Origin of the sequence: Rhizobium lusitanum (assembly GCF_014189535.1) — a bacterium.
Classification (GTDB): domain Bacteria; phylum Pseudomonadota; class Alphaproteobacteria; order Rhizobiales; family Rhizobiaceae; genus Rhizobium; species Rhizobium lusitanum_C.
The window spans coordinates 572,001-629,671 of the sequence record NZ_CP050307.1; the positions used below are offsets into that span (position 1 = coordinate 572,001).

52 protein-coding genes and 1 pseudogene (2 of these 53 cut by a window edge) are annotated in these 57,671 nt (G+C 59.3%); 25 read left to right on the forward strand and 28 right to left on the reverse strand.

Translation table 11 applies throughout. From position 1 onward, the window contains the following. The 10 genes from cysT to kdpF all read right to left on the reverse strand — a co-directional run. Positions 1-36, reverse strand: partial view of a sulfate ABC transporter permease subunit CysT gene (cysT, locus tag HB780_RS05675; protein WP_183689068.1) — the 5' end (the start) only. 822 nt of this gene lie to the left of the window's left edge; only the first 36 of its 858 coding nucleotides appear in the window; it begins with the start codon at positions 34-36; its stop codon lies off the left edge, out of view. A 6-nt stretch (positions 37-42) separates the two neighbouring features. Next, a complete protein-coding gene (locus tag HB780_RS05680) occupies positions 43-1,074 on the reverse strand; it encodes a sulfate ABC transporter substrate-binding protein (RefSeq protein ID WP_183689069.1) in 1,032 nt (343 codons plus the stop codon). Between the two features lie 161 nt (positions 1,075-1,235). Next, a complete protein-coding gene (locus HB780_RS05685; RefSeq protein ID WP_183689070.1) occupies positions 1,236-1,688 on the reverse strand; it encodes a PTS sugar transporter subunit IIA in 453 nt (150 codons plus the stop codon). 100 nt (positions 1,689-1,788) lie between these two features. Next, on the reverse strand, positions 1,789-2,481 hold the full coding sequence (locus tag HB780_RS05690) for a response regulator transcription factor (protein WP_183689071.1): 693 nt from the start codon (positions 2,479-2,481) through the stop codon (positions 1,789-1,791). Beyond that, a complete protein-coding gene (locus tag HB780_RS05695; RefSeq protein ID WP_183689072.1) occupies positions 2,478-5,189 on the reverse strand; it encodes a sensor histidine kinase in 2,712 nt (903 codons plus the stop codon). Before HB780_RS05695 ends, HB780_RS05690 begins: the two co-directional genes overlap by 4 nt. A gap of 61 nt (positions 5,190-5,250) precedes the next feature. After that, on the reverse strand, positions 5,251-5,856 hold the full coding sequence (locus HB780_RS05700) for a K(+)-transporting ATPase subunit C (RefSeq protein WP_183689073.1): 606 nt from the start codon (positions 5,854-5,856) through the stop codon (positions 5,251-5,253). A 12-nt stretch (positions 5,857-5,868) separates the two neighbouring features. Then, positions 5,869-7,959 (reverse strand): potassium-transporting ATPase subunit KdpB, encoded by a 2,091-nt coding sequence (gene kdpB, locus HB780_RS05705; RefSeq protein ID WP_183689074.1) that lies wholly within the window; start codon positions 7,957-7,959, stop codon positions 5,869-5,871. Between the two features lie 46 nt (positions 7,960-8,005). Next, positions 8,006-8,167, reverse strand: a complete 162-nt coding sequence (locus HB780_RS05710; protein ID WP_183689075.1) for a hypothetical protein — start codon at positions 8,165-8,167, stop codon at positions 8,006-8,008. 12 nt (positions 8,168-8,179) lie between these two features. Beyond that, positions 8,180-9,883 (reverse strand): potassium-transporting ATPase subunit KdpA, encoded by a 1,704-nt coding sequence (kdpA, locus tag HB780_RS05715; protein WP_183689076.1) that lies wholly within the window; start codon positions 9,881-9,883, stop codon positions 8,180-8,182. 30 nt (positions 9,884-9,913) lie between these two features. Next, positions 9,914-10,003: a K(+)-transporting ATPase subunit F gene (gene kdpF, locus HB780_RS05720; RefSeq protein ID WP_034509905.1), complete on the reverse strand. Its 90-nt coding sequence runs from the start codon at positions 10,001-10,003 to the stop codon at positions 9,914-9,916. Positions 10,004-10,462: 459 nt separating this feature from the next. Between kdpF and HB780_RS05725 the strand changes: the two genes are divergently transcribed. The 8 genes from HB780_RS05725 to HB780_RS05760 all read left to right on the forward strand — a co-directional run bounded on the left by HB780_RS05725 (position 10,463) and on the right by HB780_RS05760 (position 19,411). Beyond that, the gene (locus tag HB780_RS05725) at positions 10,463-10,720 is read left to right on the forward strand and encodes a hypothetical protein (RefSeq protein ID WP_286202976.1); all 258 of its coding nucleotides are present in this window, start codon (positions 10,463-10,465) and stop codon (positions 10,718-10,720) included. A 142-nt stretch (positions 10,721-10,862) separates the two neighbouring features. After that, positions 10,863-11,789, forward strand: coding sequence for an ArsR/SmtB family transcription factor (locus tag HB780_RS05730; protein ID WP_183689078.1), 927 nt, complete (start codon positions 10,863-10,865; stop codon positions 11,787-11,789). Between the two features lie 226 nt (positions 11,790-12,015). Continuing rightward, complete coding sequence (locus HB780_RS05735; protein WP_183689079.1) at positions 12,016-13,524, forward strand: arabinosylfuranosidase ArfA; 1,509 nt, start codon at positions 12,016-12,018, stop codon at positions 13,522-13,524. Positions 13,525-13,733: 209 nt separating this feature from the next. Continuing rightward, a complete protein-coding gene (locus HB780_RS05740; protein WP_183689080.1) occupies positions 13,734-15,632 on the forward strand; it encodes an ABC transporter substrate-binding protein in 1,899 nt (632 codons plus the stop codon). Between the two features lie 117 nt (positions 15,633-15,749). Continuing rightward, a complete protein-coding gene (locus HB780_RS05745; protein WP_183689081.1) occupies positions 15,750-16,754 on the forward strand; it encodes an ABC transporter permease in 1,005 nt (334 codons plus the stop codon). 3 nt (positions 16,755-16,757) lie between these two features. After that, entirely contained in the window at positions 16,758-17,615 is an 858-nt protein-coding gene (locus HB780_RS05750; RefSeq protein WP_183689082.1) for an ABC transporter permease, read from the forward strand. Positions 17,616-17,618: 3 nt separating this feature from the next. Next, positions 17,619-18,608: an ABC transporter ATP-binding protein gene (locus HB780_RS05755; protein WP_183689083.1), complete on the forward strand. Its 990-nt coding sequence runs from the start codon at positions 17,619-17,621 to the stop codon at positions 18,606-18,608. After that, on the forward strand, positions 18,605-19,411 hold the full coding sequence (locus tag HB780_RS05760; RefSeq protein ID WP_183689084.1) for an ABC transporter ATP-binding protein: 807 nt from the start codon (positions 18,605-18,607) through the stop codon (positions 19,409-19,411). The genes HB780_RS05755 and HB780_RS05760 overlap by 4 nt, the downstream gene beginning before the upstream one ends. Before the next feature lie 79 nt (positions 19,412-19,490). Here the strand turns inward: HB780_RS05760 and HB780_RS05765 are convergent, their stop codons facing one another. Further along, positions 19,491-19,940: an SgcJ/EcaC family oxidoreductase gene (locus HB780_RS05765; RefSeq protein WP_183689085.1), complete on the reverse strand. Its 450-nt coding sequence runs from the start codon at positions 19,938-19,940 to the stop codon at positions 19,491-19,493. 220 nt (positions 19,941-20,160) lie between these two features. On the opposite strand from HB780_RS05765, the gene HB780_RS05770 reads away from it, so the two are divergent. From HB780_RS05770 to HB780_RS05785, 4 genes are read left to right on the forward strand one after another with little or no spacing between them, the layout of a single operon-like run. Beyond that, positions 20,161-21,255 carry a sensor histidine kinase gene (locus tag HB780_RS05770; protein WP_286202977.1) on the forward strand — a complete coding sequence of 365 codons (1,095 nt, stop codon included), beginning with the start codon at positions 20,161-20,163 and terminating at the stop codon, positions 21,253-21,255. Continuing rightward, positions 21,252-21,905 carry a response regulator gene (locus HB780_RS05775; RefSeq protein ID WP_183689087.1) on the forward strand — a complete coding sequence of 218 codons (654 nt, stop codon included), beginning with the start codon at positions 21,252-21,254 and terminating at the stop codon, positions 21,903-21,905. Before HB780_RS05770 ends, HB780_RS05775 begins: the two co-directional genes overlap by 4 nt. Then, entirely contained in the window at positions 21,902-24,250 is a 2,349-nt protein-coding gene (locus tag HB780_RS05780; protein ID WP_286202978.1) for a PAS domain S-box protein, read from the forward strand. The genes HB780_RS05775 and HB780_RS05780 overlap by 4 nt, the downstream gene beginning before the upstream one ends. Continuing rightward, positions 24,247-24,723 carry a response regulator gene (locus HB780_RS05785; protein ID WP_183689088.1) on the forward strand — a complete coding sequence of 159 codons (477 nt, stop codon included), beginning with the start codon at positions 24,247-24,249 and terminating at the stop codon, positions 24,721-24,723. Before HB780_RS05780 ends, HB780_RS05785 begins: the two co-directional genes overlap by 4 nt. A gap of 141 nt (positions 24,724-24,864) precedes the next feature. Here HB780_RS05785 and HB780_RS05790 read toward each other — a convergent pair whose 3' ends face one another. From HB780_RS05790 to HB780_RS05815, 6 genes are all read right to left on the reverse strand, one after another. Beyond that, positions 24,865-25,143, reverse strand: a complete 279-nt coding sequence (locus tag HB780_RS05790; protein WP_286202979.1) for a hypothetical protein — start codon at positions 25,141-25,143, stop codon at positions 24,865-24,867. 104 nt (positions 25,144-25,247) lie between these two features. After that, positions 25,248-25,943 (reverse strand): 3-oxo-tetronate 4-phosphate decarboxylase, encoded by a 696-nt coding sequence (otnC, locus tag HB780_RS05795; protein ID WP_435693868.1) that lies wholly within the window; start codon positions 25,941-25,943, stop codon positions 25,248-25,250. Positions 25,944-25,963: 20 nt separating this feature from the next. Further along, positions 25,964-27,241: a 3-oxo-tetronate kinase gene (gene otnK, locus HB780_RS05800; RefSeq protein WP_183689089.1), complete on the reverse strand. Its 1,278-nt coding sequence runs from the start codon at positions 27,239-27,241 to the stop codon at positions 25,964-25,966. Beyond that, positions 27,238-28,020, reverse strand: a complete 783-nt coding sequence (gene otnI, locus HB780_RS05805) for a 2-oxo-tetronate isomerase (protein WP_183689090.1) — start codon at positions 28,018-28,020, stop codon at positions 27,238-27,240. Before otnI ends, otnK begins: the two co-directional genes overlap by 4 nt. 38 nt (positions 28,021-28,058) lie before the next feature. Next, complete coding sequence (gene ltnD / locus HB780_RS05810) at positions 28,059-28,982, reverse strand: L-threonate dehydrogenase (protein ID WP_183689091.1); 924 nt, start codon at positions 28,980-28,982, stop codon at positions 28,059-28,061. A 68-nt stretch (positions 28,983-29,050) separates the two neighbouring features. Then, entirely contained in the window at positions 29,051-30,367 is a 1,317-nt protein-coding gene (locus tag HB780_RS05815) for an MFS transporter (protein WP_183689092.1), read from the reverse strand. A 237-nt stretch (positions 30,368-30,604) separates the two neighbouring features. Between HB780_RS05815 and HB780_RS05820 the strand changes: the two are divergent. The 8 genes and pseudogenes from HB780_RS05820 to HB780_RS05855 all read left to right on the forward strand — a co-directional run bounded on the left by HB780_RS05820 (position 30,605) and on the right by HB780_RS05855 (position 36,981). Beyond that, a pseudogene (locus HB780_RS05820) lies at positions 30,605-31,604 on the forward strand (LacI family DNA-binding transcriptional regulator). Positions 31,605-31,863: 259 nt separating this feature from the next. Then, positions 31,864-32,712 carry a transporter substrate-binding protein gene (locus HB780_RS05825; RefSeq protein WP_183689093.1) on the forward strand — a complete coding sequence of 283 codons (849 nt, stop codon included), beginning with the start codon at positions 31,864-31,866 and terminating at the stop codon, positions 32,710-32,712. A gap of 62 nt (positions 32,713-32,774) precedes the next feature. Further along, on the forward strand, positions 32,775-33,437 hold the full coding sequence (locus HB780_RS05830) for an amino acid ABC transporter permease (RefSeq protein ID WP_183689094.1): 663 nt from the start codon (positions 32,775-32,777) through the stop codon (positions 33,435-33,437). A gap of 4 nt (positions 33,438-33,441) precedes the next feature. Further along, positions 33,442-34,107 (forward strand): amino acid ABC transporter permease, encoded by a 666-nt coding sequence (locus tag HB780_RS05835; RefSeq protein WP_183689095.1) that lies wholly within the window; start codon positions 33,442-33,444, stop codon positions 34,105-34,107. Between the two features lie 13 nt (positions 34,108-34,120). Continuing rightward, positions 34,121-34,891, forward strand: a complete 771-nt coding sequence (locus tag HB780_RS05840) for an amino acid ABC transporter ATP-binding protein (protein WP_183689096.1) — start codon at positions 34,121-34,123, stop codon at positions 34,889-34,891. Positions 34,892-34,954: 63 nt separating this feature from the next. Continuing rightward, complete coding sequence (locus HB780_RS05845) at positions 34,955-35,344, forward strand: RidA family protein (RefSeq protein WP_007691716.1); 390 nt, start codon at positions 34,955-34,957, stop codon at positions 35,342-35,344. Positions 35,345-35,401: 57 nt separating this feature from the next. Next, positions 35,402-36,217, forward strand: a complete 816-nt coding sequence (locus HB780_RS05850; protein ID WP_183689097.1) for an IclR family transcriptional regulator — start codon at positions 35,402-35,404, stop codon at positions 36,215-36,217. Between the two features lie 137 nt (positions 36,218-36,354). Further along, a complete protein-coding gene (locus HB780_RS05855) occupies positions 36,355-36,981 on the forward strand; it encodes a hypothetical protein (protein WP_183689098.1) in 627 nt (208 codons plus the stop codon). Between the two features lie 130 nt (positions 36,982-37,111). Here the strand turns inward: HB780_RS05855 and HB780_RS05860 are convergent, their stop codons facing one another. From HB780_RS05860 to HB780_RS05870, 3 genes are all read right to left on the reverse strand, one after another. Beyond that, positions 37,112-37,891 (reverse strand): class I SAM-dependent methyltransferase, encoded by a 780-nt coding sequence (locus HB780_RS05860; RefSeq protein ID WP_183689099.1) that lies wholly within the window; start codon positions 37,889-37,891, stop codon positions 37,112-37,114. Between the two features lie 448 nt (positions 37,892-38,339). Beyond that, entirely contained in the window at positions 38,340-38,870 is a 531-nt protein-coding gene (locus HB780_RS05865) for a chromate transporter (protein ID WP_183689100.1), read from the reverse strand. Beyond that, on the reverse strand, positions 38,867-39,433 hold the full coding sequence (locus HB780_RS05870; RefSeq protein ID WP_183689101.1) for a chromate transporter: 567 nt from the start codon (positions 39,431-39,433) through the stop codon (positions 38,867-38,869). Before HB780_RS05870 ends, HB780_RS05865 begins: the two co-directional genes overlap by 4 nt. Before the next feature lie 107 nt (positions 39,434-39,540). On the opposite strand from HB780_RS05870, the gene HB780_RS05875 reads away from it, so the two are divergent. Continuing rightward, positions 39,541-40,464: a LysR family transcriptional regulator gene (locus HB780_RS05875; protein WP_187703250.1), complete on the forward strand. Its 924-nt coding sequence runs from the start codon at positions 39,541-39,543 to the stop codon at positions 40,462-40,464. 63 nt (positions 40,465-40,527) lie between these two features. Here the strand turns inward: HB780_RS05875 and HB780_RS32915 are convergent, their stop codons facing one another. The 5 genes from HB780_RS32915 to HB780_RS05895 all read right to left on the reverse strand — a co-directional run bounded on the left by HB780_RS32915 (position 40,528) and on the right by HB780_RS05895 (position 43,776). Then, on the reverse strand, positions 40,528-41,673 hold the full coding sequence (locus HB780_RS32915; protein ID WP_286202980.1) for a B12-binding domain-containing radical SAM protein: 1,146 nt from the start codon (positions 41,671-41,673) through the stop codon (positions 40,528-40,530). Continuing rightward, positions 41,580-42,383, reverse strand: a complete 804-nt coding sequence (locus HB780_RS32920; protein WP_286202981.1) for a radical SAM protein — start codon at positions 42,381-42,383, stop codon at positions 41,580-41,582. The genes HB780_RS32915 and HB780_RS32920 overlap by 94 nt, the downstream gene beginning before the upstream one ends. A gap of 411 nt (positions 42,384-42,794) precedes the next feature. Next, the gene (locus tag HB780_RS05885; protein WP_183689103.1) at positions 42,795-43,175 is read right to left on the reverse strand and encodes a DUF6481 family protein; all 381 of its coding nucleotides are present in this window, start codon (positions 43,173-43,175) and stop codon (positions 42,795-42,797) included. Positions 43,176-43,211: 36 nt separating this feature from the next. After that, positions 43,212-43,436 carry a hypothetical protein gene (locus HB780_RS05890; protein WP_183689104.1) on the reverse strand — a complete coding sequence of 75 codons (225 nt, stop codon included), beginning with the start codon at positions 43,434-43,436 and terminating at the stop codon, positions 43,212-43,214. Between the two features lie 130 nt (positions 43,437-43,566). After that, complete coding sequence (locus tag HB780_RS05895; protein WP_007691656.1) at positions 43,567-43,776, reverse strand: cold-shock protein; 210 nt, start codon at positions 43,774-43,776, stop codon at positions 43,567-43,569. A gap of 420 nt (positions 43,777-44,196) precedes the next feature. Here HB780_RS05895 and HB780_RS05900 point away from each other — a divergent pair, with 420 nt between their 5' ends. The 3 genes from HB780_RS05900 (at position 44,197) to HB780_RS05910 (ending at position 48,568) form a co-directional block, all read left to right on the forward strand. Continuing rightward, positions 44,197-45,993, forward strand: a complete 1,797-nt coding sequence (locus HB780_RS05900) for a hypothetical protein (protein WP_183689105.1) — start codon at positions 44,197-44,199, stop codon at positions 45,991-45,993. A gap of 339 nt (positions 45,994-46,332) precedes the next feature. Next, a complete protein-coding gene (locus HB780_RS05905; RefSeq protein WP_183689106.1) occupies positions 46,333-47,037 on the forward strand; it encodes a carbonic anhydrase in 705 nt (234 codons plus the stop codon). Between the two features lie 4 nt (positions 47,038-47,041). Next, positions 47,042-48,568 (forward strand): SulP family inorganic anion transporter, encoded by a 1,527-nt coding sequence (locus tag HB780_RS05910; RefSeq protein ID WP_183689107.1) that lies wholly within the window; start codon positions 47,042-47,044, stop codon positions 48,566-48,568. Between the two features lie 971 nt (positions 48,569-49,539). Here the strand turns inward: HB780_RS05910 and HB780_RS05915 are convergent. Continuing rightward, positions 49,540-51,183, reverse strand: a complete 1,644-nt coding sequence (locus HB780_RS05915) for a hypothetical protein (RefSeq protein ID WP_183689108.1) — start codon at positions 51,181-51,183, stop codon at positions 49,540-49,542. A 191-nt stretch (positions 51,184-51,374) separates the two neighbouring features. Here HB780_RS05915 and HB780_RS05920 point away from each other — a divergent pair, with 191 nt between their 5' ends. Continuing rightward, positions 51,375-52,337 (forward strand): GSCFA domain-containing protein, encoded by a 963-nt coding sequence (locus HB780_RS05920; protein WP_183689109.1) that lies wholly within the window; start codon positions 51,375-51,377, stop codon positions 52,335-52,337. A 3-nt stretch (positions 52,338-52,340) separates the two neighbouring features. On the opposite strand, the gene HB780_RS05925 is transcribed toward HB780_RS05920, so the two are convergent. Further along, positions 52,341-55,379 carry a hypothetical protein gene (locus HB780_RS05925; protein WP_183689110.1) on the reverse strand — a complete coding sequence of 1,013 codons (3,039 nt, stop codon included), beginning with the start codon at positions 55,377-55,379 and terminating at the stop codon, positions 52,341-52,343. 9 nt (positions 55,380-55,388) lie between these two features. After that, a protein-coding gene (gpJ, locus tag HB780_RS05930) for a TipJ family phage tail tip protein (RefSeq protein WP_286202982.1) crosses the window boundary here: on the reverse strand, positions 55,389-57,671 show its 3' portion. 1,053 nt of this gene lie beyond the right edge of the window; only the last 2,283 of its 3,336 coding nucleotides appear in the window; its start codon lies beyond the right edge, outside the window; its stop codon occupies positions 55,389-55,391.

The window sequence follows — 57,671 nt, forward strand, 5'->3', positions numbered from 1 at the left end:
CCGAAACCGCCACCGTTTGCGGGTTATTGCATGCATTCAGAATTATTGTCCCGGCTTGTAAATCTGGTCGAAGACGCCGCCATCGGCGAAGAACTTCGGCTGAGCTTGAGACCATCCACCGAAATCGTCAATGGTTGCAAGCTTCAATGCGGGGAATCGGGCAATATCCTTGGGATCGGCCGCTTCCGGCTTGATCGGCCGGTAGTAATGCTTGGCGGCGATCTTCTGTCCCTCGTCGGAATAGAGGTAGTTGAGGTAAGCCTCGGCCTCCTTGCGGGTGCCCTTGGCATCGACATTGCCATCAACGACAGCAACCGGCGGGTCTGCGCGGATCGAAACGGTAGGTGTCACGATCTCGAACTTATCCGGGCCGAGCTCTTCGAGCGACAGATAGGCCTCGTTTTCCCAGGCAAGCAGAACGTCGCCGAGGCCACGCTGGACGAAGGTCGTGGTCGCGCCGCGAGCGCCTGTGTCGAGCACTGGCACATGCTTCAGAAGCTGACCGACATATTCCTGCGCCTTGGCGTCATCGCCACCGTTTGCCTGCTTGGCCCATGCCCATGCCGCGAGGATATTCCAACGAGCACCGCCCGAGGTCTTCGGGTTCGGCGTGATGACTTCGACGCCGTCCTTGACCAGATCAGACCAGTCCTTGATGCCCTTGGGATTGCCCTTGCGCACCAGGAAGACGATCGTCGACGTGTAGGGAACGCTGTTGTTCGGGAACTTGGTCTTCCAGTCGGCCGGGATCTTTTTTGTGGCCTTGGCGATGGCGTCGATGTCGCCCTCGAGCGCCAGCGTCACGACATCGGCATCAAGGCCATCGATGACCGAGCGGGCCTGCGCGCCCGAGCCGCCATGCGACGCCTTGATATTGATGGTTTCACCCGTATCCTTCTTCCACTTCGCGGCGAAGGCTGCGTTGAAGTCCTTGTACAGTTCGCGGGTCGGATCGTAGGAAACATTGAGAAGCGTCTTGTCCGCGGCCCATGTCGGCGCCACGGCGCCTGCCAGCGAGAAACTGCCAATGAGAACTGCGGTGGCGAGAAGCCGGGAAAGCTTTATCGTCTGCATGGGTGACCTCCTTCGTTGTTACTAAACCCTATCAACTTGGTCGTATAAAGTAACGAAGATTGTTCCCGCGTAGCGCGCATACATAGAACGGAATCCCATATAATCAAGGAATGTGAAATCACATTCCTGCGCTTTGGCTACAGCTGGCAGTTAGTATCCTATCAAATCGAGTCAGACATGAAAACCGAGTAGAGTTCATCGGCGGTTTTTGCCCGTCGCATCGCCGTCAGCACGCCTTCGGCTCTCAGCCGCCTGGCGATGGCGGCGAGTACGTTCAGATATTCGCTGCGGCCGTTTTCACCAAAGAGCAGAACGAAGGCCAGGTCCGTTGGAACATCGTCGATCGCCTGAAAGTCGACGGGCTGGCCGAAACGAACCATCAATCCGCGCGGTCGTGTCATTCCGGCGATCGCCGCATGCGGAACGGCGATGCCGTTGCCGATCCCGGTCGTTCCCAGATTTTCCCGTCCTTCCAATGCCTGGAGGACTGTGGCTTCATCCAGGCCAAGGCAATGGGCAGCTTTTGACGAAAGAAGCTGCAGTGCCCGCCACTTCGTCGGCGCCGAAAGGCCGACGAAGACATGTTCGGGCAGGATGATGGTGGAAAGGTCCATGGTCACTCTCGGGCTCGGGCATCGATAATTCGGACATGACTTGGCCTCGTCGGTTTTTGCGACGAGGCGCTGTTTAGCACGCAGCCAGGGGATCACGGCTTCATTCCGGCTCGCGCAAGCGGTAGCCGACGCCTGTCTCCGTGGTGATATATTGCGGTTGATCCGGAATCTGTTCGATCTTCTGCCGGAGCTGGCGGACATAGACGCGTAGATATTGCACGTCTGCCGCCGGTCCCCAGACCTGCTTCAACAGGAATTGATGCGTCAGCACCTTGCCCGCATGCTGCGCCAGCACCCGCAGGATGTCGTATTCCTTCGGCGAGAGCTTTACCTCCTTGCCGTCGACCTTGACGATGCGCTTGACGAGATCAAGCGACAGGCCGCCGGTCTGGAAGATCGCCTTTTCGCCCTGCTGCTGCAGGCGGTGGCGCAGAGCGACGCGGATGCGCGCGGCGAGCTCATTCACGCCGAAAGGCTTGGTGACGTAGTCGTCAGCACCGCTTTCCAACGCCTTGACGATGCCGGCTTCGTCGGTTCGGCTCGAGAGAATGACGACGGGTATCTCCAATCCGTCCTCGCGCCATTCCTGCAGCAGGTCATGGCCGGGCTTGTCGGGCAGGCCGAGGTCGAGAATGATCAGGTCGGGCCGATCTTCCTGTACCGACAGCTTTGCCGCTGCTGCATTGGGGGCTTCGTTCACCAGATAGCCCTGGGCGCTCAAGCCAACACGCAGCAATTTGCGGATCGGCGGCTCGTCATCGACAACGAGTATCTTGACGGCGGTCGTGTTCATTTCAATTCATCCAGCTTGGGGAGGTCTGTTGGTTTCGGCAGGCGAATGGTGAAAACCGCACCCTGACGGTCCGTGCGGTTGCCGGCGGTAATCGTACCGGCCATGGCCTCGATGAAGCCACGGCAGATGGAAAGCCCGAGGCCGGTGCCGGCGCGCACCTGATCGCCCTTGCGTACGCGATAGAAGGTGTTGAAGACCCGTTCGAGATCGGCGGGTGGAATGCCGAGGCCTTCGTCCATAATCCGGAAGACGACATTGTCGACATCGGCCCACGCCTCCAGGCGAATGGTGGACTCTTCGGGCGCATATTTGGCGGCATTGTCGAGCAGGTTGAACAGCACCTGCTCGAACAGCACGGGATCGACCTTCACCATCGGCAGATCGGCCGGCATTTGTGTCTCGACGCGATGCCGGGCGAGGATCTTCGCGCCGCGCCGGAGCGCACTGCCGACGATATCGCCGCCATAGTGCAGGGCATAATTCGGCTCCATCGCGCCGGACTCGATCTTGGTCATGTCGAGCAGATTGGCGATGAAGCGGTTCAGCCGCTCGGATTCGTCGACCACCGTCGACAGCAGATCGACGCGATCCTCATGCGACATGGTTTCCAGATAATCGCGCAAGGTGCCGGCGGCTCCGAGGATGGCGGCAAGAGGTGTTTTCAGGTCATGCGAGATCGACGTCAGCAAGGCCGAACGCAGCCGGTCGGCCTCGACGGCCAGCTTGGCGCGGTCGACATCGGCAACAAGCTGCACGCGCTCGATGGCAAGGGCGGCCTGATCGGCGAGCGCATCGAGAAGCCGCTGCTGCTCCGGCGTCAGAAGCGGCCCGTCGCGACGGTCGCTGTCGAGGCCGATGACACCGACGGCGGTACGGCCAGTGCGTAGCGGTACATAGAGACGCTTGGCGCCCGGCAGCGTATCGGCGCCACGGCCGGCGGCGTGATTGTGCTCCCAGGCCCAGCGCGCGGCGGCGATATCGGCATCGTCGAGCGTATCATCCGGTGGATAGCCGGCCTTGACCGCGATGGTACCGTCCTCCGGTAGCAGCAGCACCACGCGCACCTTCAGCATCGATGCGAGCTGAAAGGCCGTCGCCCAAAGCACGTCATCAAGCGTGCCGGTGCCGGCAAGCTTCTTCGAGAAAAGATAAAGATCTTCCGTCGTTCGCGCCCGCTGTCGCGCCGATGCCGCCTGCCGCTGCACGGTTGCGGTCAGATTGCTGGCGATGATGGCGACGCCGAGGAAGAAGAAGAAGGCAAGCACGCTTTCAGGATCGCTGATCGTCAGCGTATAGCGCGGCGGCAGGAAGAAGAAGTTGAAGCAGAGCGCGCCCAGCAGGCAAGAGTAAAGCGCTGGTCGCAAGCCTTGGGTGACGGCGGTGGCCAGCACCGCCATCAGGAATACCAGCGCCAGGTTTCGGACATCGAGTACTTGGTCGAGAATGACGCAGAAGCCGAGCGCAACGGCGACATAGAATGTCGCCAGGATATAGCCACGAAGCTGGAACGGGGTCGGTGCAGGCGCCGACTTCACGCCGCGGCTCGCCGTCGACGCCTCGGCGTCAGTGCCGGAGATAACGTGAACGCTGATGTCGCCAGCCTTGCGGATCAGTTCATAGGAGACAGAAGCTCGGGACCAATCCCGCCAGGTGCCGACCTTTGGCGACCCGATGACGATATGGGTGACATTGTTGCTGGCGGAATGCCGGAGCAGCTCTTCGGCGACTTCGCGGCCGGGAATGGTGATGGCCTCGCCACCGAGCTGCTCGGCAAGCCGCAGCGTCGCGGCGATGGTGTCGCGCTGCGCCTCGGTCAGGCTGATCGACCGGTTGGTCTCGACATAGACGGCGGCCCAGGGCGCGCGCAGGCGCGAGGCCATACGGGCCGCATAGCGCACCAGCGAAGCGGAACGCGGATGATGATCGATGGAGACCAGCACGCGTTCACTGGCCGCCCAGGGGCCGGGGATCGCGTGCGCCTGCATATGTGTCAGAAGCTGATCGTCGACCCGCTGTGCCGTGCGCCTCAGCGCCAACTCGCGCAGCGCCGTCAGGTTGCCGGGTGTGAAGTAATTGGTCAGCGCCCGCTCGGCGGTCCTCGATGTGTAGACCTTGCCGTCATGCAGGCGCTTGATCAGGTCATCGGGTGTCAGATCGATGATCTCGACATCGTCGGCCAGATCGATGATCGAATCCGGCACGGTTTCGCGGACACGCACGCGGGTGATCTGCGACACGACATCGTTCAGGCTTTCGACATGCTGGATGTTCAGCGTCGTATAGACGTCGATGCCGCGATCGAGCAGCTCCTTGACGTCGAGATAGCGCTTCGGATGGCGGCTGCCATGGGCATTGGAGTGGGCGAGTTCGTCAACCAGCACGAGGCCGGGACGGCGTGTGAGAATGGCATCAAGGTCCATCTCGTCGAGCGCGCGGCCCTTGTAGTCGACGTTGACGCGGGGAATGATCTCGTAGCCTTCGAGCAAGGCCTGCGTCTCGCGCCGTCCGTGGGTCTCGACCACGCCGACGACGACGTCGACACCGTCGGCGATCTTGGCCTTACCGGAGAGCAGCATTTCGTAGGTCTTGCCGACGCCGGGTGCGGCGCCCAGAAATATCTTCAGACGGCCACGCGTTTCCTGCCGAGCCTTCTCCAGAAGCGCGTCGGGAGAGGGCCTGTTCAACGTGTCGCGGCTATCATCTGGCATTGAATGGTCTTTCTCGACGGGCGATGGTCGAGGCGGTGATGGCCGCCTCAACCTCTTGGTCTTATTGAGTCATAGAAGCATCCAACGCCTGGTTCAATGCCAGGACGTTGACGACGGGCTCGCCGAGAACACCGAGCTCGCGGGGCTCGACAGCGGCGTCGACGACCGCGCGGAGCTTGGTCTCATCCAGTCCGCGCGCCTTGGCGACGCGCGGGATCTGGAAATAGGCGTCATCAGGCGAGATATGCGGATCGAGACCGCTGCCCGATGTGGTGACCAGATCGATCGGAACCGGCGCATTCGGATTCTCCGCCTGCAAGGTTGCGACATCGCCCTTGATACGGGTCATCAGGCTCGAACTGGTCGGACCGAGATTGGAGCCCATGGAGTTGGACGCGTTGTAGGGGGCGGCAACTGTTTTGGTTGCGTCATTCGGGTCTGTGCCGGTTGTCGCCGACAGGCGGCCGTGGAAGTAGCGGTCGGTGGTGAAGCTCTGGCCGATGAGGCTGGAGCCGATGACCTTGCCGTCCTTCTCCACCAGGCTGCCGTTTGCCTGATGCGGGAAGAGCGCCTGGGCAATCCCTGTCATGGCAAGCGGATAGGCAAGGCCGGTGACGGCGGTGGTGGCCACGATCATGACGATGGCCGGTCTGATTAGTTTCAGCATGGGAAAGACTCCTTAGACCAGGCCAATGGCGGTGATCGCCATGTCGATGGCCTTGATGCCGATGAAGGGCACGATGATGCCGCCTAGGCCGTAGATCAACAGATTGCGGCTGAGCAGGGCGCCGGCGCCGATCGGGCGATAGCGAACGCCCTTCAGCGATAGCGGGATCAGGGCAATGATGATCAACGCGTTGAAGATGATGGCCGAGAGGATGGCGCTCTGCGGTGTTGCCAGCCCCATGACGTTCAGCATCTTCAGCTGCGGATAGAAGGCGATGAACATCGCCGGGATGATGGCGAAATACTTGGCGATGTCGTTGGCGATCGAGAAGGTGGTGAGCGCGCCGCGGGTCATCAGCAACTGCTTGCCGATCTCGACGATCTCGATGAGCTTCGTCGGGTCGCTGTCGAGGTCGACCATGTTGCCGGCCTCGCGGGCGGCCACCGTGCCGGTGTTCATGGCGACGCCAACGTCTGCCTGGGCAAGCGCCGGGGCGTCGTTGGTGCCGTCACCGCACATGGCGACGAGCTTGCCCTTGGCTTGCTCCTCGCGCATCAGCGCCAGTTTCATTTCCGGCGTTGCCTGGGCGAGGAAATCGTCCACGCCGGCTTCGGCGGCAATGGCGGCTGCCGTCAGCGGGTTGTCGCCGGTGATCATCACGGTGCGGATGCCCATGCGGCGCAGTTCGGCGAAACGTTCGCGGATACCACCCTTGACGATGTCCTTGAGCTGGATGACGCCGAGAAGGCGGCCGTCGCGGGCGACCGCAAGCGGCGTCCCGCCGGCCTTGGAGATATCATCCGCAATCGCCTGCAACTCGCGGACGGTCTCGCTGCTGGTGCGCGAAATCACCGTCGCGCCGGCGCCGGAGGTAGCAGTGGCGCTGCCGCTGACATAGGCCAATACAGCGTCCACCGCACCCTTGCGGATGGAAGAGCCTTCGACATCGACGCCGCTCATGCGGGTCTGGGCGGTGAAGGGCACGAAGGTGGCCTTCAGGCTGGCCATGTCGCGACCACGGATCGCGTACTTTTCCTTGGCGAGGACCACGATGGAGCGTCCCTCAGGCGTTTCGTCGGCAAGCGAAGCGAGCTGTGCCGCATCGGCCAGATCCTGCTCCGTCACGCCCTTGACCGGGCGGAAGGAGGTGGCCTGGCGGTTGCCGAGGGTGATCGTGCCGGTCTTGTCGAGCAGCAGCGTGTCGACGTCGCCGGCAGCTTCGACGGCGCGACCGGACATGGCGAGCACGTTGAAGCGCACCAGGCGGTCCATGCCGGCAATGCCGATGGCGGAGAGGAGCGCGCCGATGGTGGTCGGGATCAGCGTCACGAACAGAGCGACAAGTACGACGGTGGGGATCGAGCCGCCGGCATAGGCAGCAAAGCTCGGGATTGTCACCGTGGCCAGCACGAAGATCAGCGTCATGCCTGCGAGCAGGATGTTGAGCGCGATCTCGTTCGGCGTTTTCTGACGTTCAGCACCTTCGACGAGTGCGATCATGCGGTCGATAAAGGTCGAGCCGGCAGCCGCCGTGATGCGAACGCGGATTTCATCGGAGAGCACCTGCGTGCCGCCAGTGACGGCGGAACGGTCGCCGCCGGATTCGCGGATGACGGGTGCCGATTCACCGGTGATCGCGGCTTCGTTGACCGAGGCCACGCCTTCGATGACTTCGCCATCGGAAGGGATGATGTCGCCGGCTTCGACCAGCACGACATCGCCGACCTTGAGGCTGGTGCCGGGCACCATCTTGTAGTCGGTGCGGCTGTTGCCGGAGAGAAGCTTGGCCTGGGTCTCGGTGCGCGACTTGCGCAGCGACTCGGCCTGCGCCTTGCCGCGGCCTTCGGCGACGGCTTCAGCGAAGTTGGCGAACAGCACGGTGAACCAAAGCCAGATGTTGATCTGGAGAGAGAAGGCGAGATTGCCGCCACCAGTCAGAAGATCGCGCAGGAAGAGCACGGTGGTCAGCATCGAGACGACGGCAACCACGAACATGACGGGGTTCTTGGCAAGCGTCCGTGGGTTCAGCTTTTGGAAAGCGCCGCCCACGGCCGGAAGGAGAATGCGAGAATCCAAAATACTCGCGGATTTTAACTGGCTCATAAGAGACTCCAGCGTGAAGAGGGAAACGGAGACCGGGATTGCCCGGTCAGCCAAGTAAGAAGCCGAAGACGACAAGGCCGAGGAACAGCGTGACCATCGCCACCAGAATGACATCGGAAGCACAGGCCGTTCGGGCCGGGCCACGCCCCCTGTCTAAGGGGCGTGGATCGATGAGCTTTCGAAGCTTGAGCATGAGTGGCTGCGTCATTGCGGTTGTTCCTCAGAAGGCCTGGCCGGAGATCATCGCCAGATGCTCAACGATGGGGCCGAGCGCGAGCGCCGGGAAGAAGGTCAAACCGCCGACGATCAGGATCGTGCCGACCAGCAGGCCGACGAACAGCGGACCATCCGTCGGGAAGGTGCCGGCAGAGGCCGGAACCGTCTTCTTGGCGATCAGCGAGCCGGCAATGGCAAGCGCCGGTATGATGACCAGGAACCGACCGATCAGCATGACGACACCAAGTGTGATGTTGTACCAGGTCGTGTTGGCGGAGAGACCGGCGAAGGCCGAGCCGTTATTGGCCGCCGCTGAGCTGTAGGCGTAGAGGATCTCCGAGAAGCCGTGCGGACCGGGGTTGCCGATCGAAGCGACGGCGCTGGGCAGGACGACGGAGATCGCCGTGAAGATCAGCATACCGGCCGGCAGGCAAAGTACGGCGAGCATTGCCATCTTCACTTCCTTGGCCTCGATCTTCTTGCCGAGATATTCCGGTGTGCGCCCGACCATCAGGCCGGCGACGAAGATGGCGATGATGACGAACATCAGGATGCCATAGAAACCGGCGCCGACACCGCCGACGATGACTTCGCCGAGCTGCAGGTTGATCAGGGGGATCATGCCGCCGATCGCCGTAAAGCTGCCGAGCATGCCGTTGACCGCGCCGCAGGAGGCCGCCGTGGTGATGACCGCGAAGAGCGATGACATGGTGATGCCGAAACGAACTTCCTTGCCTTCCATATTGCCGCCCTGGACGCCGAGCGCATGAACCAGCGGATTGCCGGCGGCTTCAGCCCAATAGGTGACGATGACGCCGGCGATGAACAGCGTGCCCATGGCCGCGAGGATGGCCCAGCCCTGACGCTGGTTGCCGACCATGCGTCCGAAGACGTTGGTGAGCGACGCGCCGATGGCGAAGATTGCCAGCATCTGGATCAGGTTGGAGATCGCATCCGGATTTTCGAAGGGATGGGCGGAGTTGGCGTTGAAAAAGCCACCGCCATTGGTGCCAAGCATCTTGATTGCAAGCTGCGAGGCAACCGGGCCGACGGCAATCGTCTGCTGCGCGCCCTCGAGGGTCGCGGCGTTGACATAGGGGCCGAGCGTCTGCGGCACGCCGAGATAGACGAAGACCAGCGTCATGACGATGCAGGCAGGGAGCAGAATATAGAGCGTCGCCCGGGTCAGATCGACCCAGAAGTTGCCGATGGCCTTGCCGGAGGCGCGCGAAAAGGCGCGGATCAGTGCAATGGCAAGCGCGACGCCGGTTGCGGCGGAGGCGAAGTTCTGGACGGTGAAGCCGGCCATCTGCACGAGATAGGACATCGTGCTTTCGCCGCCGTAGTTCTGCCAGTTGGTGTTGGTCACGAAGCTTGCGGCGTTGTTGAACGAAAGCTCAGGGCCGATCGAACTCATGCCCGCCGGGTTGTAAGGCAGGCTCGCCTGGAACCGCTGCAGGACATAAAGCACGAAGAAGCCGGCAAGGCTGAACAGCAGCATGGAGATCGCATAGGTCGTCCAGTGCTGCTCCTCGCGCTCATCCGTTCCAGCGATGCGATAAAGCCCCCGTTCCAGCGGACCGAGGACGTAGGAGAGAAGTGTGCGCTCGCCCGTGAAGACACGCGTCATGTAACCGCCGAGCGGTTTGACGAGCACAAGGAGGATCCCGATATAGATCAGAATCTGAAGCCATCCATTAAAGGTCATGGGGGTAACTTTCCCTATCTGGCGCTAGAATTAAAAGCGCTCAGGGCGAATGAGGGCGTAGATCAGGTAAGCGGTGAGAAAGAGCGTCACGCCGCCGCCGAGAATATAATCCAGGAGCATTGGTGTCTCTCCGATCAGAGGCTGTCGCAGGCTTTGGTATAAGCGATGCACAGAATGAAAAATAACGCGCCGATCCCGATAAGAAGAATGTCCATCATCGATCGTTGATCCTTGACTGTTCTTGTTGAACACCGAAATGGACCGAAGGCACCTTCAAAGAAGGCGCCTTTTGTTTCTTCCCGGTATGGAGATCATCCTTTAGATGTCTCTAATGTCAATATGCAACCAAACCGCATTAAGGTTCGAGACGGCGGGAAGGGAAAAGATATAAAAATCTTATAAATGCCGGCCGCCGTCTGGGCTCTATCCATGGCTGCTTTCCTGCAGGCGACATCGTCATCCAGATTTAGCCATTCGAATCAGATCAGTGCGCCGGATCGACAATAACGAGACGGAAAATTGATGACGCCGAATGAGAGCGACCGGAGCCTTATCGAAGCGATGAGACGGTACTTTGCGGTGAAAGCCGATGTGCGCGAATTGAAAGCGCGCCTGGAAACGGCAAGGCATGAGGCTGGCGCGGATATCGAGACCTTTTACAATCCACGTACCAACCCCAACTACGCGATCGATATCCTGCGATCGCATGTGTTGAAAAAGGAAATGGTCTCCCTGATGAGCCAAGCGGAAGCCTGGGCGAAGGAAACAGACACTGGCGCGGATGCGATCCAGAATTTTGACTTGATCCAAGACGCCGACATTGCGCACGCCGAGTAACTCACAGTCGGCGAGGCCGCAGCAGCAGCCACGCGCAGAAGATTAATCCATTAGGCTCGAAATCTTCCCTGTTCGTCGACGGCCTTGTTAAATCAGGAATGCTGATATAAATGAAGGTAGTTGATGGGGCACTCGGGAAACGATGAAGCGCGGCTTTCTAACAATCTATGCCGGTGAGAACGCTGCGGCGTTGCGGGCGCTTTCCGTGCCCGCGCGCGTGGACATGCTCAGGTTGCTATGCTCCAAGGGGCCGCTGAATGTGAATGAAATTGCGCGGGCTTTGGACCTGCCGCAGTCGACGGTTGCGACCGGAATCATGATCCTGGAAGAGGCCGGGCTGGTTGAAACCAAGGCAGCCAAAGCCCGCAAGGGATACCAGAAGATCTGCTCCGCGCTTTACGATGAGATCCTTGTCAGCTTCGAGGACGCCGCCCCGAAGCACGATGAAGATGTGATCGAGGTGGCGATGCCGATCGGGCTCTATACGAGCTGCGAGACCCATGCGCCCTGTGGTCTCTGCTCGACCGAGGGCGTGATCGGCCTGCTCGACGTTCCCGACTATTTCCTTGACCCTCAGCGCATGCAGGCCGGTTTGCTCTGGTTTGGGCGGGGTCATGTGGAGTATAAATTTCCCAACAACGCCAAGATTTTGAACAAGAGCGTCAATGCCATCGAGTTCTCGATGGAGCTCTCCTCCGAGGTCCCCGGTACCAATCCCGACTGGCCGTCCGACATCACCATCTGGGTCAACGGCGTTGCCGTCGGCACATGGATGTCGCCGGGGGACTATGGCGACAAGCGCGGTGCCTTCACGCCGGGCTGGTGGAAACTCGAGGGCTCCCAATACGGTAAGCTCAAGACTTGGCGGATCTCGAAAAAGGGTACATTCATCGACGGCGTTGCCGCGTCGGATGTCACCATCGATGACCTGGCCATCAGCCAGCATTCCTCGATCCGGCTCAGGATTGGCATCGCCGAGGATGCGCGCCACACGGGTGGCGTGAACATATTCGGCCGCGGCTTCGGCAATTACGGTCGCGATATCCTGATGCGGATTGATCTCTCGTAAGTTCAAATCACAAATTGTGATATATAGCCGGCATTCCTATGGAATGGCTGTCTCTGGTCATTTTCACATAATTCATTGAAATTGCTATTTTTTGTCTAAATTTTCCGCAGTGCAAGATGATTTTTTAGCTTGGGCGGCGCATAAATTGGCGTTGACGGCTTGCCAAAAGTGTATCAGCATCTAGGTATAAGAACGAAATATCTGATACATATACGGGAGGATAGCAGTGAAGGCGCAAGTGGTCATCCATCGCGATTTCCGGATTGCCGATATCGACGATCGGCTCTACAGCTCGTTTCTGGAGCATCTGGGCAGGGCGATTTACGGGGGCATCTATGAGCCCGGCCATCCGACTGCGGATGCGGACGGGTTTCGCCAGGACGTTATCGAACTGGTCCGCGAGTTGAATTCGCCCTACTGCCGCTATCCCGGCGGTAATTTCGTATCCGCCTACAATTGGGAAGACGGTGTCGGCCCCCGTTCGGAGCGCCCCGTGCGGCTCGATCTCGCCTGGCGTACCCGCGAGAGCAATCAGATCGGCGTCAACGAGTTCGTCGATTGGTGCAAGAAGGCCAACACCAAGCCGATGCTGGCCGTCAACCTGGGTTCGCGCGGTCTTGATGACGCACGCAACTTCCTTGAATATTGCAATCATCCAAGCGGCACCTATTGGTCGGACCTGCGCCGCAAGCATGGCTGGGCCGATCCCCATGGCGTGAAGCTGTGGTGCCTCGGCAACGAGATGGACGGTCCGTGGCAGGTTGGTCACAAGTCGGCTTACGAATATGGCCGGCTGGCCGACGAGACGGCCAAGGCCATGCGCGGTTTCGACAAGTCGCTGGAGCTGGTCGTCTGCGGTTCCTCCAATTCGGAAATGAAGACCTATCCCGATTGGGAAGCGCAGGTTTTGGAGCAATGCTACGACAGCGCGGACCATATCTCGCTGCACATGTATTTCGCCAATCGTGAGAAGAACACGCTGAATTATCTCGCCAAGGCGGAAAAGCTCGACCGCTATATCGGCACGATCGGTGGTGTGATCGACTATATCAAGGCAAAGAAGCGCTCGAAGAAGACGATCGGCATTTCCTTCGACGAGTGGAACGTCTGGTATCATTCAAACCAGCAGGACAAGGACATCCTTGCGCGCGACGAGTGGCCGGATGCGCCGCACCTTCTCGAAGACGTTTATAATTTCGAGGACGTTCTTCAAGTCGGCGGCATTCTGAACACGTTCATCCGGCGGTCGGATCGGGTCCGCATCGCCTGCATCGCCCAGCTCGTGAATGTCATTGCGCCGATCATGACGGAGGATGGCGGTCCCGCCTGGCGGCAGACCATCTATTATCCGCTCTATTTCGCCTCGAAGTACGGACGCGGTTTCGCGCTGCGGCTGGTCACCGACGGCCCGACCTATGACAGCGATGAGGCGGACGACGTGCCCTATCTCGATGTCTCGGCCGTTCATGATGCCACGGGGAATACGGTCACCCTGTTTACCGTGAACCGCCATCTGGACTCGTCACTCGACCTCGATACCCGGCTGGAAGGGTTCCCCGGTGCGCGCGTCATCGAGCAGTACGAGATGGTTCACGAGAAGCTTGAAGCGGTCAATACGGCGTCCCGGCCCAATGCGGTCGTTCCCGCCAAAACGGGTGACGCCAAGATCGAGGATGGCCGGCTTCGCGCTACGCTGAAGCCACTGTCCTATAACGTGATCCGGCTGTCGGTATGACAGCCGGTTGCCGGGACGCGGTAAACGCGTCCCGGTCTGCAATGACGTCCGGCATGTCGCGAGGAGGCGATACATGTCGGTACGGTGGTCTGTTGCGAGCCGGTTTGGACATGAGGTGTTCAAGGTCCGTCTAACGCAGGGAGTTTGAAAGTCACGGCATGCCTCACCTTGTTTGGCCTGCCGTCCGATGGATAACTAGGGAGGAGATCATGCAGAAGTGGAAGAAGCTTGCTTTCGGTGTCGCGCTGGCCACGTTCGGCCTGGTCGGGGCAGCCACGGCACAGGAATATACGACCTTGCCACGCAAGGAGACGCTGATCGTCGAGAACCCGGAGGGGACGATCAAGAATCCCGGCTGGTTCAATATCTGGGTCAATGGCGGCGGCGGTGTTTCGACCGGCCTGCAGCAATTGACGATGGATACGCTTTGGTACATCGACCCGGAACAGGGGCTCGGTGGTTCGGCCTGGGACAATTCGCTCGCCGCCGACAAGCCGCAATATAATGACGACTTCACCCAGATGACGGTCAAGCTGCGCAAGGGGCTCTATTGGAGCGACGGCGTCGAGTTCACCGCCGATGACGTGGTCTATACGGTCAAGACCCAGATAGATCATCCGGGTATGAACTGGAGCGCTGCCTTTTCCGTGCAGGTCGCCAGCGTCGAGGCAACGGACCCCTATACCGTCGTCTTCAAGCTCAAAAAGCCGAATTCGCGGTTCCATGCCATCTTCACCGTGCGGTGGAACGGCGCCTGGATCATGCCGAAACATGTCTTCGAAAAAGTTGCCGATCCGGTTCGTTACGATTTCGCCAATCCGGTGTCGCTCGGCGCTTATAAGCTGAAAACCTTTGATCCGCAGGGCAAGTGGTACACTTGGGAAAAGCGCGACGACTGGCAGCGCACCTCGCTGGCCCGCCTAGGCGAGCCGGGGCCGAAATATGTCACTTACGTCGATCCAGGCCCGCCGGATAAACGCACGATCGCCCAGCTGGAGCACAATCTCGATATCATTCACGATAACACGCCCGAGGGCATGTTTACGCTGAAGGATAAATCCAAGACCGTTGAAAGCTGGTTCCCGGGCTTCCCCTTCGCCCATCCAGATCCGACGCTGCCGGCGGTAATCTTCAACACGCAGGATCCGCTGTTTAGTAACGCCGATGTCCGCTGGGCGCTGGCGCTGCTCATCGATATCAAGGCAGTCGACATGGCGAGCTATCGCGGTACCGCCACGCTTTCGGCGCTTGGCGTTCCGCCGACGGCGATTGCCATGAAGGATTATCAGGCGCCGTTGCAGGATTGGCTCAAGGACTTTGAAGTCGATACCGGCAAGCGCAAGATCAAGCCCTATGATCCGACGATCGGCCAGCAGGTCGCCGACATGCTGCGCAAGCAGCCGAAATACAAGGATCAGATTCCGACCGATCCGGCGGCCATCAGTACGGCCTTCGGCTATGGCTGGTGGAAACCCGATCCACAGGCAGCCACCGAACTTCTGGAAAAGGCCGGCTTCAAGAAGGTCGGTGGCAAATGGATGACGCCGGATGGTCAGCCCTTCAAGATCCGCCTGACGGTGGAAGGCGATACGCGCTCGGTCTTCACCCGTGCGGGCACTCTGATTGCCCAGCAATGGGCAGCCTTCGGCATCGACTCTAAGGCTGCTCCGTCCTCTGCCGTCTGGCAGGGGCTGGCTACAGGCGATTTCCAATGCGCGATTGCATGGAGCGTCGAAACATGGGGTGGCGATCCGGACCTGTCGTTTTTCCTCGAGAGCTGGCATTCGGATTTCGTTGCCAAGAAGGGCGAGAACCAGTCGGCCCGCAACTGGCAGCGTTGGTCCAATCCGGAACTCGACAAGATCATCGAGAGCATCCGTCGGGTGAGTGCTGACGATCCGAAGGGCATCGAGCTTGGCAAGGACTATCTGAAGCTTGTCGCTCGCGAAATGCCGACCATTCCGCTGATGTCCTACAACGTCTTCACGTCGATGGATACCACCTACTGGAAAGGCTACCCGACGATCGCCGACCCTTATACCGATCCGGTTCCCAATTGGGCGAATTCCCGGCTGATGATGGTCAAGCTGAAGCCGGCGCAGCCATAAATCCTCCCAACCCTGACGCGGCTTCTGTCGCGTCAGGCACCTGTCGCCGGACATTAAGCGAGTCCGGCGACCCTTTTTGAAGAGTGATGAAGCGCAAGCAGCAAGGAAAACGACGGCATGGCGTCCTATCCCATTTTCGTATTGAAACGATTTGGCCAGTTCCTGCTCGTTGTCTTTCTCGGCATCTCCGCGACCTTCTTCATCACGCATATGACGCCGATCGATCCCGTCGAGCAGAGTATCGGCGCGATCCAGCAGATGGGGCAGTCCGATCCCCGCGCCGTCGACCTCATGCGCCAGTCGCTTCGCGAGCTCTACGGCATGGAGGGCTCGCTCTGGCAGCAATATGTGCATTTCTGGACGCGTCTTGCGACTGGCGATCTCGGACCGTCTCTCTCCGCCTTTCCGACACCGGTCTCGACCATCATTCTGCGGTCGCTTCCATGGACCATCGGCCTGATGACGGTTGCGACGCTGTTCACCTTCATCCTGGGCAACACGATCGGCGCGCTTGCCGGCTACTATCGCAAGAGCATGGTGCTGAAAGCTGTCAGCCTCGTCTTCATCGCGATGCAGCCGATCCCCTATTACATTCTCGCCTTCGTGCTGATCATCCTGTTCGGCTATCTCTGGCCGATCCTGCCGATCAACGGCGGCTACGAGATGAACACCAATCTGCAACTATCCTTCTCGCTGGTGCTCGACATCCTCAGGCATTCCATCCTGCCGGCGCTGTCGCTGATCCTCGTCGGCACGGGCGGCTGGTTGATCGGCATGCGGGCGCTGGTCTCCAACATCATCACGGAGGACTATGTGACCTTCGCCGAACTTGGCGGCGTGCCGAAGAACCGCATTCTACGATCCTACATAGCGCGCAACGCCATGGTGCCGCAGTTCACCGGGCTCGCCATGTCGCTGGGAGCGGTCTTCAACGGTACGATCATCACGGAGATCGTCTTCGGCTATCCCGGCATCGGCAACCTGCTGATTTCGGCGGTGCATGCCGGCGATTACAGCCTCGTGCTGGGGCTGAGCGCACTGTCCATCACCGGCGTCGCCGCCGCCGTGTTCATCATCGATATTCTGGGTCCGCTGATCGACCCGCGCATCAGGGTGGAGTAGGCCATGTTCACGATCGTTCGCGACCTCGCTCGCCAGAATGCGGAGTTCCTTTGCGGCCTGCTGCTGTTCGCAGTGATCGTCGCGCTTATAGTCCTATCCTATTTTTCGCCCTACGGTCCCTCGGACATCTATGTCCTGCCGCCTGATATGCCGCCTGACGGCGATTACTGGCTCGGCACGACCTCGCGTGGCCAGGATGTCTTCTGGCAGCTCACAACCGCTCTCAGGAACACGCTTTATTTCGGCATCGGCGTGGCGTTCTTGTCGCGCATCATCTCACTGGTGGTCGGTCTCGTCGCGGGTTACCTCGGCGGTGTGGTCGACCGGGTGCTGATGGCGATCAACGACAGCATCATGGTCATTCCGCAGTTCCCGCTGTTGATCCTGTTCTACTTCGTGCTCAAGGACGGAATGACCTGGACCGTGCTCATCGTGGTGATGGCCTCGCTCGGCTGGTCCTACGATGCGCGCCTGATCCGCTCGGTGGCGATCAGCCTCAAGAGCCGGCCGTTCACGACCCAGAGCGTCTATTCCGGCATGAGCATGTACAAGATCCTCGTTCAGGAACATCTGCCCTATGTCCTGCCGATCGTCTTCGCCACGACGATGAACAACATGATCTGGTCGATCGGCATGGAAATCACGCTGTCGGTGCTCGGTTTCACGGATATCGAAACCCCGACCATGGGCATGATGATCTACTGGGCGAATGCCCATTCGGCGCTGATCGCTGGGGTATGGTGGTGGGTCGCGGCACCGGTCGCAGCCATCGTCGTGCTGTTCACGGCGCTCTTCCTGCTGTCGATGTCGATGAACGAATACAACGATCCGCGCAGTCGACTGAACCGGATGGGGGGCTAAGTCATGGACGCTGTGGTCGAGGTCAAGAACCTAAAAGCCTACTACAAAGCCTTCCTCTACGGCGTCGATCGCGAGGTGCGCGCCGTCGACGATATCAGCCTGACGATCGGCCGCGGGGAGATCTATGGCGTCGCAGGGGAATCGAGCAGCGGCAAGACGACGCTCATCAAGACCATTGCCGGTGCCATCCGTCCGCCGTTGAGGGTTGTCGAGGGCAGCGTCACCTTTCACTTCAACGGCGGCACGCAGGATATCTATGGCATGACTGCGGAGGCACGGGCGGCTCTGAGGTGGCGGCATCTGTCCTACATCATGCAGGGCTCGATGAACGTGCTCAATCCTGTGCGACGCATTCGCCACTCTTTCACGGATTTTGCCTTTCGCCATATGAAGGTAGACAGATCCGCCTTCTTCGAACGGGTCGCCAGCCATCTGCAGCGGCTGAAGCTCGATCCCCAGCTTCTCGATGCCTATCCCCACGAATTGTCCGGCGGCATGCGCCAGCGCATGACGATCGCACTTGCCACGATCCTGACACCGGAATTCATCATCGCCGATGAACCGACGACGGCTCTCGATGTCATCGTGCAGCGCGACGTCTTGACGATGATCCGCGAGATCCAGCGCGATATGGGCTCCTCCTTCCTGTTCGTCACCCATGACATGGGCGTCCACGCCGCCGTCTCCGACCGTATCGGCATCGTCTATGCCGGCCGCCTAGTCGAGGAGGCGCCGACCCGCAAGCTCTTCCATCTGCCGCTGCACCCCTACACGCAGCATCTGGTCGCAAGCCTTCCGCGGATCGGCGACGCAAGTTCCCGACCCTCGCTGGAGGGGCGGCCGCCCAATCTCGCCATGCCGCCGGAAGGCTGTCGTTTTCATCCGAGATGTCCGAAGCGCATGGATATTTGCAGCCGCGAGGTGCCGCCGATGGTCAATGTCGAGCCGGACCGGCGCGTGGCCTGCTTTGCAGTGACGGGAGAACGGATTTGACGGATCTGCTTTCGCTCTCGCACGTTACCAAGATCTACCGGCAGGGCGGTCTGCTCGGCGGGCGCCATATCACCGCCGTCAAGGACGTCAGCCTGACGCTGGGGCAGGAGCCGGAGATCCTGTCGATCGTCGGCGAATCCGGTTCGGGAAAGTCGACCATTGCGGCAATGATCCTCGGCCAGACGGCGCCGAGCGAAGGACGGCTGGATTTCCGGGGCAGCCCCGTCGCGGTTCACGGTAGGGTCGAGAGGCGCGCCTTTATGCGGCAGGTCCAGCCGGTGCTGCAAAACCCTTTCGAGGCTTTCAACCCGCTGAAGCGGGTGGATCGCTATCTTTTCGAGACGGCAAGGAGTTTCGCGCCCGACGGGAAGCGGCCAAGCCGAGAGGAAATCGAGCGTATGGCGGATACTGCGCTCTCGCATATCGGCCTGAGCTTGGCGGAGGTGAAGGGACGGTTTCCGCATGAGCTGTCCGGCGGGCAATTACAGCGCACGGCAATCGCCCGCGCACTCATACCGCAACCACGGCTTCTGGTCGCCGACGAGCCGGTCTCGATGGTCGACGCGTCGCTCCGGATGGCGATCGTCAATCTCTTCAGCCAGCTGAAGAAGGATCTGGGTCTGTCGATCATCTACATCACGCATGATCTGGCGACCGCCTATTACATCAGCGATCGCATCGTCATCATGAAGAAGGGTGAGATTGTCGAGCAAGGGCAGGCGCGAGCCGTTCTCGACAATCCGCAACATCCCTATTCGCAGGCGCTCAAGGAAGCGGTGCTTTCCACGACGCCAGAGATTTGATCGTTGATCCCAGGCTTTGATTCTGCATTTCCGATGCGCCTTGCTTCAGGCGCATCGGAACACGTTTTGCTATCCGGCGTTAGCTATGGGTTTCCGGGATTGCCGAGGAGTGGTGCGACGTGATCAGCCACTTTCCATGTTCGAACTTGTAGCTGAAGGTAAAGCGGGCCGGTACCTTCGTGCCGTCGGCAAGCGTGAAGGTATAGGTGCCGGTATCGATCACCTTGTCGCAGCCGATCTTGATCGTGCGGGTATCGATCTTGCCCTGCGGCTTCTTCTTCAGAAAGTCCACGAAATAGGCCCTGCGCTCTTCCTGGGTGAGGCGCGGCTTGTTGGAGAGCGTCGGCAGGAGAACCGCGTCGGGGGCGTAGTTCTCAACAACCTTGTCAGGGTCAAGCGTTGCGAGCGACGTGTTCCAGCGGTCGAAGAGGCCTTCCACCTGCTTTTCGGTGATCGGCGTGCATTCGGCGGCCATTGCCTGGCCAGCCAGGACAGTAGCGACGGCGGCGACCATGACAAACTTATACATAAGGGGGTATCTCCAATTTTGACTGTTTTCTCCGGCCTCATCGCCGGTGACCTGAAGATAAGTCTGCTCGAATGCCGAAACGATCTGCCGGTCGGCGGTGAAATGATATGCCGGATGGCGTATGTTCATCGGCTTACGGAATGTCTATCTAAGACGCCGCCGGGCATCAGGCGCCGGCTCATGCCAGAGACCAGAGACAGTGGAAAACCTAGAATCTCCCGTGAGAGAACTGCGCCGGCTCTACAGGGAGTCTGAAGCGAAGGCCGCGCGCCTGCGGCTGATCGTCGAGGCGCGAAACATCCTCGACGCAATGGACTTCGAGATCGCCGCCCGACAGGTGCTTGCCCTTGTCTGTTCCTTTTGCGGCGCATCCGCCGCGCGGATAGAGTTTCCCGATGATCAGACGACTGAGGCCATTCGATACGAACGCGGTGCGTCGCAGCCATCCCCCGGGATCAATTTTGCGGTCAACCTCGAGGGAAGCGATCCCAAGATTTCTCTGTTGCTAGCGCCCGAAATACAGGCGCTGACTCCTGACGAGGACCAGCAAACGCTGAAAATCGTTGCCGACCAGCTTCTGGCGGCTCTCAACGACAAGAGGCACCGGCAGGAGCGCGAAGCTTTCACGGAGGCGCTGCGGAGCCGGGAGGCCATGCTCGCCCATCTGGTCGGTGAGATGATCAGCGCCCAGGAAAAGGAACGCGCCCGCGTCGCCTATGATCTGCATGATGGTGTTGCCCAGAGCCTCGTCAGCCTGCTTTTCCATCTTCAGGCGGCGACGGTCGGCCAGGATATAGACGCACAAACTGCGCAGAATCTGACCAGCTGCATCGATCTTGCCCGCCGCTGCGTCGGCGATATCAGGCATGCCATCGCCGATCTCAGGCCGGCCGAGCTCGACGATCTCGGTCTTGCCGCGGCGATCCGGGCGAAGCTGGATTCGATGCGGATCGATCACGTCTCCTTCTCGGATCAGCTCGGTGAGGCACGGCTTCCGCGTGCCGTCGAGATCGTCCTTTATCGCGTTGCCCAGGAGGCGCTCGCCAATGCCGAAAAGCATGCGGCCTGCACGCATGTCCGCATTGAGCTTGCTGAAAACGCGGACGGGATCGTCACGCTGACGGTATCCGACGATGGGCGCGGCTTTGCTGCTAGTGATCATCGGCCGGAGAGGGGACATGGGGTCGGCCTGCCGGCGATGCGCGAGCGCCTGGCGCTGGTCGGCGGAACTCTGTCGATCGACAGCGCGCCTGGCGCTGGAACCCGCCTGCTGGCGGAAGTGCCGACCGATTTGAACCGGGAATCCTCTCCATGAAGACTGCATCGATCGTTATTGCCGACGACCATGATCTCGCGCGCTCGGGGATTGCCGCTGTCCTTGCGACGTCGGAGAACCTGGACATTGTCGGCCAGGCAAAGAACGGGCTGGAGGCGGTCGAACTGTGCGATCGCTTGCGCCCCGACCTTATTCTCCTCGATATCCGCATGACGCCGCTCGATGGTCTCGGAGCTGCCGCGGAAATCCGGAAAATCGCTCCGGATACCAAGATCGTCATGCTCACCATGCATGAGAGCATCGATTATCTCAGTGCGGCGATCAAGGTTGGAGCGAGCGGCTATCTCCTCAAGGATGTCAGCCGCGACGGGCTGCTGCGCACCATAGACATCGTGCTGGAAGGGCAGGCCTTTTTCGACGCGGATCTGATGCGCAAGCTGCTGGCGCGCATAGATCGTGAATCGCCGGCGGAGACGGTCATTGAGAGACTGACCAACCGGGAGCGCGAAATTCTCTGTAGTCTGACCACTGGCGAAACCAACAAGGGCATCGCGCGAGCATTGTCGATTTCGCCGGGGACGGTGAAAGTGCATGTCGAGCGCATCCTGAGCAAGCTCGGGGTCAATGATCGCACGCAGGCAGCGGTTTTGGCTATCCAGGCGGGTCTTCTGCGAAAGGATGAGCTTTGACGACCGGCGACATCACCGACAAGACGGGTCTTTCCCTTCGTTTCCTCGATCAGCCCCTTGCCCGCAAGGGAGTGATCGTGATCGCCCTTCCATTGATCTGCCTGTTGATTGCTCTTGGATCCGTGTTCCTGGCCGATCGGGAAAGCCGTCGCGCGGAAGATTATGTGCGCGTGACCTTCGCCATCCAGTCCGACATTCTGGAGCTGCATGCACTTCTGGCGGAGGGCGCCTCGGGTGTTCGCGGCTATCTGCTGACCGGTGATGCGGCGTTTCTGGCGCCCTTCGAAAAAGCCAATGCCGAACTCCCCAGCGTCTTTGCCGCCATGCGGCCGTTGATCACCGATGCCGAGCAGCGTGCGCGCCTTGACGGCATGGAGCCGCTGGTCTTCCAGAAGCTTGGCGGCCTCAACGACCTGCTGGAAAAGGGTCGTCAGAACAATCAGTCGATCAATGATGACATGCGCCGGACGCTGGTGGACAACAAGGTGGTGCTCGATGAGTTGCGCGCCCGAATTCAGCAGATGCGCGATCGTGAGGATACTCTGCTTGAAGAGCGGACGAAGCAGGCCGATGCCATCCGCGAGAGAGCCCAGTTGATCACGATCATCGGCGCGATCGTCGGTCTGGTCGGCTGCGTGGTGGCAATTATTCTGATGTCGAACGGTATCGTCCGGCGGGTCGCTTCGCTGCAAAAGACGGCTCGCCTTCTGGCAATGGGGCAGCCGGTGACATCAGAAGAAAATGCGCGCGACGAACTTGGCGTGCTTTCGCGAGCGCTTCAGGAGGCAAGCCTACTCCTGAAGGAACGAGAAAGCGCGCTTCGCGAAAGCGAGGAGCGTTTCCGGCTCCTCGTCGACGGCGTCCATGATTATGGAATTTTCGGGCTCGACCAGCAGGGGCGGGTGGTCAGCTGGAATGCGGGCGCCGAACGGATCAAGGGCTATACGGCCGACGAGATTATCGGTGAGCATTTCTCGCGATTCTATCCATCCGAGGTTCGCGATACACTGCCAAGCCAGGAGCTTGAGCGAGCGCAGGCCGATGGCCGCGTCGAAGATGAGGGGTGGCGGGTGCGCAAGGACGGCTCGCGCTTCTGGGCGAATGTTGTCGTGACCGCGCTGCACGACGAGAACGGCAATCCTCGCGGCTTTTCGAAGATCACTCGCGATATCACCGATCGCAAACGCAATGAAGAGGAGCTACTCGCGGCACGGTACAAGGCTGAGCAGGCGAGCGAAGCCAGAAGCGCCTTTCACTCGCGCTTGAGCCATGAGTTCAGGACGCCCCTCAATTCCATTCTCGGCTTTGCCCAGATTCTGGAAATGGATCTGAACGAACCAGAAACGCAGGCAAGCCTAGCTCAAATTCTGAGGGCCGGCCGGCATCTTCTCAGCCTGCTTGATGATTTGCTCGACCTGGCCCGTATCGATGCCGGGCGGATGGAACTCTATGTCGAAACGTTGGATGCCGGCGAGATTATCGGGGAGGCCGTCGACCTTGCCCGCCCGCTGGCCGCGCCTCGCAAGGTCGGCATTGTCGTCGAGATCGATCATGCTGCCGGCGCCGCTGTCACTATCGACCGTCGACGTTTCCTCCAGGTGCTTCTGAACCTTCTATCGAACGCGATAAAGTTCAATCGCGAAGGAGGAACGCTGCGTGTGTCTACCCGCCTGGTGGACGGCGATATGCTTGCCATCGACATCAGCGATACCGGCTTCGGTATCGCTCCGAACAAGAAAGAGCGGCTATTCCAGCCCTTCGAGCGTCTCGGCGCTGACAGTAACGCCACGTCGGGGACAGGATTAGGGCTCGCCTTGTCTCAGCATCTGATGCAGGCGATGGGTGGAAAGCTGGAGCTTGGTTCTACCGGCACCGAGGGCACGACGTTCACCGTCTTCGCGCCGGCAGCACCGTCATCGTCGGTCGCACCGCGTCCCGCCGCCGAGTATTCGGCTCCTCTCGCGGGCAAGCGGGAACTGGATGTCGTCCTCTGTATCGAGGACAATCCCGCCAGTCTGAACCTGATCGAAAATGTGCTGTCGCGGTATTGCAGCGCCAAAGTCATTCCCGCCATGCTGGGCGGTCTCGGATTGACGTTGGCGCGCGAGCACCAGCCGAATCTCATCCTGCTCGACATCAATCTGCCGGATATCAGTGGCCTGGAGATACTGAAAAGTCTAAGGGCTGATAGGGAGACGAGAGCCATACCGGTGATCGTCATCAGTGCCGATGCAACGGAAGCGATGCGGCAGCGCGTGCTGCAGGAGGGGGCGACGCGCTTTCTCACCAAGCCGCTCGACATAAGACAGTTTCTTCAGACGCTCGACGAGGTTATGGCACAATGAACCCGCAAATCGATATCGCCGCCGAGGCGAGCGTACTGATCATCGATGACGAAGCCGCCAATGTCGCTCTTTTGGAGCGCCTGCTGCGCCGCGAAGGCTTCAAGAAGGTGACAACGACGACCGATCCGAGGGACGCAGTCCAGCTTTTCAACGAGGTGAGCCCGGATATCGTCCTGCTCGATCTGATGATGCCCCACATTGATGGTTTCGCGCTTCTGGACGCGTTTTCCCGGCTGACGGGGCCGACGTCCTTTATTCCCATCGTCGTGCTGACGGCCGATATTTCGATCGAAACCCGGCGCAGGGCCCTTTCGCTCGGCGCCAAGGACTTCCTGGTAAAGCCGATCGATGCGGTGGAAACTCTTTTGAGAATACTCAATCTGCTCGAAACCCGCTTCCTGTTTCGAGCGCTTATCGAATTAACGGGGCAATCCCCATTCGTCCGGCGCGGTGGCGATCTCACGAGCCGTTGAGGAGGAAAGGCTACAAACGATAAAAGGCGCCGATGGTGTCGGCGCCTCGTATCTAGCCTTGAGATTCGCGGTCTCTAATCGCAGACGCGCATCCGCTCGTAATGCCAGCCGTCGTCATATTCGTTCTGAACCGGACGGCTTTCACTCCAGCATCTTGGCGGCGGGGGGAGGAGGAGCTGCGTAACCATAGCCACCGCCGCCGCCATTGACGATCGCGCCGCCGATCAGGCCGCCGATAAGTCCGGCGGCGACGCCGCCGGCGATGGCACCACCATTATGGTGATGATGACGCCGCGGAGGGCCATCGTTCCAATCGCGGTAACGACCATATTCCTGTGCCTGGGCAAAGCCGGCTGGGGCCAACACGCTGCCGGCGACCGTAGCTGCGAGCAAAACCGTGAGAATTGTCTTCTTCATCATGATCACCTCCGACGCTATGCGTCTTGAAATGCAAATCTTCGACTCGGTTAATCGAGTGTTTCCAGAATGACTCTGTACAGGTGAACATGGCGTGAATACGCCATTCACCTAAATTCGGTCGGGAGGTTGTTTGTTCCCGCGAGCTGATTATCGGCTGAAATCAGCTTGGAAATGCCTCGTTGAGTTCTGCAACCGCTTCGAGGGAAAGGGGGGGACGTCTTGCGGTCTCCCAATAGGAAGAAGAGCTTGGATGTCTCTTCCAGCTCCTCATAGGCGTAGACCGCTTCCTCCAATGTGCTTCCCGAAACGATCGGTCCATGATTGGCGAGCAGCATGGCGCGATGGTCACGGGCAGCAACGCGCACGGCTTCCGCCAAGGCTCTGTCCCCCGGCCGAAAATATTTCAGCAGCGGGAGCTTGCCGACCCGCATGACATGATAGGCGGTCAGCGGCGGCAGCACATTGTCGGTATTGTCATGGCACAGACAGGAGACGGCGACCGAATAAGTGGAATGAAGATGCACCACGGCGCGCGCGGCAGGCCGCTCCTCATAGACCGCAAGATGGAAGAAAGCCTCCTTCGAGGGTGGATCGCCCGCCAGAAGCTCGCCTGTGGGAGAAACCTTGGATATCCGGGCAGGGTCCAGAAATCCGAGGCTCGAATTGGTGGGCGTCACCAGGATCGAACCGTCTTCAAGGCGGACGGAAAGATTGCCGGCGCTGCCATGGGCAAGCTGGCGATTGTAGAGGAGCGCGCCCATGCGGGCGATCTTGTCGCGCAGTTCCGTCTCTTCGGTCATGGTGTCCCTGCCTCGATTGCTTAATGCATCATGGAAAGTGCGGCGGCAAAGAAGTCGTCGCCGCCGAAATTTCCGGATTTCAGGGCGAGCAGCATGTTCCCCTGGGTGTTTCCGACGGTTCTGAGAACGGGCACCCCCGGCGCGATTTCCGGGCCGATCAGAAAAGCGGGAATGCCGAGCCTGTCGACGGCAGCACCGGATGTCTCGCCGCCGGCCACGACCAGACGGCGGACGCCGCGAAACACCAGTTCGGCGGCGATGGCCGATGTGGCATGTTCGATGGCATGCCCGGAGGCCTCCCGGCCATAACGCGCCTGCACGCGGCCGACGGCTTGCGGATCGGCGCTTGCGGCGATTGCCACCGGCCCAGCCGATATCCGGTCGCCCGCCCAGGAGACGGCAGATGCAAGCTCATCGGGTCCGGAGAGCAATTTTTCAGGATCGAGACGCAGAACGGGCATCGAGCGCTCCGCTTGCGCAAGCTGGCGCAGCGTTGCCGTCGAGCAGCTGCCGGCGACAATGGCGGCGAGACCGCCGACGGGCCCGATCGTATCCTCGACCGATTGCGCGGACTGCGTGATTCTGCCGGAGCGTACGAGCGCTCGCGCCAGACCAAGGCCGAGGCCGGATGCCCCTGTCGACAGTGGCGCTTCCAGAGCGATGGCGCCCAGGGTTTCCAGATCGCTTTCAAACACGGCGTCGGCGATGACAGTCGTCACGCCGGTTTCTCGAAGAGCTGCAAGCCGTGCACTGACGGCGTCCGGGCCGCCGGCGACGGTCGTAAGATCAATGAGCCCGACAGTGCCGGCGGATTGCCGGGCAAGAACCCGTACGAGATTGGCGTCGTGCATCGGATTGAGCGGATGGTCCTTCAACGGGCTCTCGTTAAGCGGCACCCCGTTGACGAACAGATGGCCGGCATAGACGGTGCGGCCGGTTTCCGGGAAGGCGGGGGTGACGATGACAGGGCCGCCTGCGGCCTTGCGCAGCGCATCCGTCACCGGGCCGATATTGCCGGCGTCGGTGGAATCGAAAGTCGAGCAGATCTTGTAGAGGACATGGATCGCGCCGCGGGCGCGCAGCCATGCTTCGGCCTTGCTTGCGGCAGAAACGGCTTCTTGTGCTGCAACCGAGCGGATCTTGAGGGAGACGACGACCGCATCCACATCCGGCAGAGGCAGATCGGGATCGGGAATGCCGATCGTCTGCACCGTGCGCAGGCCGTTCTTCGTGAACGTGTTGGCGAGATCCGACGCGCCGGTGTAATCGTCGGCAATCGCTCCAAGTAAGAGTGTCATCCCTTTATCCTTTTGAACGGTGCAAACCAGCCAAGACCATCGAGCGTGTGGTTTTGCGGAATATATTCGCAGCCGATGAAGCCCTCATAGCCGAGCCGGTCGATCTCGGCGAAGAGATAGGCGTCGTTCAGCTCCTCGCTACATGGTTCCTGCCGAGAGGGAACGCTCGCGGTCTGGATATGTCCGATGATCGGCATCATCTCGCGCAAGGCAATCGCGACATCGCCATGCATGATCTGCCGATGGTAGATGTCGAACTGGAGCTTGAGATTGGGCCGGCCAAACTCCTCGATCAGCGCCCGCGCGCGATTGAAATCATTGAGGAAGTAGCCCGGCATGTTGCGCCCGTTGATCGGCTCCAGCACCAGGTCCAGCTCTTTTTCGGTAAGCCTTCCGGCGCAATATTCGACGGAGCGGCGATAGGCGCGTGTAGCGGCTTCGTCGTCGGGCTTAGCCAGCCCGGCCATCAAGTGCAGGCGCTTGACGCCGGTTGCCTCGGCATAGTCGAGCGCTTTCTCCACATTCGACTTTACTTCGTCGAAGCGATCGGGAAGGGAAGCTAGTCCGCGCTCGCCGCCGTTCCAGTCGCCGGGCGGCATGTTGAACAGGGCCTGGGTCAATCCGTTGCGCTTGAGCCGTTCCGCGATTGCTTCCGGCGCGAACTCATAGGGAAAGAGGTATTCGACGGCCGTGAAACCGGCTTCCGCTGCCGCATCGAAACGGTCGAGAAACTGCCATTCGTTGAACATCATCGTCAGGTTGGCCGCAAAGACGGGCATGCTGATTGTCTCCGTTTATCGCCTGCGCGTTTCATTGCTCATGTGTTCGGCAAAACTGTGCCAGAAAGCTGCGCATAGAGCCGGGCCAGCGAGGCGTCGTCGTCGCGTCCCATGCCCGCACCCGATGCGGCAAGATACATCTGTAGCGCGGCGGCGGCGAGCGGGGTCGGATAGCGCTCCGTGCGGGCCATGTCCTGTACGATACCGAGATCCTTGACGAAAATCTCGATGGCGCTGCGCGGCGAATAATCTCCTTCGAGAACGTGCGGCACCCGGTTTTCGAACATCCAGGAGTTCCCCGCCGAGGCGGTAATAACTTCATAGACCTTGTCGAGATCCAGCCCTTGCTTGGCTGCGAAGGTGATCGCTTCGCAGGCGGCGGCGATATGCACGCCGGCCAGAAGCTGATTGATCATCTTGAAGGCCGCGCCGGTTCCGGCGTCGTCACCCAGCTCGTAGACCTTGCCGGCCATGGCGTCGAGTGCCGGGCGTGCGGCATCGAAAGCCAACTTCGTGCCAGACGCCATGATGGTCAGCTCGCCGCTGGCAGCCTTGACCGCCCCGCCTGAGATCGGCGCATCGAGATAATGCAGGCCAAGCGCCGTGCAACGCTCCGCCAGATCGCGGGCAACGGCCGGATCCATGGTCGCCGACGAGATGAACACTGCCCCAGGTTTCATTGTGCCTGCGACATCGCCGGCGCCGAAGAGGACGTCCCTGGTCTGCGCGCCATTGACGACCACGGAGACCACGATGTCCGCGCCCTGAGCCGCCGCTGCCGGGCTCGCGGCACCGCGCCCGCCCTCGCTGACGAAACGATCGACCGCGGCGGTCGCTATGTCGTAGCCGATGACGTCGAGGCCGGCGCGCTTCATGGAGCGCGCCATGCCGAAGCCCATGGATCCGAGGCCGATCACGGCGGCGACAAGCTGGTGTTGCGAGTTTTCAGCTAGGGATGACATCTCTATATCCTTGCAATGTCCTAGGGGTGTGCGGTCCTCCGGCCGTTGGCGCCGGAGGACCTTTCATTCTATCGATTGACGCTTCTTGCCGGAACGGTCAGCACGGCAATGGATCCGATGACGAGCGCTGCCGCCAGGAAATACATGCCTGCCGAGGTGCTGCCGGTGAGGTCCTTGAGATAGCCAACCAGAAACGGGCCGAGGAAGCCAGCGAGATTGCCGACCGAGTTGATCCAGGCGATGCCCGCCGCCGCCCCGGTGCCGGCGAGAAAGGCCGTCGGCAGCGACCAGAACAACGGTGCGCAGCTGATGGCGCCTGCCGCGGCGAGCGATAGAGCAATGATCGAAAATGTCGTGCTGGTGCTGACGGTGGCGGCAATGAAGCCGACCGCGGCGATCAGGGCGGGCACGATCAGGTGCCAGCGGCGTTCGCGATGCCGGTCGGCGGAGCGGCCGAGCGCGATCATGACGACGAAGGTGCAGATATAGGGAATGGCCGAGACCAGGCCGATATTGAAGTTTCCGACAACGCCGCTCGCCTTGACGATGCTCGGCATCCAGAAGTTCAGGCCGTACTGTCCGAGGACGAAGCAGAAATAGATCAGGCACATCAACCAGACGCGGCCGTCGCGCAGGGTGCTTGCGACATCATGCGGGCTGGACGATTTCGCGCGGTCCTCGGCTTCGATGTTGGCCGTCAGAACCGACTTTTCGTCCGCTGTCAGCCATTTGGCATCGCTGATCCTGTCATCGAGATAGAAGAACACCAGCACGCCGAGCAATACGGCCGGAACGGCCTCGATCAGGAACATCCACTGCCAGCCGGAAAGGCCATGCGTTCCGTGGAAGCTATCCATGAGGAGCCCGGACAGCGGATTGCCGAAGATGGCGGATACCGGAATGGCCGACATGAAGGTCGTGATGATCTTGGCGCGGTGGCGAGCCGGGTACCATGATGTGAGATAGAAAATCAGGCCCGGGAAGAAGCCGGCTTCGGCAATGCCGAGCAGGAAGCGCAGGATATAGAAGACGGTTTCCGACGTGGTGAACATGAAGGCGGCTGACACGATGCCCCAGGTCACCATGATGCGGGCGATCCATACCCGCGCGCCGACCTTGTTCATGATGACGTTGCTCGGGACTTCAAACAGGAAGTAGCCGATGAAGAAGATGCCGGCACCGATCCCGTATGCTGCTTCCGACAGGCCGAGTTCGCTCGACATCTGCAACTTGGCAAAACCGACATTCACGCGGTCGAGATAGGCGACGATGTAGCAGAGCACCAGAAAGGGTACGATTCGCCAGAAGACCTTGCGGTACGCACGGTCCTCGACAGGATTGACGGCACGCTCGCCCGGGGCTGCGGCCTGCGCTTGAAATGTCATGATGTCCTCCTCCGAATGGAAAGCCGGGGTCCCTCCAGAACCTTTTTCCGGCCGCGCGCCTCAATATTGGCAGCGCTGCCATTTCTCGATACTGCATTTTGGCAGCGCTGCCAACAGGAATTTGGCGGCGCTGCCAAAAATCTTGTGTTAAAGGAGCGAAGGTGGAAAATAGCCATGGGAAACGCGAGCTTCTGTACCGCTGAGATGCGGGGCCGCAAATGCATCTTTCAGGGAAACATGAATATCAAGCTTCAGCCCACGGTTACGCTTTCAGAGGTTGCCGACGCGGCTGGGGTGGGGGGAAAGCACGGTCTCTCGCGTGCTTCGCAATCACGGCTCGTTTTCCAAGAAGACGCATGATCGCGTCATGGCGGCAGTCGAGCGTCTCGGCTATGTGCCCAATCGTATCGCGGGCGCGCTTGCGTCGGCGGGGTCGCGCCTCGTCGCCTTCGTCATCCCGTCGCTTTCCAATATCGTGTTTCCGGACGTGTTGCGCGGCGCGGGCGGCGTGCTGGAGGCAAGCCATTATCAATCGGTCTTCTCAGTGACCGATTACGATCCTGGCAGGGAAGAGGCGATGGTTGCGGCCATGCTCGCCTGGCGGCCGTCGGCCGTCATGCTGGCCGGTCTGGAACACAGCGAGGGAACGGCGAAAATGCTGCGCGCGAGCGGTTGCCGTGTCGTGGAACTGCTCGACCTCGATGGTACGGCGCTCGATCTCGCGGTCGGATTCTCAAACGCGGCGGCGGCGCGTGCTAGTGCGGAATTCATGCTGCGGCGCGGCTATCGTCGCATCGGTTATGTCGGCCATGATCTGGTGCGCGACACGCGCGCAGGCAAGCGTTTTGCAGCGTTCAGCAACGCGCTACAGGCCGAAGGCAAGCCGCTTGTGGGCCACGAAATTCATCCGGGTGCGTCCTCGGTGGAGGCCGGCCGGCTCGGACTCGAAAAGCTGCTCGCCCGCATACCAGACCTCGACGCCATCTATTTCTCCAACGACGATATGGCGTTGGGTGGCTATTTCCATTGCATGGCGCGTGGTATTTCCATTCCGTCGCAACTGGCCATCTTCGGCTACAACGGCCTTGATATCGCCAGGGTAACGCCGCAGCCATTGTCAACCATCCGCACTCCGCGCGTCGCGATCGGGCAGGTCGCCGCTCAACTCGTGCTCGACGACGCGCCATCGCAAACCATCGATCTTGGCTTTGAGCTAATCGAAGGCGAGACTGCCTGACGGCAAGCAGATGTCATCCGCGTCGTCCGCAAACAACCTCTGAATATCGATTGAAATCGGCACACTCTGCGCGTGCCTCGTCCTGTCGCCGTCACTGTCCGCAGGTGGACAGAAATGCGGTCGCATCCACATGCGCGGATTCTGCTCTTGTCGACACTTGACAATTCTCAAATCGCGTTGCTCAATAGCAAAATCCAGTAAACTGGACATATGTCCATAATATTGGACATTGAGAACAACCATTTGACAGGGGAACGTCATGACCGTCTCACTTCGCGCCAGCCTGCTTTCGCTGGCTACCGCCTTTCTTATTTCTGCAATGCCCGCCGCCGCCGAGCAGGCCAAAAGCAAGCTCGACGAAGTGCTTGCTCGCGGCCATCTCGTCATGGGCACCGGCAGCACCAATGCGCCGTGGCACTTCAAGAGTGCCGATGACAAGCTTCAGGGGTTTGACATCGACATGGGCCGCATCGTCGCCAAGGCACTGTTCGGCGATCCGGACAAGATCGAATTCGTCAACCAGTCTTCCGATGCGCGCATCCCGAACATCACCACCGACAAGGTTGACCTGACCTGCCAGTTCATGACGGTCACCGGTGAACGCGCGCAGCAGATCGCCTTCACCATTCCCTACTATCGCGAGGGCGTCGGGCTGATGCTGAAGGCCGATGGCAAATATGCGGATTATGCCGCGCTCAAGGCCGCCGGTTCGTCCGTCACGATCTCCGTGCTCCAGAACGTCTATGCCGAGGCGATGGTACATGCCGCCCTGCCGGATGCGATCGTCGACCAGTATGAATCGGTGGATCTGATCTATCAGGCGCTGGAATCCGGTCGCGCCGACGCGGTCGCAACCGACCAGTCGTCGCTTGCTTGGTACATGACGCAGAACCCGGGCCGCTACAAGGATGCCGGCTACGGCTGGAACCCGCAGACCTATGCCTGCGGCGTCAAGCGCGGTGACCAGGATTGGCTGAACTTCGTCAACACCGCCCTGCATGAGGCGATGACCGGCGTCGAGTTCGACTTCTACGCCAAGTCCTACAAGACCTGGTTCGGCAAGGATCTAGCCCCGCCGCAGATCGGCTTCCCGGTCGAATACAAGTAATATCGTCGAGGACGGAAGGTTGCCTTCCGTCCTTTCCTCACCCTTGATTGCAGGATTGCGCCATGGGTTATACGCTCAATTTCGCCGCCGTCTGGCGCAGCTTCGACCAGCTTCTCGAAGGTCTGCTGCTCAGCCTCGGTCTGGCTTTCATTTCCATCCTGATCGGTGTCCTGATCGGCCTGCTCGTCGCTTTCGCCCTGACGGCGAAAAGCGGCTGGGTCCGGCGGCCGGCAGCACTCTACGTGACGGTCATCCGCAATCTGCCGATCCTTGTGCTGGTCCTCTTTGCCTATTTCGCCTTGCCGCAGATGGGCTTTCGTATTGGTAAGGTCCAGAGTTTCATCGCGGTGCTGTCGATCTATTCGGGTGCCTATCTGGCCGAGGTCTTTCGTGCCGGCCTGCTGTCCATCCCGAAGGGACTATCGGAAGCGGGGCTTGCCATCGGTCTGAGGCCGATGCAAATCCGCGCCTCGATCATCGCGCCGCTGATGTTCCGCAACGTGCTGCCGTCGCTTTCATCAACGGTGATCTCGCTCTTCAAGGACACGTCTCTCGCAGCGGCGATCGCCGTGCCGGAGCTGACCTTCGAGGCGCGCAAGATCAATGTCGAAAGCTTTCGCGTCATCGAGACATGGCTCGTGACCTCCGGCCTTTATGTTTTCACCTGTGTCGTGCTGGCCGCGCTGATGCGCGTTGTCGAGCGCCGCCTTGCGGTTCCGAGGTGATATCATGACCGATTTTACCGCCTTTCTCGATCAGATCTGGATCGCGCGTCTCCCCATTCTCAAGGGGCTCGGCGTCACAGTGTCCATCTCGCTGCTTGCGATCATCATCGGCTCGCTACTTGGCGTCCTCGTCGGGCTTTGCCTCGTCTACGGCAATCCGGTGCTGCGTTTTTTTGTGCGGGTCTATACAGACTTCATCCGGGGAACGCCGGTCCTGGTTCTGGTGCTGGCCAGCTACTATGTCCTGTCAACCATCGGGATCGATCTCGGTCCATTCCAGGCCGGTGTTTTCGCACTCGCGATCTTCTGCTCGTCACATGTCGGCGAGATCGTGCGCGGCGGGTTGCAGGCGATCCCGAAGGGGCAGACCGAGGCGGCAAAGGCGATCGGGCTCACTTTCCGCCAGACCTTTGCCTATGTGCTCTGGCCGCAGGCGTTGCGCCAGTTCCTGCCGGCCTGGGTGAACACCGCGGCCGAGATGGTCAAGGCGTCGACGTTACTGTCCGTCATCGGCGTCGCCGAGTTGCTGCTGCGCATGCAGGAGATCATCTCGCGCAACTTCATGAGCCTCCAGTTCTATTTTTTCGCGGGGCTTTTGTACTTCGTCATCAATTACGGCATCGAGCGTCTCGGCAAATATGTCGAGCGCAAGACCGCCGTTCCGTCGTGAGGGCTCGATCATCATGAGCAAGATACTTCTCGAAATACAGGGGCTGCGCAAGCAATATGGCCCGGTCGAGGTGCTGAAGGGCGTCGACTGCACCATGCGGGAGGGCGAGGTCATTTCGATCATCGGCTCCTCCGGCTCGGGCAAGACGACGATGCTCCGTTGCATCAATATGCTGGAGGAGTTCCAGGGCGGGCGGATCCTGCTTGAGGGCGAGCCGATCGGCTACGATGACGCCGGTGGCGCGCGCCGGCGCAAGAGCGAAAAGGACATCGCTCGTCAGCGGGCCCTGACCGGCATGGCCTTCCAGCAATTCAATCTCTTCCCGCATATGACAGCTGCCCGCAACGTCATGCTGGGTCTCGTCAAGGTCAAGAAGATGCACCGCGACGAGGCGCGCGCGGTTGCCGAGAAGTGGCTCGATCGGGTGGGCCTGGCTTCCCGCGCCGATCATTATCCGGGCCAGCTTTCCGGCGGCCAGCAGCAGCGCGTGGCGATCGCCCGCGCCATTGCCATGACCCCGCGACTGATGCTTTTCGACGAGGTGACCTCGGCGCTCGACCCCGAACTGGTCGGCGAGGTGCTGCAGGTGATCAAGGGACTTGCGGCCGATGGCATGAGCATGCTGCTCGTCACCCATGAGATGCGCTTTGCCTACGAAGTCTCATCGCGGGTCATTTTCATGAACCAGGGCCTTATCGGCGAGGAGGGCGATCCGAAGGAGATGTTCGTCAAGCCGAAGACCGAACGACTGGCCGAATTCCTGAAGACGTCCAGCTTCAACTGAACGACAGGCGGCCTTGCGGCCGTCTGCTGAAACATAGAATCCAGAAGAAAAGAGAGAGGTCATATGACTATCAAGCGTTACGGTGCCGGCGAAACCGGAGCCGGTGGGCAGGCCCTGCCTTTTGCCCGTGCGGTCGAAGCCAATGGCTGGCTGCATGTTTCAGGCCAGGTCGCGATGGAGAAAGGCGAGATCGTCGGTGGCGGCATTATCGCGGAAACCCGCAAGGCTATCGAAAACCTGATCGCCATCCTTCACGAAGCCGGCTACGGCATCGAGGATGTGGTTCGGGTCGGCGTATGGCTTGACGATCCCCGCGACTTCTGGAGCTTCAACGGCGTCTATGCGGAGTATTTCGGCAAGAACCCGCCGGCGCGTGCTTGTGTTCAGTCCCGGATGATGGTCGATTGCAAGGTAGAAGTCGATTGCGTTGCCTATCGCGCCGATAGAGGTTGAGTTGTTCGGGCGCGACTGTCACGGTCGCGCCTATTCCCCGGAAATGGAGCATGTTTGATGGCTGAAGGCCCAGACGATATCGTATCGCGACGGACGCGCGGCCTTGATCGTGCCTTTGAAATCCTTGAGTTTCTGCGCACCAGGCGCCAGCCGATGCGACCCAACGAAATTGCGGTCGAGATCGGTGCGCCGCGCTCGTCGATCTATGAACTCGTCAATCTTCTCCTGCGCCACGGCATGCTCGATTACCAGGGTGGTGACGGCCGGGTCTTCCTTGGCCGCAAGCTCTATTTCCTCGGCACGGCCTATGCGGATCAGTTCGACCTTATGCGCGAGTCCGATACGCTTTTGACACGGCTTGCCGAGGAGACGCGCGAAACGGCGCAGATGTGCATGCTGGAAGGCAACAAATACACTGTCGCGATGATGCGCGAGGGCATCCGCCCGTTCCGCATTTCCTCGAATGTCGGCGAGCTCGTTTCAATTCCATGGACGGCATCTGGCCGTCTGCTGGTTTCCCACCTCAGCGATGCAGAAATACTCGATTTCATCCCGCCGGAAGATTTCGTCCTGCCGAGCGGCAAACAGCTCGACCCGGCCCGTTTCATCGGCGAAGTTCGCCAGGCGTCGATCGACGGCTATTTCACCTTCAACAGCGAGGTGGAAAACTTTACCCACTGCTTCGCTGCGCCGATCAAGCAGGAAGACGGGCGATGCATCGCAACGCTTTGCCTGGTGGCGCCGAAAGAGGACGGCTTGAGAAACCGGGAAAGCTATCTCGATAGCCTTCTTCGCGCCGTGAGCGAGATTTCGGAGCGGCTGGGCTTTAGTGTTTCCGATCGAGCCAACATGAGGCATGGCCGCTCGTCCTAGACGGAGGGTACCGGTCGCGAACCTACTTCGACAACATTTCTTTGCAATTCGCCTGCTCTCGGCCACTTTTCGGCAAAGGCGGCGCCGCAATTATCGTGTGAACTCTCACTTGAGACAAATGTCGAATGGAGAGAGCAATGAGCATGCAGCAAACCAAAGTGCCTGGTGCCGCAGCCGAACTGGCGCGAAAGATTGGCGTCGGCCTCTTCGTCTGCGGAGTGACGGTAGCGGGATTATATGCGGTTGCCCGCACAGAGGCAGAAGCTCCGCTGATGTCGTCGATCGATACTAATGGGCGTCGTGCTATTGAGATTGCGGAGGCCAGGACATTTGCGACGGCGAATGATCTCCAGTCGGCCATCGACGCCAGCCCGACCGTGCTGCCAACGCCGATCTTCAGACCGGATACCGCGAACAAGTCGGCGGCTGCGAAAGCCAGCACGCCGGTAAAGCGCGTTGCAGCCCATGCCAAGGTCACGAGTGTCAAAACTGTCGCCTCTTCGGATGTCACACCGTTCGACCGCTGCATGCCGCAATGCGATACGCGCGATCCGATGATCGTCGGATATTCCGAGGCCGAGCAGCCGCCGCAGGATTTGCAGGTCCAGGCGCTTTATGTGCCTGAACCGCCGGAGGATCGTTCACCCGTGCGTGGCGTGCGGTATATCCTGAGCCGCGCCGCGAAGCCCCGGCCTTCGCCATCCGGAAAGGGCGGGATGCGATTGACGGCGTGCGTCAGTTGGAGTGGTAACGTGGTTCCTTGAAGAGATCGGCGCGTCGCCCGGTGTCTGGATGACATTCAGGCAATAAGTGAAGCGGCCTGAAAGCCGCGTCACCTATTGCCCTTTCTGGTTCCAGAAAGCTCAAACGAGCTAGTCCGATGGCCTCCCGTGCTTAGCCGCGGCAATAAGCCCATTCGGATAGCGCACTCATGCCCAATCGCTGCATGAGTTCATAGGCAACCCGGCGGTTGATGGGATTGTGCAGCCGGATGACCTTGGAGCCTAGAAAATCCATCTCGGTTTGCTCGAACGGTCTGAGATGCGTGGCCTCCCTGACCGCCGTCTGATAGAAATCGTGAAACTCACGGCGGCAGACATAGGTCTTGTATTTCGTCATGCAAAAGGCTGCGAATGTATCACTGTTCCTGCGCAGGAAGTCCGAGACGCCGATGGTCACCTCGGGCCAGGCGGGATTGAAGGTGTCATCGAAAGCGATGATGCCGTGATCCGCCAAAACGTTTTTCGCCAGGCGGCTGTCGGCGACCACATGATGGAGCAGATGCCCGCCGTCGATGCTGAAGAAGCGAACTTGGCCGATCTTGTCGGTGATCTCCTGTGGGTCGAGTCTGGTGCTGTCGCCGGAGATGACGAGTTCTTCGTCAACGGGGATTCCCAGTGATTTGCCGTTGTCGAGGAAGCGTTGGTATTGCGCGTCATCCGCTTCGATATCGAAAAGGTCGATCGCGAGCACATTGGTGTCCGGCGCGCTGAGCTTTCTCAACAGGAAATAGGAGCGGCCGTAATAGACGCCGATTTCGGCAAGACCGCCGGACAGGTTCTCTTCTTTCTGTTTTCCGATCAGTGACAGGAAGACCAGGGCGTCTGGCGGATCAATGTAGCCATCGATTTTCTGCAGATCGTGAAACACAAATTTCCGAACATTCGACTTCAATATCCAAATCCTTACTGATTTTTGTCATGCATTCCGCAGATCGCCGCGCGCCATTCGGCCCGATCGGACGTGAAATGCAGATCTCTTTTCCAAAACATTTCTGAAATGTTTCCCGACATCTCCAATTGGTTACAAACCTACCGAAATTGGGGCGCGCATGCGCGAATGCGAGCGCAGTCGGCCTAGAAATCTACTTTTCTGTCGCGTTGCGTACTGCGGTTGCGCAGGTTGGACATTGTCGTCGGAGGGTTGCGACCGGCGCCACGGGCCGGTTCGGATATGAACACAGACGCGGTTATATGCTTGGTCTCAGGCATTATGAGCGCATCCCGCCTGAATGGCGGGATGCGCTATGAGCGATATTTTACGTGGGCGTGCTGGGATGCTGAGGTAGCCTATCGAGCGATGCAGACTGGAGGCATGCAAGGCTGCCTTCGAGACGGATTTCTCATATTTGCCCGATTCCGCTCAGGCCTATCACTGCACCTGCGGCCAGCACGATCAGCGGATGAATGCGGGTCATGGTTGTCGTTAACGCAACGATGACGACAATACCCGCCAGTATCCATTCCTGGGCCGATGCCTCGGTGATGACTGACGCGCTGGCGGTAACGAGGCCAGCTGTCATCGGCACGAGCCCGGCCTGCACGATGCGGCGCCAGGGACTGTCCTTGAAGCGTTCCCAGACATGCAGGGCAATCCCGGTCAGAAGCGAGGACGGTCCGAACTTGGCGAGCGACGTCACCAGCACGCCGGCGCCGCCCGCAACATGCCAGCCGACGAGCGGCACGATCATCATGTTCGGACCGGGAGCAGCTTGGGCGAGGGCGAACATCGCGCCGAACTGCTGGGCCGACATCCAGTGATGGATATCGACGACTTGGCGCTGCATCTCCGGCAGGATCGTGTTGCCGCCGCCGAAGGCGAGCAGTGAGAGCTGCGTGAAGATCACGGTCAGGGCAAGAAGCGTCGCCATCATGGTTGCAGCCTCCAGGTCAGCAGGATGCTAAGTGGGGCAAGCACCAGCATGGTCGGCAACAAGGGTAGCCGCAGAATTGCGATGGCCAGAAAACAGAGGGCGGCAATCGCGACGGCAACGGGTTTGCGGCGCAGGGGCAAGACGATCTTGATCGCCATGGACACCAGGAGGCCGGCGGCGGCTGCGGCCAGTCCGGCGAACAGATGCCGGATATGAGGATCGTCATAGAAGCGATCATAGAGCATGCCGAGCGCGATCACGATCACAGTCGGCGCGGCGATCAGCCCGAGAAGTGCGGCGAAGGCTCCGACAATGCCGCGAAACTTGAGGCCGATGGCGACGGACATGTTGATGATGTTGCCGCCCGGCAGGAATTGACACAGGCCGAGCAGATCGGTGAACTCTTCGCCGCTGAGCCAACGCCGCTCCTCGACCACCATTCGCCGAGCCAAGGGCAATACGCCGCCAAATCCGATCAAGCCGAGGAATAGGAAGCCCGTGAACAGTTCGGTCGATGTCGGCGTGTCGCGCTCGTCGATATCAGGTGAAGCAGAAATTGCCATGATTTATCCTGTCGCGTCGTCTTTGAATTCTCCCCGCAGGATAGGCCTCGCGAAAGCCAACGTCCAATATATGGATAATGACGTACCCATATGCTATACATATGCCTATGATCGAACTTCGTCATCTTCGATATGCCGTTGCTGTTGCGGACGCTGGGCATATTACCCGCGCCGCCGAGCAGCTGGGCATCCAGCAACCGCCGCTTAGCCAGCAGATCCGTGCACTGGAAACCATGATCGGCACACCACTATTTCACCGGCTGCCACGTGGAATGGCGTTGACCGCCGCCGGACAAACTCTGGTGGATAGAGCGCGCATCATTCTCGCGGACGTGGATTTGGCAGTTGAGGCCACGCAACGTTCCGCTCGGGGCGAGCAGGGCAATCTTGCCATCGGCTTCACAAGTTCGGCCGCATTCCATCCGCTGGTGTCCTCGCTGGTCCGCTCCCTCAAGCAATCGGCGCCGGACGTGTCGCTCGCTCTTGAAGAAGCGAGTACGGGCGATCTTATCGAGGCTTTGCGAGCGGAGCGGCTTGACGTCGCCTTCGTCCGTTCGCCGTTCGCCGCCTCGGCAGGTCTGGTAATCGAGCCCATCCTTGACGAGGAAATGCTGGTAGCGCTGCCGGATCAACATCCGCTGGCGACGAGGGCGGTCTCGCGGCGCAGGCACGGCATATCCTCGCGGCGCATCCCGCTTCTCGATCTGGCAAACGAAACCTTCATTCTCTACCGCCGCCCGTCAGGCCCCGGACTATACGACAGTATCATCGCAGCATGCCGCGCAGCTGGTTTCAGTCCTCGGATCGGTCAGGAGGCGCCGCGCATGCTGTCGACGCTAAGCCTCGTCGCCGCCAGCCTCGGGATTTCGATCATCCCCGAATCCATGGCGCGTCTGGAAGCAAATGGTGTCGTGTATTTACGGATTGAGAAAGCGGCAGGTCTGGTCGCGCCGCTGCATCTCGCCTACCGTAACGAACCCTCGTCAGGGGTCGTCAGGCGCTTTATCGAGAGCGTGCGACAGCATCGCTAATGTAGGCGCAATCAACTGGCCGCGTGAATTGCGGATCGGCACAGCCCGAGAAATCCGCCTAATTCAGCGACCGGCGACTTCGGTGCCTTGGTCGGTATATGTGACTTCACCGAGCTTAGCCTTCAGCCGGTTTTCCTGGCGTCGCTTGGTATAAGCCGTGCTGCGCGCCGCAGTCTCCTGCACAAGGGGATCATTGCGCATGTCGATAGTCGCGATGGCTTCGTCGGTATAAGGAAAGAGATCCTGACGGCCCCAGGCACGCCAGGCCTTGGCCACGCTCAGGCGTAGACGGATATAGGTATAGGCATAAGCTGTAATGGTGCGCACGAAGCGCCAGGCATAGCGCGCATAAAAGCGGACCGGATTTTCGAGCGGCATGCCATAGCGCCGCTCATGGCGGTCGATGATGCGGCCGAGCCCGAATTCAGCGAACGCAACGCCCTCGCGCCGTGGTCCCTCGCGATAGGCGATGAGATTATACAGCGTCGTCAGCCGCATGCCGTTCTTGAGCTGTACCCGGCGCTTGAATATCCGCTCCATATGCTCGAAGTCGTAATAGCGTTCGCTGGCTTCATGGAAAACGGCGTCAAGCTCGGCGTCGCTCATGCGTGCGTGATGCGTCACGCGGTGATTGAGGTCATATTTATTGAAGTCGGGGTCCATCCATACGCCCGCATCCTTCATCTTCTTGTGGTCCTCGCTGCCGGGCAGCGGGGTCAGGATGTTGAAATAGAGGACGTCGATCGCCAGTTCCCGCTTGATCAGATCGACGTCGCGCAAGATGGACTCCCGGGTATCGGCGGGAAAGCCGATGATATAGCCACAGCTGACCACCACGGGATGGCGCTTCCAGTCCAGCACCATTTCACGATATTCCTCGATGCGGTTCTGGCGTTTTTTGGCCGCCTCCAGATTGTCGGGGTTAATGTTTTCGAGCCCGATGAAGATCAGCCTCACCCCGGCCTGCACGACCTTGTCGATGAAGCCGGGGATGCGATGCGCCATGGTATCGACTTGTATCAGCAGCCGAACTTCCAGCCCCTCCCGCTCGCGCAGCTCGATCAGGCGGTCGCAATAGGCTTCCCAGTTGCGGTTGCGGGCGAAATTGTCATCGGTCACGAAGAACTTGGTGACGCCCGCCGCTGCATTCCGGCGAACAATGGTCTCAAGTTCGTCTGCCGTGCGGAAGCGGCTATGACGGCCCTGCACATTGATGATGGTGCAGAAAGAACACTCAAATGGACAGCCGCGCCAAGATCGAAGCTCGACCAATGCGTGAAGGAACGCCGCACGATGGGCCCCGGCAGGAGCGGCACCGGCGAGCCCGGTAGGATGGGTTCTTTCTTAAGGTGGTTGTAGAGTGGCTTCAGCGTGCCCGCCAAGGCGTCTTGCAGCACGGCATCCAGGCGATCGGGCTCGGCTTCGCCGGCAAATTGGCTGACGCCGAGGTCACGAGCAAGCGCCAGCTCCTCGGCATCTTCGCCGAGCATGGCGACACAGCCGGAAACATGGAAGCCGCCGATGCAGACCGGAACGCCCGCCTGGCGCAAAGGCCGCGCGATGTCCATTGCCCGAGGATACTGGTTGGTTTGCACACCGACGAGCATGACGATGGCCCGTGTTCCCTCAGTGCCATGGCTCTTCAGGATGGCCGGGACGTCAACCCGCGTATTTGTTTCGTCGATTGCATGGACCTGCACATCGACACCCGCACCGAACACGCCGCGCGACGCTGCATCTTCGACCAGGGCCCAGACGCAGGCGAGCGAATTGGAGGGAATGGCGGAGCGAATCCAGCGGATCGGATAACCATCGTCGTCATACCGCGTGGCCTTGATAAGCCATATGTCGACACGGTCTATCGGTGCTGTTGGAGAAAGACCGTCGTTTGCCGACTCGATGAGTGGATGCCCCCGCATGCGATGCCCCCAAATCTAGCTACTTCTAATTTAGCTTTATGCACTCCCCTTGCTACGTCAAGGGGATATTAGAAGATCTTGATGTGATGGACGCGAAAGTGACGCAAATAGGGGGACATCGGCCGACGCGTAGCGCTGCAAGCGCTGCGCGGTCTGGGAATGCGGGGCACAGCGGGATGGTGGTGAGCGCCTGGTTCTGGTTTGAGGGCGCTTGATCCGGAATAGGATCAAGGCCTCCGGTACGGTCTTCGACCGAACCCGGATGACTGGCTTACTCATTACTGATGGGTGTGGATGTCGCTGGCCGGTAAATATCGGTCGAATCTGGAGACCACTGGAGCGCGGGGTAACCCCGTGCTCCACATTTTGCGACCAGATGACGTAGGTGGAAGCTGGTCTGCTTAACCGACCTTATGCCTGTCTGGCTTTTCTATTGGCATAACGCTTGTCGCGTTCAGCCTTCCGGGCAGCCTCTTCCTCGATCTCGCGAGCGATGCGGTCTTTCTCCGCTGTCTCGCGTGCTTCGATCTCGGCCTTGGCGGCGGCTTCAGCGGCAGCCTGACGTTCTACGGCCTCCACCTGCATGCGCTCGCGTTCCTCGATCTTTGCTCGCTGCTGCTCGGCGTGTCGCTTTTCCCTGGCGGCGGCAACGGCCTGGCGCTCCGCCTGCTTGGCAAGCTTGACGGGGTCGTTGCTGTCTTTTGCCGCGCGAAAGGCGTTAAGAAGAGCAGCTTTCGCTTCCTTGGCCGCGCCGCGGCGATCGGAAAGTTCGTTGTTTCTGGCGTTTTTCAATGCTCGGTCCTGGTTGTTTGTCTTCTAAGCCGAAGCTCAGATTTTTCCTGCGCGTTTTGCGGCAAGGGCAGTGGCCACTTTAAGCCGCATCTCTGATTCCTTTGCCTCGCGGGCTTCCCGCAGACGCAAAGTCTTTTCCTGCCGTGCCCGGACAAGCGAGTCAAGTTCATCGACCGCGCTGTTGCGAGCAAAAAACTGCGACTGCGCATCACCGAACGCAATTTCTGCCTGTTGGCGAGACTTGCTGTGCTTCTCTGTCATGGGGCGTCCTGGATTTGAGGGCCGCTAAGCGGGCGTCAATAAAAAAGGCCAGGCAACTTGCCTGACCTCGCTGGTATCATGCTCTCAACAGTGCCGGTACATCCGCGGTCAAAGGAAAGCAGATCTCAATTCAAGCAGCCTGAAGGTTGCAAGCAGACAGTTTGCCCGACTTGTTGTCGCGCTCAAGTTCGTAGGCGATCTTCTGGCCTTCGACGATTTCGCGCATTCCGGCGCGCTCGACGGCAGAGATGTGAACGAAAGCGTCAGCGCCGCCGTCGTCAGGCTGAATGAAGCCGAAGCCCTTTGTGGAATTAAACCATTTAACTGTGCCAGTGGTCATGATGAACCCTTTCATAGCAATATTGAAAAACCGTGACGTAAAAACATCCCGGATGATGATAACGATTTTTGAAAGGAAGGTTCGTTCAGGGCGCGGTGCTAAACGCGCGGTAACCAAAGCTCAGCAAGCAAAATATCGACTTTCAGACCCTAGGCGTTCTCATTACGTTTGTCAACTTTTAGTTTTTTTCGTGCCTGGCTGCGTTATATAGTTGTATTTTTCAGTCCTGCAATTCGGCTGGGATCAATGGCGGTCTGCTCTGATCCCGTTGGCATCAGCGTCGATCTCGCCAAGCCCGCATCATATCGTACAAGAGTGACGCCGTCTGTATTGCGGATATTACATCTCTCAATATCGTGCACTGGCTAAAATTGTGGAGGATATGGGAGCGAACCGTTTGCCCATGGGGAGATGATTTTCATGAGAAACGCAGTTCTCCACTTCAAAATCTCCCTTGCGTGCATCTTGCTTTGCACAATTGCCCCCTCCAATGGTTTCGCCGAGGACCTGCAGAACTCCGGCAGGCTATCAAGTACGGCTGAGATTGAGCGTATTGCTTCATCGCCCACGGGAACAGTGAACGCGCTGGATTATGGCCTCGTGAGTGACCCCTCCTGTGCAATTGATGCGACGAAATCGCTGAATGCAGCGGTCGCGGCAGCGGCTGGCAGAAAACTCATTTTACCTTTGGGAATCTTTTGCCTGAACACGGCAACAAGTACTTTGAAAATTGCTTCCACCACGGAAATCCAGGGACAGGGTGCTGCAACCATCATCCAGTGGAATGCGCCAAGCGGCTCTCCGGCTTCGCCCGTTGTTGATGTGCTCGCCTCGGCACCCGGTACTGTCATTGACAATCTAAGCATAGACGCACTACCGGCGGGAGCGTCCTATACGACACCAGCATATTTCGGCAGCAACCCCTGGGGCGGCGTTGCATTCGTGATCCAGGCTGATCGGTTTCACGGAACGAATCTGCGGGTCAGCGAAGGATATAATAATTGCATTGGCATCGGCGCCATGAAGGGAAGCGTGGGTGTCTGGGCAAGGCCTTCGTTTGTAATTCTGGATAATATCCATACGTCGAATTGCGGCTCCGGCAATGAAACGAGTGGTCCTATCCTGGGGCATAATGGAGCGGGGATAGACAATGGCGGCGGCAGCGGCGCGATTATCTCCAACGCAATTGATGTTCAATCCTATGTCGGATTCATCAATGACATCGGCGGAGGAGCGTACGGGACCTGGAGCAATATCTCCTCATACGGTGCTAAAATCGATCCAAAAAACAGTCATCTGGACCAATCCGGAATTGGCTTTGCCACCTATTCTCCAAATTCGGTTTACAGCAACATCGCGGTCTATAATCCTGAAAATTATGGGATATGGAGCGATTTCTACGCCTCTGATTCCGTATGGTCGAACGTCCTGGTCAAGAATCCCAAAAAATACTGTGTGAACTTCAAGGGACCGGCGACATTCAATAATCTGCAATGCACAGACCCCAGTGCTGCCGAATTAGGGGCATACCCCGCACTGCTCATCGACACCTCAGGAGCACCCTGGGTCCAGAGTCTGACTATAAACAACTTCAGCTTGTCGGGGAAAAACCAGAGCGTCGCCATCCAAGCAACGAGCAGAACCACCAAGAACAACATGATGGGCCTGATCACGGCCGGTCCGTTGAGCGGCGTCAACGCCGCATACAGCATCGATAGCACGATTACTGGCTTGCAGATCGTCAGCAAAAGCGCGCATGGCGTTGGATACGGAACTTCTTTTGCCGCTTACCCATGGGATTTTGCTGGAACGCTGAGAGCACAGCCATCCACCCCAAATGCCTCCTGGAAAACCTGCGCCTATGGCGACAACACCTGTACCAACGGTGGCAATGTCTATATCGCAGACTTTGCCTCTCCAGGAAAACGTCTCGGCATGGGGTATGATCCGGTCAATGATCTCTTTGTTTTTCAAGGCATACAGGCGGGCGCTTTAGCGAAACCGCTGGCGCTTAACCCGTCTGGCGGCAGCGTGCAGATAGGGCAGCAATCACTGCCCAGCGATGCCTCTACGGGGTTCCCATATATACCTGCGACAGCCGGCGCTCCCGTAGGCGTACCGACTCCTGTGAACGGTATGGTTCCCATGCAATACGATACGACCAATCATAAATTCTGGATCTATGACGGCGGTTGGAAAAGCGTCACCGTCAATTGATCTGCATATTTGAAAATGAGCACAAGCTGAACCGGTTTGGAATCGATTTTCCGCCCGGCTCCGAATTTGCGTTGCGAGGATATCGCGCCAAGGTTTGGCCTGCTCGCTCCCACATGGCGGGCGAGCGCACTCGAAGTGCAGCTTATGGATCAACCAAAATTATCTCACGATATGCTCACATTTTTTTGACGCCACTGCGCCGACGAATGGACGTTTCGGCCATTTCCTTTGCGGCATCCCTTTCTTATTTCGCACTTGCACAAATATGAATGTGCTAATTTGCCGGGCTAGGGTGCACCCCCAGCCTTCTGTCCGGCTCCGAAGCAAAAGGACCAGACAATGAATGATTTGCTAAAAGGTATATCGAGCTTTCGCGGCGCGGTCTTTCCGAACCATTCGGCGCTTTATCGCAGGCTAGCCCAGGAAGGTCAGCAGCCGCAGGCCTTGATGATTTCCTGCGCGGACAGCCGGGTCATGCCGGAGACAATCACGCAGTCGGGACCGGGGGAATTGTTTGTGTGCCGCAATGCCGGCAACATCGTTCCTCCATTCTCCACCGCAAATGGCGGTGTGTCTTCTGCCATCGAATATGCCGTCCTCGCACTCGGTGTCCGCGACATCATCGTTTGCGGCCACTCCGATTGCGGCGCGATGAAAGGGTTATGCTGCCCGGAATTGCTGAAACCGATGCCGAATGTCTCTGCCTGGCTGAAACACAGCTATGCCGCCCACTCGATCGTTTGCGAGGCCTATCCGGCCGATCTGTCAGAGTGGCAAAAGGTCCGGGCCGTGGCCATGGAAAATGTCGTTGTTCAGCTGAACCATCTTCGCACGCATCCCTCCGTCGCAGCCAAGCTTGCAACCAACGATGTGACGCTACACGGCTGGTTCTTCGATATCGAAACGGGCGAGGTCCAAGTTTACGACGGCGCGGCGGCGAGCTTCACCGAAATATACGAGGACCGGCCATTGCCGGTCGCCGTGACCGGTCGCGGTCATCCGCGGGTCATGCCGCAGGCTGCGACAGCCTTTGCTGCGGAGTAGTATCATGACCAGCAGCTCCACACTTTCCCGCGACTTTGCTTCCTCCCTGGTCGTTTTCCTCGTCGCCATCCCTCTTTGCCTCGGTATTGCCGTCGCCTCGGGCGTGCCTGTGGCCATGGGCCTGATTTCCGGCATCGTCGGCGGCATTGTGGTCGGCTTCCTGGCTGGGTCGCCGCTGCAGGTCTCAGGTCCGGCCGCCGGTCTTGCTGTGATCGTCTTCAGCTTTGTCGAGCAATATGGGATCGCCATGCTTGGACCGGTGCTGGTCGTCGCCGGGCTTCTGCAAGTTCTTGCCGGTTTCCTCCGGTTCGGCTCCTGGTTTCGGGCAATTTCGCCCGCTGTCGTCCACGGTATGCTCGCCGGCATCGGCATCCTCATCATTCTCGGGCAGGTGCACGTCTTGATGGGTGCCCAGCCGGCGGCTGGCGGCATCGAGAATGTTACTGCCATGGAGAGAACGATCGGGCGTCTCTGGGGGACCGGGTTGACGAAGGAGGCCGCCGCCTTGCTGGTCGGTCTGATTTCCCTGCTCGCCATGATCGGCTGGGAAAAATTCCGGCCAAAATCGCTGATGTTGGTGCCCGGTGCGCTTGTCGGCGTCGCGGCGGGAACGGTGCTGACCGTCGCCCTGCAATTGCCGATCGCCAGGGTCGATGTGCCTGCCTCACTGATCGAGAGTATCTCGCTGCCGACGATGGACGGCTTCCGGCAAATGGTGCAGCCGGGCATTATCGTCACGACCTTGGTGATTGCGGTTATAGCCAGTGCCGAGACATTGTTGTCGGCCGCTGCCGTCGACCGCATGCATGATGGCGTCAGGACGCGCTTCAACAAGGAGCTTTTCGCGCAAGGCATCGGCAATGCGCTGTGCGGTTTTCTAGGCGCCTTGCCGATCACCGGTGTCATCGTCCGCTCTTCGGCCAATATCCAGGCCGGTGCGCGGACACGGGCCTCGGCAGTCCTGCATGGCGTCTGGATTCTGGGGCTCGTGGCGCTGCTGCCGCAATTGCTCGGCCTCGTGCCGCTGACGGCGCTCGCGGCCGTGCTGCTTGTCACCGGATGGCGGCTGATCAGCCTTCATCATGTGCGCCATCTGTTCGATCATCATGGCTGGGTGCCGGTCGGGATCTGGGCGGCGACGGTCGCCATGGTCGTGGTGCAGGATCTGCTTGTCGGCGTTGCGCTTGGCCTAGCGCTGTCGATCCTGGAAGTCTTCCCGCATCTGCGACGCAAACTCGCCATTGACCGGTCAGAGGATGCGGATGTGGTTCATGTTGCTCTCGCCGGCGTGGCGACCTGCAAGGATGTGCCGGTCCTTCTCAATATGCTGGAGACGCTTCCCGCGAGCCGCAAAGTGCGGATTGCCGGTGGGGGCCTGCACTATCTTGACCACACCTGCGCGGAAACACTGCGCGAATGGTTGAAGCGGGAGAAGAAGATGGGCCGTATTGTCGAGATCCAGCATCCTCCCGCCGGCCGTCATCCTCGGCTGATACCGATTTTCGAGCGGTTGTCGGCGGAAGTTGCATGAGATCGAACAAGCCTAACCGAAGCCTCGGCACATAGAAGGCTGAGACGCTTGATCTGAAATAGCGAGCTTGCTGATTGGGATGGTCCAACCTGTTTTCGGCCATTCCGATTGGTAAGACTATAGGCCGAGCCCTTCGGTCTAAGTTGGTCCGCGGTTGAGTATCTCTAGGGGCGTGACCTCATGGAGCCCATCGGCTGCGATTGGGTATCGCTATTAGCGGTGCCGATCGTCTGTCTGGAGATGTGACCATCGGCTTTCTGTGAGATGTGGTCGGTGTCTGGGAGTTGCTTGCTCCGATACTCTTGCCCCGCTTGCTCGGAGGGCGGCGCTGGAGGGCGGGGCTTGTGCTTGGTTTGTTTGGCTTGCTCATTCCCAGATAGCGGGCGATGGCATCGAAACCAGGCTGAACCGCGCGTTTAACTTCAGTCGTGAGTTCACTTTCCATGTCGCAGGCAAGGGCGATCGCTTGCCAATCGATCTTGCCGGCTCTTGTGGGAGGATTCGATCGAAACTGAACAAGACCAATCATGTAAGCCCGGACGTTTTCGAACGTCCGCTGCTGCAGTAATGGCGCCAGACGCAACGTACAGAAATCCGAGATCTTACGTTGGAAGATCTCCGGGGTGGAGGATTGATAGTGGGGGGCCATTCATGAATTCCTTGCATGCGACGCGGCGTGAACGCCGGGGTGTGGGCTGCTAAGGCAAGCGGGTTAATGAAACATAAATATTCAGCTTCTGATAAGAAAAAGAGCGACTTAACCGCTTAGAGCCAAATAGGGAAGACCTTTGTGCGTCGGTCTGCGGCGCCGAAAACGTTATCGCCGACCGTGTTGTGCGAATGGGTGTGCTCTTGTAGCGCGCAAAATCACGTGGCACTGCGCGCAAGATCAGATGGCAACAGAAATCTATTGTTTGAGAGGCCTTAAAGCATCAAAAAAGTGGCGTCACACCAGCTGTCCGCCAGCTTCCTTATTTAGGCGAAAACACGACTCTCGTCATCTGCGGCGATGCATCCACAATGCCACCGGCCCCAGCCTTCATTTCAATGCGAATACGGCTTCCGATAGCAACAGGCAGAGCATCGGTTTCAGCGCTCACGCTCACCTCGTCTCCGAACGTGGAGCCGAACGCGACTTCTTTGAACCCGCCGCCTCCATCGACCATAATCCTCAGGTCACAGCCGCTTTGCTGCGAGCCCTTGAGGTGAATACGGCTCTCTATATTGACCTCTGTCACGCCGGCTGGGACAGTGAATTCTCCTGGCTGATCGGATGATTTGAAGTCGATCCCCAAACCCGACGCGCCCTGGTCCGGTGCGAATGGAACGACCTGCCATTTCCCTGCGCCGGCTTGCGTCTGTGTGCCGAGTGTACCCAACGTAGACAGTTCGTGGTCGAATGCCTCCCAAATGATGCGCTTGTGCAGGGGGCTGCTGGTGAAGCGATACATTTCCGACACGGTCGATTTGCCCTTCAAGTCCCGCTCTGGGCGGTTCTTCGAGATCACGATATCCTCAGCTCCATTGACCCCATTGTCGGCGATATCGAGGAAGATCGTCCTTTCGCTCGCGAGATTGTCTGAGATGTTGCCGTTGCGGATCGAACCAACCGCCTTAATCGCGGTCTTTGTCACTTTCGCTTTATCCATGCCGCTATAGAATTTGTTGCGGGCGATGGTCGCTGAAGGGCACGTATCGAGAAAAATGTCGGTCTGTTCTGCGTCAGCTTTTATATCATTCCGGCCATAGATCAGGTTGTCGACAACATTGACCTGGCTATAGCCCTTGACGTGGATGGCCTCATAGCAAGCGTTTATGTGGCTCAACGCCACTTCGATGTACGGTAGGCCAACTGGCTTCGCCTCGAAGAAGACGCCATGCCCAACGCGCACCATATAACAGCCGTGCACCTTGAACCCTTCCAAGCTGGTGGGGCCGTCTGACCGGCACGCGTAGGCGAGGTTGTACATATGAGTATCGGTCATCACGACATCGTTCGACGATGCCAACACCAACCCGTCACCTTGCGGGTCTGTGTCCGAGAGGCCATTGAACCAGCATCCGATGATCTGTCCGTTGCCTTTGGTTCGGATCTCAAGCCCTCGGGCAAAGAAGTTCTGATCATCCGGCGAGTTGGCGCCGAAGCCAACATCCTCGATGGCGAAGCCCTTCCCGACCGCGGCCTTTGCCCATTGCAGTTTCAGCGCCGTCCCCTGGTTCTCCCGCTGCGGCAGGAACGATATCCCCTTGAAGGAATACTGAGAGCCAGGCGCACCGTTCAGGGAGATCCCAACACCATCGCACCGAATAACGGTAGAGGCCATTCCCTCTCCGGATATGGCGACTCGGACGATATCCGGAGATGAGACGTCTATGGGCGCGTCGAGATCGTGCGGCGCACCTCCCGGCAATTGAATATTGATCCCAGATCCAGCCGCTTCTCTAACGGCGTTTTCAAGCTTGGCTCTGAATGATTGCCCCTGAAAATCCAACACCGACCAGCTTGTTTTCTGGTCGGTGCGAACTGACGGTGCCGCCAGTGAATTGTCTTGGCCGAAGGCCTTCGATGTCACCACCGAAAGAGCCAAGCCCTGAACGAACGTTCTACGCTTCATCGCCATTATCCTTGTGCGGTCGAACCGATGTCAGGTTATGCATCTAGGGAGACTTGTCGGAAATTATATGTCCGTCACGAGCTGAGCATTATTAGGAAATGTTCAGAAAACCATTTCGACCGCCGCGTGCTTCTGGACAAACCAAATTCCACTACCCATAAAAGACGAACATGTCTTGTGGGGAAGATACTATGATACCTTTTGATGTCGCCTATACATCCATCACCGGCAACAAGCGTAGGATGATGGAGGCCCGAGGCAAGGGAACGTCCGGTGCCGAACGCATTCGATTGCATTACCCAGACATCGTATCCGCGCCCAAATTCAAACTCTCGAAGGACGATACCTTCTTTACCATCGGCTCTTGTTTTGCCCGCAATGTCGAAATAGCGCTGGCGGATCTCGGTGTCAAAAACATCACAGCCGATTGTGCCATTCCAGGCGAGTTTTATGAGCTCACTGGCCTCGGCGCGCGAAACGGCGCGCTTAATGCTTATACCCCCTCTTCTATGCGCGACCTCATCCGACTGCACGACATGGTATCTCCCGAAACGATCGGCCTCGTGCAGACCGCTGACGATGAATATGTCGATATGCTGGTTTCTGGCATCAAGCCGACGTCCGGCGCGGATACCAAATCGATCAGGGACAAGATACTGAACGTTTACGGGCGCCTACCCGACGCTTCCGTTGTCGTGATCACGCTCGGCCATACTGAAGCCTGGTTCGATGCCCGCGATAACGTCTATGTGAACCGCTCGCCAAGCACCCGCAAGCTTCAGGCGCACGGAGATCGGTTCAAGTTCGACCCAATCTCACCTGTTTCCGCGATTTCGACTGTCGATGAGATCGTGAATGATGTCAGGAGACTCACTGACGGTCGTGCGAAGGTGATTTTGACCGTGTCTCCCGTTCCGCTGGGCGGCACCTGGACGCAAAGAGACGTTGTTTCTGCCAACCTGACGTCTAAATCCATGCTGATCGGCGCGGCCGTCGCCACAGCAGAGAAATATGACTTTGTCGATTACTACCCGAGCTATGAGCTGGTGATTTATGGCGATCCCGCTTCGACCTGGCAGGACGACGGCGTCCACATTAAGCCGGAGCGGGTCTCCAAGGTTATAAAGCAGTTTGCCGAGACCTATTTCGCTTGATCCTTACCCCACATCGGACGGGGCGTACTCAAGCTTGATATCGGTAACGTACATCTTGCCGTTAGAGACCGCCCCGCCGACGCGAATAAGGAAATTATCGATCGTGTCTATCGGCCGGACGTGCTGATAGACTTGGGGCGTGGTGTTCGTGATATTGATCGTGGTCGACGGTGCGCTGTCGCTGTCGGGCACGGTGGAATGGGCAATCGTCACGTAACCGGATTGTCCAGCGGCGGACACATAAGCCTTAAAGGACACCCTCACAAATCCACTTGCAAAAAGCGAAAAACCCACAGGCGTGCAATCGGCGTAGCTGTTGTCGTTCGTTTCGATGCAAACCGGATGCCCGGATGCCTGAGCGGTATTTCTCGTCCATCCGGATCCGGAAGTCGCGGTCGTCCAATAAGATGTGCTTGCCGGCCGCGAAAGCCATCCCGCCGTATTGACCAGCGACTGCAAAGTTTCCGGATACGGGTACCAAGTCAGATCATCGATATCGATGTCTATTTGACGCAAAACGTTGGAGCTGTCGGCGAAGGTATAATAGCGCTTGCGCTGCATATTCTCGATGAAGTTGCCACCAACACGATGACGACGCTGCCCAACCGCAGTATTGGCATAAGAGGTATCGCCTGCGACTGAAAAAGCGATGCCATAGTAGGTATAGCCGCTTTCCCGCACGACGCGGTTTCCTGTTACGGTCCACCCCAGTTCCTTCGGCAGGTATATGCCGCTCATAAACACTTCTGAGACTTGCGAACCAGTTGCGCCATCCGCAAGGCCTCGGCCGGCATCAACGACAGTATTGCCCATGATCAGACCGCCACGGCTCTTGCTTACGCCGATGCCCCCCGCAGCAGCGTTACGGCACATATTACCGATAATCTGCACATTATGAGGGTAGTCGGCGTCGCTAGCGGTCGTATACCCAGAAGCAATAACAATGTTGCCGTCGCCGGTCCCATCAAGCGTGTTGCCGATGACCTTCACGCCGCTCGAACCAAAATTCACGTTGATATTTTCTAGAGACCGCCACGCAAAGAGACTGACCGTCTCCCCTCCCGCCAAGGCGGAAGCCAAGGTATAGGTAACGGTAGGGCGCGAGCCTGGAGAGCTGTCGGTGCTATTCACCGTGAAAGACACCCGCAGGCCATTTACGAGCATGCCGAATCGCTGAACGTCTGCTTGCGCCCATGTCACCGTAAACTGCGTTTGACCGGCGGTCGCCGTAACAGTTTGATCCCATCGACGCGCCTTGATCGTGTTCCATGCGATAAGGCCATCCGTGGCACCATCAAATGCTTGGATACCGAACCCGAAATAGTCATCCATCGAGTTGAAGGCGCAGGTGAAATTCTTGCCCTTCAAAATGATCGGCGAGACGGTCGTTACGAATGCATCAAAGCTATTATAGCTGATATTGTTCCCAATACCGCTGTCCCGAACGAATATGCTGAACTTGCCGGCCCACCGATTGCGGCTAATGGAGCATTGCGAACCCGTCAATTCAAAGAGAACACCCGCACGCGATGGCTGATTGCTATCGAAGAAAATGCCTTCGATTGCCACTCTTGTGCCACCGACGGTTACGGCGGTTCCAGTCGTAACGACAATACGGCTTCCAAATTCCCCCTCAAGCTTAAAATCAGTGGCCGTCAGGTTGCGGGCGACGCCAGCCAGGGAATAATCGCCACGGGGCAGTGTCCATTTTCCGCCGAATCCGGCAGCTATGCTCAAGAATGACCAGAGGTCGGTTGCACCGTCTTTCTTCGCCCCGAGCTGCAATAAGCTGTATGCGCCTACCGGCGCCCATCGCACGCTGCCGCCGTTGGAAGGGTGTTCCAGAGGAAGCGCGGCTTCAGGGGCAGACATTCGGCGGCAATATTTTGCTCCACCGTCGCCGACATTATAATAACCGAGCAATTCGACATAATCCGCCGAAACGGGGACATTCGCCGACGCGAGGGCGGCCACGGTAGCGTAGCGAACCGAATTGGGCGCGGTAACCTGTTCCTCGACATTTGTCAGTCGATCGCCAGCGTCGATGGACTCTTGCGCGGCTACGCGCGCCTCCAAGGCATCTAAGTCAGGAGCGTAAGTTGTCGTATGGGTGATGTCCTCCCACCTGATGACCTCAATGTCCGTGACAGGGCTGACACCGAAAGTCTGGATGTAGGGGCGAGCATAGCGAGCATCCGCAGGAGCAATGAGATCTATGCCGTCTCCGGCCGATCTGGAGATTGTTGCCGAAACCAACGTTCTACCTGACCCCACCGAAAGTGAGGTAAGATCCCGGATTATCGTCAGCGGAACGGCGCTTCGATTTGCGCCCTGATCGTACCAAGCCATCGCGCAACGAACGGCATCATTGGACGGGTCGGGGCTGTTTGTTCGGCGCTGAACAACAAATTCGACCAAATAGATCTTATTTGGCTCAAGGGAATAGAGTGTTCTGCAGCCGATAAGCCCACTCCCGGAGACTCGAAGAATACGGCCGCTGTCATCGTATCTCTGTATACCCGTAGACAGAGGCGGGAGGACTGCCGGAACGCCCCCGTCAAGAGAATCGACGAAATGCTCTGGAGCGTCGCCCGGACGCCAGACCACCGGAAAGTCGGCCGCAATGCCAAGAATTGCGGCCTGCGTGGCATTGGAAATCGGCTTGTCGGCATCCGAGGTGTTGTCGACATTGGATACCCGAGCGGAAACGGCGGAAACGGCGGCCTGTAGCGCGGCCGTATCGACAAGGTCAGCAACTCGAACCCATGCGCTGCCATTCCAACTCCAAGTGCCCTTGTCAGAGCCTTGGTAAACTTCGCCCTTCTGACCAACACGCGTTCCGGAGCCCAGCGATGCCAAAGTCAAGCCGGTAATGGTACCTTCTTGCGCCGCATCGATTGCCTGAGCGAGCGGTCCTGTGCCGGCAAGCTGAGTGGCCAGATCAGCGATCGCCTGCACAGTCGTGGTGCCGTTGCGATTGACGAGGACCTCATCAGAGATCGGAACGCCGGTAAGATTGGTTGTTCTTACACCTGTGTCCATTTATTGCCCCTATCGAATAGTGACGGTGAAGGGACCGGCCAATGGGCCAGCGACACCGTCTGAGTTTTGAGGTTCAAGCCAGATGTAATGCGTGCCGGCAGCCAGGCAGGTTGCCGTCTCCTCGAAGACGACGGCGTTGTCGACCGAGCCGACGAATGCCGAGGTGGCGGAAAGCGCGAGCGTGTTGTTGCCAGACACCGCCTGGATGCGATCGGAAAAGTTGCCATTCGCCGACCTTGCGGTCCCGCCTTGAGTGGTGCCGCCAGTCAGCTGCGGCGTCAGCGTGCCTGCCGTGATGCCGGACAGAGTGAAGGCAATGCGATAGTAGATGCCGACCGTCGTGGCGCGTGCCTGCGAGAGGAGGCTTGACGTGCCTGACGCATGCGTGGCGAGACCGGACGCGATCGTCCAGCCGGTCCCCTTCGTCCAGCCGCTATCGGTGTCGAAGCCGCCGTTCGTGGCAAGGTTTGAGCGCGTCGTGTCGCCGATCGGCGTGCTGTAGCCCCGCGACGGCTGTACTGCGACCGCATCGCCAACCGCGTCCGTGGCACGATTGATGGTTGATGACATTGACCGGTAGATCTGTATCTGGACCGTTGCGGCATCGGCCGTCGTCGAGAACATGACGGTGCCACCGCCGAGCAGCGCGCCCACCGAGATCATGCTGCTGTCAAGCGCCAGCGGCAGGGCGGCGTCCTGGCCGCCGATCGTAACGTTGACGACGACGGTGGAGGTTCCCTCGCTGCCGGCAGCATTGAGCGCGGTCGCGCGGATCTGCACCGGCTGTCCGGATGAATAGCCCGAGATCGAGCACCCGCCATTTGCGGCCGGGAAATCGACGCTGTTCCAGGTCGATGCCCCGTTGAGGCGATGATAGACGCGGAACGTCACGCTTGGGACAGCGCCGCTGCCCGGCCGCAGATTGACCTCAAGGCCGCCGCTGACATCGGTTCCGGACACGCCGGTGCTGATCGAGACAATGACCGGAGCGGGCGGCAAGCCGGTGCTGTTGCCAATGTCATCGCCGACGCGGCCGGACCAAGGCGGCGGCACTTCGGCGTCCGTCAGCTCGTCGATGATCGGGCTGGCGTCGATCATGGTGAAGTTCGTAGCCATGTCCTGGGCGGCTTCGACGCGGGTAACTATCAGCGGCATGCTTTCGGTCAATGCGCCGCCGAAATGGATGATGTCTCCGGCCGTTGGGGCCGCACCGTCGCCGGTCAGGGTGACAACCATATGTTCACCGACATTCGTCCGCACGCTTCGAACGACGCTCGTGCCGATCGTGTCTTCCTCGTCGGCGTAGACGCGGAACCGCACCGCATAGTCGATGCCCGAGGACATGGTTACGGCGTCTTCAAGCTCGATCAGCTTGTCGGAGATCCATTTGACCCGCGTGGCGATCTGCGTTCGATCGAGAACGTCGTAGCTGCCCATGACCAGATCGCCGCGCGTAGCGACGCGAATGGGACCATCAACCGTCGACGTATAAACGTCGGGCCGATAGATCGCCTCGTACATTTTGCGGCGGCCTTCGATCCAGATCTCGCCCGGATCGGTCTTGCCGGGCAGCTCCAGCTGTTCGGTCAGCAGGATCTCGCCCGAATAACCCGGCCATGGCACCAGACGCTCCGCCTGCTTGTAATCGTTCGTCTGGTCGAGGAACTGGATGCGGAAGCCGTGCGGCGGTTCGAAATAGGTTCGGGTCGACTGGAAATTCCAGCTCACACGCGGGTTGATGTGATCGACCACGAGATCCTGCGGCCGGTCGATAACCACGCCATGGCGAATGCCGTCGTGCCAGGGAGTGGCGCGACCGGCCGCTGCGACCTCTTTCAGCCGATCACCGAGCGTGCCTTCGTCGTCGATCGCCTTGTCGTACTTCAGGCCCTTGGCCGAGCAGAACTCATGCCAGCTCTGGAGCAGCGGCAGGTTGACTTCCGAATCGGGAACCGGCTTCGGATTGGCTGGCGACTGGAGGATGTAGCGATAGGCGGACGCCGGATTAACGGTTTCCCGCTCGATCCATGTCTGCGAGGCGCTATCCCAATCCAGGCAGATACGGCTTGCAATCGCGCTGAAATTATCGAGCGCTCCGTTCAGCTGATAGGTCGCCTTGACGCGGATCGCAACGAGCGTCAGCGGAGACGTGAAGTTCAGCGGATATTCCGGCCGCAACGTCTGCAGCGCCACCCATGTCGTGCGCCCCTGGGTCGACTGACTGGTGAACTCGTCGGTCATACGCGTGACCTCTATGTCGTATCGGCCGCGCGTGGCAAAGTTCCAGGTGTA

Bases quoted from the DNA above. Each gene is read 5' to 3' on its own strand.
- HB780_RS05680 (WP_183689069.1), bottom strand. From the start codon at position 1,074: ATGCAGACGATAAAGCTTTCCCGGCTTCTCGCCACCGCAGTTCTCATT.
- HB780_RS05685 (WP_183689070.1), bottom strand. From the start codon at position 1,688: ATGGACCTTTCCACCATCATCCTGCCCGAACATGTCTTCGTCGGCCTT.
- HB780_RS05690 (WP_183689071.1), bottom strand. From the start codon at position 2,481: ATGAACACGACCGCCGTCAAGATACTCGTTGTCGATGACGAGCCGCCG.
- HB780_RS05695 (WP_183689072.1), bottom strand. From the start codon at position 5,189: ATGCCAGATGATAGCCGCGACACGTTGAACAGGCCCTCTCCCGACGCG.
- HB780_RS05700 (WP_183689073.1), bottom strand. From the start codon at position 5,856: ATGCTGAAACTAATCAGACCGGCCATCGTCATGATCGTGGCCACCACC.
- kdpB (WP_183689074.1), bottom strand. From the start codon at position 7,959: ATGAGCCAGTTAAAATCCGCGAGTATTTTGGATTCTCGCATTCTCCTT.
- HB780_RS05710 (WP_183689075.1), bottom strand. From the start codon at position 8,167: ATGACGCAGCCACTCATGCTCAAGCTTCGAAAGCTCATCGATCCACGC.
- kdpA (WP_183689076.1), bottom strand. From the start codon at position 9,883: ATGACCTTTAATGGATGGCTTCAGATTCTGATCTATATCGGGATCCTC.
- kdpF (WP_034509905.1), bottom strand. From the start codon at position 10,003: ATGCTCCTGGATTATATTCTCGGCGGCGGCGTGACGCTCTTTCTCACC.
- HB780_RS05730 (WP_183689078.1), top strand. From the start codon at position 10,863: ATGAAGCGCGGCTTTCTAACAATCTATGCCGGTGAGAACGCTGCGGCG.
- HB780_RS05740 (WP_183689080.1), top strand. From the start codon at position 13,734: ATGCAGAAGTGGAAGAAGCTTGCTTTCGGTGTCGCGCTGGCCACGTTC.
- HB780_RS05745 (WP_183689081.1), top strand. From the start codon at position 15,750: ATGGCGTCCTATCCCATTTTCGTATTGAAACGATTTGGCCAGTTCCTG.
- HB780_RS05750 (WP_183689082.1), top strand. From the start codon at position 16,758: ATGTTCACGATCGTTCGCGACCTCGCTCGCCAGAATGCGGAGTTCCTT.
- HB780_RS05755 (WP_183689083.1), top strand. From the start codon at position 17,619: ATGGACGCTGTGGTCGAGGTCAAGAACCTAAAAGCCTACTACAAAGCC.
- HB780_RS05765 (WP_183689085.1), bottom strand. From the start codon at position 19,940: ATGTATAAGTTTGTCATGGTCGCCGCCGTCGCTACTGTCCTGGCTGGC.
- HB780_RS05775 (WP_183689087.1), top strand. From the start codon at position 21,252: ATGAAGACTGCATCGATCGTTATTGCCGACGACCATGATCTCGCGCGC.
- HB780_RS05785 (WP_183689088.1), top strand. From the start codon at position 24,247: ATGAACCCGCAAATCGATATCGCCGCCGAGGCGAGCGTACTGATCATC.
- HB780_RS05790 (WP_286202979.1), bottom strand. From the start codon at position 25,143: ATGATGAAGAAGACAATTCTCACGGTTTTGCTCGCAGCTACGGTCGCC.
- otnC (WP_435693868.1), bottom strand. From the start codon at position 25,943: ATGACCGAAGAGACGGAACTGCGCGACAAGATCGCCCGCATGGGCGCG.
- otnK (WP_183689089.1), bottom strand. From the start codon at position 27,241: ATGACACTCTTACTTGGAGCGATTGCCGACGATTACACCGGCGCGTCG.
- otnI (WP_183689090.1), bottom strand. From the start codon at position 28,020: ATGCCCGTCTTTGCGGCCAACCTGACGATGATGTTCAACGAATGGCAG.
- ltnD (WP_183689091.1), bottom strand. From the start codon at position 28,982: ATGTCATCCCTAGCTGAAAACTCGCAACACCAGCTTGTCGCCGCCGTG.
- HB780_RS05815 (WP_183689092.1), bottom strand. From the start codon at position 30,367: ATGACATTTCAAGCGCAGGCCGCAGCCCCGGGCGAGCGTGCCGTCAAT.
- HB780_RS05825 (WP_183689093.1), top strand. From the start codon at position 31,864: ATGACCGTCTCACTTCGCGCCAGCCTGCTTTCGCTGGCTACCGCCTTT.
- HB780_RS05830 (WP_183689094.1), top strand. From the start codon at position 32,775: ATGGGTTATACGCTCAATTTCGCCGCCGTCTGGCGCAGCTTCGACCAG.
- HB780_RS05835 (WP_183689095.1), top strand. From the start codon at position 33,442: ATGACCGATTTTACCGCCTTTCTCGATCAGATCTGGATCGCGCGTCTC.
- HB780_RS05840 (WP_183689096.1), top strand. From the start codon at position 34,121: ATGAGCAAGATACTTCTCGAAATACAGGGGCTGCGCAAGCAATATGGC.
- HB780_RS05845 (WP_007691716.1), top strand. From the start codon at position 34,955: ATGACTATCAAGCGTTACGGTGCCGGCGAAACCGGAGCCGGTGGGCAG.
- HB780_RS05850 (WP_183689097.1), top strand. From the start codon at position 35,402: ATGGCTGAAGGCCCAGACGATATCGTATCGCGACGGACGCGCGGCCTT.
- HB780_RS05855 (WP_183689098.1), top strand. From the start codon at position 36,355: ATGAGCATGCAGCAAACCAAAGTGCCTGGTGCCGCAGCCGAACTGGCG.
- HB780_RS05865 (WP_183689100.1), bottom strand. From the start codon at position 38,870: ATGATGGCGACGCTTCTTGCCCTGACCGTGATCTTCACGCAGCTCTCA.
- HB780_RS05870 (WP_183689101.1), bottom strand. From the start codon at position 39,433: ATGGCAATTTCTGCTTCACCTGATATCGACGAGCGCGACACGCCGACA.
- HB780_RS05875 (WP_187703250.1), top strand. From the start codon at position 39,541: ATGATCGAACTTCGTCATCTTCGATATGCCGTTGCTGTTGCGGACGCT.
- HB780_RS32920 (WP_286202981.1), bottom strand. From the start codon at position 42,383: ATGCGGGGGCATCCACTCATCGAGTCGGCAAACGACGGTCTTTCTCCA.
- HB780_RS05890 (WP_183689104.1), bottom strand. From the start codon at position 43,436: ATGACAGAGAAGCACAGCAAGTCTCGCCAACAGGCAGAAATTGCGTTC.
- HB780_RS05895 (WP_007691656.1), bottom strand. From the start codon at position 43,776: ATGACCACTGGCACAGTTAAATGGTTTAATTCCACAAAGGGCTTCGGC.
- HB780_RS05900 (WP_183689105.1), top strand. From the start codon at position 44,197: ATGAGAAACGCAGTTCTCCACTTCAAAATCTCCCTTGCGTGCATCTTG.
- HB780_RS05905 (WP_183689106.1), top strand. From the start codon at position 46,333: ATGAATGATTTGCTAAAAGGTATATCGAGCTTTCGCGGCGCGGTCTTT.
- HB780_RS05910 (WP_183689107.1), top strand. From the start codon at position 47,042: ATGACCAGCAGCTCCACACTTTCCCGCGACTTTGCTTCCTCCCTGGTC.
- HB780_RS05915 (WP_183689108.1), bottom strand. From the start codon at position 51,183: ATGAAGCGTAGAACGTTCGTTCAGGGCTTGGCTCTTTCGGTGGTGACA.
- HB780_RS05920 (WP_183689109.1), top strand. From the start codon at position 51,375: ATGATACCTTTTGATGTCGCCTATACATCCATCACCGGCAACAAGCGT.
- HB780_RS05925 (WP_183689110.1), bottom strand. From the start codon at position 55,379: ATGGACACAGGTGTAAGAACAACCAATCTTACCGGCGTTCCGATCTCT.